This window comes from Sporosarcina aquimarina (assembly GCF_019748715.1).
Taxonomy (GTDB): domain Bacteria; phylum Bacillota; class Bacilli; order Bacillales_A; family Planococcaceae; genus Sporosarcina; species Sporosarcina newyorkensis.
In genome coordinates this window covers 57,672-114,040 of sequence record NZ_JACLBZ010000025.1, presented here as the reverse complement: position 1 = coordinate 114,040, position 56,369 = coordinate 57,672, and the positions used below count along the sequence as shown (strand labels likewise).

Here is a 56,369-nt window from a genome sequence, read left to right as displayed (position 1 = left end):
TCATGTGTTGCACTTAATATTACAATTCGTCTAATAATAAAACTGAATGCCTGTGAAAGGATTGCCAACAGTATTTCCATGTCTCCTATCGAAACTTCACCCAGCCCTCCGCTGCCGGCAAGCACGGTAAAGCCGACCCCAATACCACCCAACAAAAATCCTGATAAGCGCCAAATCGTTAGTTTTTCCTTTAATATGATGACGGATAAAACAGCTGTCAGCAGAGGTCCTAATCCCAAGATTAAACCACCATTCGCAGCACTCGTCTTTCCAAGCCCATCAGATAGAAAATAATGATGGGCTACAACACCCGTAAAAGCTCCGCCAATTACCAACCCCCACTCTTCCCTGTGTGGCAGCCGGATTTTCTTCATGGAAAACAAGATAATGAATACCATGGAGGCAGCAGTGAATATTCGAACAGCGGTAATGGTGATCGGAGCAAAGTGATCGACAAGTACTTTTAACGCTGAGACATTGACTCCCCATAACAACATAACTCCAATTAATACTATATAAATCTGACTATTTTTCACGGCAAACAGCCTTTCCTTTCCTTTCCTATCCTATATTTAACTTATAAAATCAGTATATCAACTGAGTTGCTGCACTAGTTAAGGATAGGCGGCTGCAAACCGTTAGACTACGTTCACCATACCACCGTCCACTAACAATGTGCTTCCCGTTAAATAGGAATTTGCATCTGAAGCCAAGAACGCCACGACCTTCGCAAATTCTTTCGGATCTCCATAACGACCTAACGGTATGGATTCAAGCTGCTCTTTCTCAAAATCTTCTATTGAAACACTTTTTTTCTGCGCATTTGATTCTCTAATATGCTCCAATCGCTCTGTAAGAATGAGACCCGGACCCACTACATTCACCAAAATATTATAAGGAGCCAGCTCAGTAGCCAATGTTTTGGACAAGCCGACGACCCCTGTCCGGAATACATTTGATAAAATCAAACCAGGTATGGGCTGTTTGACAGAACTGGAAGCCAGGCTGATAATCCGCCCTCCGTTCTCTTTCATGTCCGGAACAACTTCTCGTATAAAACGGATATAGCTCAGCAAGGTGAGTTCGAACGCAGACTGCCACGCCTCGTCGTCGAAATCAGCAAACGTTCCAGCGGGCGGTCCGCCAGCGTTGTTAATTAAGATATCAATCTTTCCAAATACTTTTCGGCTGTATGCAACAAGCGCCTTAATCTCTTCGTAGTTGGTAATATCACATGCATGATAGTCGACATTCCCTTTATCTAGTAATCTTAATTCCTCTGTAACTTTCCGCAGTTTCTCCGCATCTCTCCCGGTTATCATGACGTTTGCGCCTTCATTCAATAACTCTTCCGCAACAGCTCTGCCAAGTCCTTGACTAGAAGCAGATATGAGGGCATGTTTACCTGCCAATTGTAAATCCATATTGTCATCCCTCCTATAGTTTAGTAAATATTCAATCTTCCTCAGTGTAAACTTGAGTTTCCTAAACTGTCAATTTCTCAAAGGTCATGAACTGCCTGATGAGAAAAATGAAAGTACAATAATCGTTTTTAAAAAACTATAGAATAAATCAAACAAGGTTGTTCCTTGTACAGTTACCCTTCATCATGATTTAAAGCCCACTACCTCAATTCACTTGAAACGAAACCAGCTCGCAAACAGTCTAACCAATGTCCGGACGAAAGGAGTGCCACTATGAATTATTCAAAGTTGCTGAAAAAAGCGCAAAAAGGGAATGATCAAGCATTCTTGACATTAATTGACCAAGAGAAAGAAAAGTTGTACCGAATTGCGTTTACGTATGTGAAAAATGAGACAGATGCGCTCGATATTGTGCAGGAAACGATTTATAAGGCGTATACCTCGATCTCCAGCTTGAAAGAACCTGCTTACTTTTCCACTTGGCTGACGAGAATTTTGATCAATAGCTCGCTAGACTTTATTCGAAAAAATAACAAAGTGATCCCCATCGAACAAGAGTCGTTGGAAAGAATTGAATCACATCAAACTGCCTTTTCAGAAGACAAATTGGACTTACTGAACGCGATCGATCAACTAGAGGAAAAATACAAAACGGCTGTACTGCTGCGTTTTTATCAAGACTTGTCTGTCAAACAAATTGCTAAGATTTTGGAATGCCCGGAAGGCACCGTAAAGACCAATTTACACCGGGCCATCAATAAATTGAGAACTACTTTTAAGGAGGTATGCATCAATGAATAAACAACTGCATGATATTAAAAAAGCGATCGATAAAATTGAAGTTCCCCATGACAAGCTGAATCAAGCCATCCACGCTGGCGTCAAACAAGCGAAAACTAACGGAAAGACCACTCGACGAAAGTTTTACCCAATGCTGGCAGCCGTTGCAGCCACCACGTTTCTGACAATCAGTTCCGCCTTCGTCTCTCCTACCATGGCTAAAGTTTTATCGTCTGTCCCTGTGTTGGATTCCGTGTTTGAAGTAGCGGGCGATATGGGATTAGTTATTGCCAGCAAGCGGGGTCTCTCGGAAGGTATCGGGCAAACCGTTACAGACCAAGGGATTGGTTTGACCATCCAAGATGTCTATTATGACGGTACTCGTCTATCGGTGGGATATGTTCAAGAATTCACCGGCGAGCGCGGAAGATTGGGAGAGCTGCAACTGAAGGTGAATGGGAAAGAAATCAATTTTGGAGATGGCAGAACTGGAAAACCTTTATCCGACACGCAATATGCAGGCGTCATCGATATAGCCCCTGTCGGCGAGCTGCCCGATTCATTTGATCTCCAAATAGGACTAAATGAAATAGGCGATGTACAGGGAGCATGGAATTTCAAAATACCTGTGTCAAAGGCAAAAGAAGACGCACGAACGATCGAATCCAATCAAACCGTAACTTATCAAGACCAAACGATTAGTATAAACAATGTGAAAATAGGCGCCGCGGGTATTAAACTATCGCTTACACTCACTTCGCCTGACGAAATGAGCCTACAAATGATTGATGATCATCTCCTTCAATTCAATCTACTGAATGACAAAGGCGATGCCTTGACCATGTTAGACAGTCGCGGTACAGGATTAGTGGAAAATGGCAAACACGTCATGAACATGGAAGTCCGATACGAGCCATTGCAAGAAGACTCCGAGACTTTGACCGTAAGCCCGTTTCTAGTGCCTGTTGACACGGGAGCACCCGAAAAAGTGGAAAATGTTCTACAGCCGGATCAATTGCCTATGTCCATTGACCAAGGTGACATGGGATCGATCATCATTAAAGATATTCAATACGAAAAAAATCAAACCCTGCTCACTTTCGAAACAGCAAGTGATTTTCCTTACGATGGACATTTCCAATACAACACACTTTGGTTGGAGGATGCAAAAGGAAATAACTTAGCCAACAATACACAAGGATATCCTGAGCGTATTCAATCCAACACTTACGTCCAAGAGTTCCAGAAAGTCAAACCGAATGAGCCATTGACATTGGTTACTTTTGAAATGCCTTATTTAAAAGTGTTGAAAGATTTGGAGGTTGCCATACCCCTTGATTAATTAGCATTTTTTCACGATGCGGAACATGTTGGGTACCCGTGTCACCACGGCAATAGAAAGTAAATACCATTCTGAATTCAACTGGAACTCTATAAAGATATAAAAAACAACGCGAATCTCCTATCGATTCGCGTTGTTTCTTTTCTTGTTTCTTCTATTTAAATAGTGAGCGATTTGGTACATTTCACAACTGACTCTTTACTTCCATTTCACTATCTATTGCATCTGCCTCGACAATCTCTTTCTCTTCCTTAACAATCCCTTGTTCAATAGCCAACACTTTCGCAACTTTCGGCGCGTACCACACCACGGGAAGTAAAAGGATTGATACCGGAATTGCAGCGATAACGACAAACGACTGCAATGCTCCGATGCCTCCACCCCCTATTTTGATTAGAATCGTTGCAATGGTAGCCATAACAACAGCCCAGAACACACGAATAATTTTAGGGGGATTTCCGTCACCAGTCACAGCCATTGAAATGGAATATGACATGGAATCTACGGTCGTCACAACGAATAACGTTGTCAAGATCAAGAAAACAGAAGGCATGATGGCTCCCAAAGGCATTTGCTCTGCGATGGCGATGATCGCGCTCGGCAATCCGCCTTCTTCTAACGGACCACTGACAGAACCTGCGTTATTTAATTCATAGAAAATACCTGTTCCGCCAAGTACCGTGAACCAGAAGTTTGTAATGATCGGCGCGATTACCGCAACCACTACAAATATCTCACGAATTTTTCTTCCGTTCGATATTCTTGCCACGAATAATGCCACCAACGGGCCAAAACCAATAAACCATCCGAAGAAAAAGAGCAACCAACCGCCAAGCCATGCTTCATCGCCACGGAATGTGCTTATATTTATGAATTCGCTAATATACGTACCATAGGAAGACATGAACGAGTTGATGATGAATAGACCAGGACCAAATAAAAGCAAGAAGGCGGCAATCACTACAACTAGATTCACATTCAGCTTACTTAAAAATTGGATCCCTTTTTCAATACCTGTAAGCGTGGATACAAGTACGACTCCTGTCAAAATAACGATCACAGAAAGCTGTGTACTAAACGTATCCGGTATTCCGAAAATTGAACTGAGCCCATAGCTGACTTGTAACCCAAGAAATCCAATCGGACCAATTGTGCCTGCTGCGGCGCCGATAATACAAAACACATCCGCTGCCGTACCCCATTTGCTCGTTAAAATCCTTTCTTTCAATATCGGATATAACAGAGTTCTGGGCTTCAACGGCATCCCTTTATGTTTATGCGCGTAAATCAAAATGATCGAACTGATAGCACCATAGACAGACCATGCAGTAAAGCCCCATGACATATAGCTTTGAGCCAAAGCAGGCCCGATCGCTTCATCGGTGCTACCCGCTATACCTTTATGCATCGGGGGCACGTCCAGAAAATAATACATCGGCTCTGCCGCTGCCCAGAAGACACCGCCCGCTCCAAGTCCCGTCGTTAAGATTACGGCTACCCATTTAAAATAAGTCATTTCAGGCTTCTTGGCATCGCCCAGGCGGACCTTACCATACTTGGACCCTGCTATTACCGCCCCCACCACAAAGGTGGCCATCATGAGAAACTGCCAGTACGCGCCAAAGTAATGAATCGACAAATCAAATCCTTTATTCACAAAATTACTGACCGCATCCACTTTAAAAAATGAAAACAGCACAAATGCTACCAGTACGCCTCCACTGCATAGAAACACAGGCCAATCTATCTTTTGACGAATATTCTTCCAATAGTCTTTCGTCATAATTCTCCTCCAAAATTTCGATTTGTTACAAATTTATAATGTTATGCTGAGTAAACCTTGATTCCACCTTTCCTCATACTTTTCAACACCAATCTCAAAAAAAAAAGCAACACGACTTGAATTCGTGTTGCCTGTACTATTCAAAAACTTATAGTACAGAATATATCGTACTTGTGGAACTGTCAATGCATTATCTTGTATTTCCAATTTAGCAAAGTGTTCCGATTGTCTGAATAATTGAAGACTCGGTGTGGAGGCAGGTATCCTGAGACATAAAAAGCCAAGAAACTTTTCGAAAAAAGTCTTGGCTTCTTACTCTTATCTATTATCAAGAAGGAGAGTTAATTGGCTCGTAAAATACAGGAGGAACCGAGCCGAAACATCTGCGGTGATACAGCATCGGTTCTTTCGTTGTATCAGCCTGTAAATCTATCACTTCGCCAATTAAAATAGTGTGATCGCCCGCTTCAACCGTTTGGAACGTCTTGCATTCAAACACTCCGAAAGCACCGTCAATGATTGGCAACCCATTTTCGGAAAGCTCCCATTTGCAATCAGCGAAACGATCTTCAACTTTGCTTGCGAATGTTTTGCATAGCTCTTGCTGCTCGCCAGCCAAAACGTGAACTGCAAACTTCCCGCCTTTTGTGAACGCTTCCAAAGAAGATACTTTATGATCGATTGACCACAGTACCATAAGCGGATCCAACGATACGGAAGCAAACGAGTTAACTGTCAGACCTACTGGTGTTCCATCTTCATTGGTTGTAGTCAGGATTGTAACTCCTGTCGGATAGTTCCCCATGATTTGTTTAAAAAGATCTTGTTTTTCAATATTTCCCATCATCTATCTCTCCTTTTCCATTTTGGTTTTTACTGGATTCTCTTATGTTAATTTTGGCTGCTTGCCTTTCAATGATATGAGACTATAAAGTACTGCCGTAAATAGAATTGTTGGATATACCGCCCCTACTGAATTATTAAGGAGCCCCGAGTTACTAACCGATAAGAAGAATACAACACCCAAAGCCCAAACTGCCACGGCTTTAAGATTGACGCCTTTGTAAAACCAGTAGGCGCCTCCAACTTTCTCGAATTCCCGTACATCATATGAGCGCTTCTTCACTATGAAATAGTCAGCTACCAATATTCCAAGCAATGCACTTAAAACCATACCGATATAATCCAAGAAGCCCATGAACGTATCCAAGAAACTAGCTAGATACAGTGGTACGAGCATTAAGAATCCTGCTAGGACGGTCACCATCCAAATGGAATGCAAAGGCTTTACCTTTTTCGTCACATTCGTGATGGAGATTCCTGCCGCCATCAAGTTTACAACGTTAGTCGTCACACACGCTACTACAATGAGGATCAATGCAAACGATCCAAGTCCCAAATTCGTTACGATGGAACTGGGGTCTGAATTATCCGGATTGTACACCCCGGTAGAAAGCGCTGCACCAATCGTAGCGATAATTCCGATAAAAGCAAACCACAGAAGTGAAACGTATGCCCCTACAAGTGGAGCGACAGTCGCTGTTCTCGCTGTCCGCGTATATCTTGTGAACTCAGCAATCCCGAGCACCCAAGCCAAACTAAACGCAGCCATAATATCCACAGCTTTTCCAACCGGCACAACAGATTCTGGTGGTGCTTTCCAATCCAGGATGGCTGATAGCGGATGCGTATTCAAGACGACAACTGTTATCCAGACACCCAATATGAGAACCAATACGATTCCAATTCTTTCAACAATCTTAATGGAATTCCGTCCTAATGATACGGCCAGCAAGTTCAGTAAACTCATGAATACAATCCCAAGTATCATCGGTCCCTTGCTGCCTGGTTCCCCGTATGCCGCCCATCCAAATAAATCTTTTAAAATAAAACTCATTGAAATAACGGCAATAAATGTATTAACTACTGCCCATCCTAGGAAAACAATTGTGTTTAAAACTGTAGGGAGAAGACTTCCTTTAATTCCGAATGCTGGTCTAGTTAATGCCATAGTAGAGGTTCCTACTTTAAAACCCATGTAACCTACCAGTGCCAATATTAGATAAGCGATTGGATTGGAAATCAATGTAACCCCAATTGCACCCGCAAACGCCATCCCAGCTACTGTTCCTCCTACATACCAGGATGCGTTGTTTGAGTTAGCTCCAACCCAAATCGCCACCATGTCGAAAAAACCAATATTCCTTTGACTCATAGGGACTTCTTCAGTCGCGTAATGTTCTTCAGTAGTAGCATCTAGTTGGTTGTTCAGTGGTGTTTTAGCATCTACCTCTATCGTTACGCCTACTTCCGCTTCTACTTTTTCGATAGACTTCATTTTCTTCCTCCTTTTTTAACAATTTAACTGAAAGGTTAAAGTCCTGCACTTCTATAAGTAATGGGGTGCTTTTATGGTTTTATCGAACTTAATGAAGGTTTAAACTCTGGCTGAATTTAAATGGCTCGAAAAAATACGGACACCATAATGCCAAAAGTAATTGATTATACAGTACAGCTTACTGTTAACTTGTCATACACTTCTCTCAAATTATCAGGTGTAAATTGTAATTCATCCGGCTCATTGGATTTCCAAACATGATACGATTCTCCCGATAATTTATTGCACATTTGATCGGCATCAAATATAGAAATATCATAGACCCAATTAGCCATCATACAAACCGCTGCCATATGCGCTCCATCTGTAGTAGTTCCACAAATATCTTTCACCAGGTCGATCTGATAATCACGATAGTAAGCGTCCATTACAGTCGAAAGGACACAGACATCGGTTAGAACTCCACCGACAATTAGGTTCTTTATGTTCAAGCTTCTCAACATTAAGTCTAAGCTGGATTCATGAAAACCACTGTATCGATATTTATCTACAATGATATCACCAGGTTGATTTCTCAAATCACTGATAATTTCTATCGAGTTGGAGTCAGTGTGGTAATAAAGAGGCTCTCCATTCTGGTCGACAGGTTCTCGGTTCGCAAGCCCAATCCCATCCCCTCTATTAATATGGCGCGTATAAATAATAGGAATTTTCTTTTGTCTGCATACTTTGATTAAATCTGCTGTCTTTTTGATGATTCGATCCATTCCAGGAACAGCAGACGTACCGCCCTCATTTTGGAGGTCTATCAAAAGCAATGCTGTATTCTGTCCATCCAATTTACGGCCTCCTTCCTGTTAATCGTTACCATGTACCATGCAAGTAAATAAGGAAAACCTATCTCTTTTTCTTTGTTCAACAAAGACAGTGTCACTTTAAAACCTCACTGATAATGGGTTTCCATTCTTTAAGCTCAAGCCGTCGGACTTTCTCCACTACATGAGGGTCGGCCTCCGCCAACTTCAGTGCTTCCTCATAAGAATTCGCTTGATAAATAACTAATCCGCCTGATTGATCGGCAAAAGGGCCACGGGCAAAGATCTTCCCTTGTTCATCCAGCTCATCCAAGTACTTAATATGACGCGGACGGACTTCCTCATTTTTTTCAGGCTGAATCATATGCAAAAATGCCGCGTAGTAAGCCATACATTGCCTCCTAATTACGATTCCAGACGACTAATTTCATTTCCGTCATTTCTTCAACCGCATATTTCAATCCTTCTCTTCCATTCCCGCTTTCCTTGACGCCGCCATAAGGCATGTTATCCACTCGGAAAGTTGGAATGTCATTGATCATGACGCCGCCTACATACAACTCATCCGCTGCATATAGTGCCGTGCTTATATCATTTGTATAAATTCCTGCCTGAAGTCCAAAACGCGAATCGTTTACTTTCTCGATTGCTTCATCTACTGATTTCACTTTGTCTACGACTAAGATTGGAGCGAACACTTCATTACAGGAAACCTTTTGATTCGGTTCCGCTTCAGTCAAGATTGTTGGCAGTAGGATATTCCCCTGTGCTTCTCCGCCCGTTGCCACTTTTGCGCCTTGTCTTTTTGCTTCTTCAATCCAACTCAATGTCCGTTCCACGTCTTTTGAAGAAATCAAAGCGGATACATCAGTTTCTTCATGTAACGGATCACCAATAACGAGTTTTTTTGTTTCTTTCACGATTTTCGAAACGAATTCATCATATAGGTTTTCGTGAACGTAAGCGCGTTGAAGTGAGATACAAACCTGTCCTTGGTTAGAGAATGCACCTGACACACAGCGAGAAACGACTTTATCAAGGTCTACGCCACTGTCAATAATCACAGCTGCATTTGAACCTAGCTCAAGAGTCACTCTCTTCAATCCTGCCCTGCTTTTTATTCCGATACCAACCGCCGGACTGCCTGTAAATGTGATCATTTTCACTCGATTATCTGTTACGATTTGATCTCCGACTTCTCTGCCGTCTCCTGTGATGACATTAATCGCGCCCGCTGGCAATCCTGCCTCCAATAAAAGTTCCGCTATAAAATAAGAGGATAATGGTGTTTGTGCAGCCGGTTTCAAAACAATTGTGTTTCCAGTTGCGATAGCAGGACCGACTTTATGTGCCACCAAGTTCATCGGAAAATTAAAAGGTGTGATGGCACCGATTACTCCTAGCGGCTCTCGCACGGTGTAGGCCAGGCGATTCACTCCGCCCCGAGCCGCATCCAGTGGAAGAGTTTCTCCATGAATACGTTTCGCTTCTTCTGCTGCAAATTTATACGTCTCAATTGTTCGGATTACTTCACCTCTTGCAGTTGCAATTGGTTTTGCTGCTTCCAAAGCAATGATCTCAGCCGCTTCTTCAGAACGCTCCCGCAATAAGGAAACTAAGTTTTCCAAAATTTCCGCTCGTTGATAAGCAGGCATTTTCGCCATCACTTTACGTGTTTGTAAGGCTGCTTCGATCGCTTGATCAGCTTCTGTTTTTGTTGCTTTAGCAATATGGGCAATTACCTCATCTGAATACGGAGAACGCAATTCAGTATACTCTTCTGTTTCCACCCATTCACCATTAATAAGTAAGTGTTTCGTTTGTAAGCTCGCTAGTGATTTATTAGCCATCTAGTTTACCCTCTTTCTGCTGGTGGTGGCTATATTGGATTGATACTTCATGATTTGAATGATCTTATTTTCTTCTTTTAAATATTCTTCGATTTTCAAGCTTAACCCGCCACTTCCGAATTTCACACGCTGCTCTTTCGTTCCGCTTGTTCTTTTAATATATTCAAGGAAGACCAACACATTTTTACGCCTTTCTAAAATTTCTTCAAATCCTCTATCATAGAAAAACGTGTCTATTGTGTTGTAGAGACCTTTATTCACTCCAAATCGATCATTGCAGAGACGTACGAATGCTATATCCGGCAAATGAATCGCTTTTTCAATATGCATATCGGTTTCTCCTCTCTCTCTCTATATATTAATTGCCCGCTTCGGCTTAGCGCATGATGAATGGATCTGGCATAGGCTCGCTTGATGTGTTGATCCAAACCGCTTTGCTTTGTGTATATTCATAAATTGCATCGAAACCGCTTTCTCTTCCGTGCCCGCTTAATCTCGAACCTCCGATTGGCATAAGTGGCGAAATACTTCTGTATGTATTCACCCATATGATACCAGCGTGAACGGCTTTTGCTACACGGTGTGCTCTTGCGACGTCTCGAGTCCAAATTCCTGTGGCTAGGGCGTATTCCGTACCATTGGCCAAAGCAATCGCTTCTTCCTCATCTTTGAATGGGATGATGCTCAACACAGGTCCGAAAATCTCTTCTTGGGCAATACGTGCGTCGTGGTCAATCAACTCTATGATTGTTGGTTCAAAATACCAACCTGCGTCGGTATTCTCTGGGGTTTTCCCGCCGATAACGATTTTGCCGCCTTCCGCCTGGCCGATACCCACATATTCTTTCACTCGTTCTAGTTGCGCTTCCGTTGCAAGTGGTCCCATTTCAGTATCATCTAGGAGGGGGTCCCCTATTTTAATTTGTTCGACGCGTTCCACTAGCTTTTCAAGCACTTGATCGTAAATGTCCACGTGGAGCAACGCACGGGATCCCGCTACACAACTTTGTCCGGATGCTCCGAATATCCCTGCAATGATACCCATCGCAGCGCTTTCAGGATCGGCATCTTCAAAGACGATATTCGGTGATTTCCCGCCAAGTTCCAAGGATACTTGAGCGAAGTTTTCCGCTGTATTCCGAACGACATGACGTGCTGATTCGCTCCCGCCTGTAAAGGCTACTCTTCTTACGAGCGGATGAGCTGTCAACGTATTGCCGACCGGCATTCCAAAACCGGTGACTACATTGACAACGCCTTTTGGAAATCCTGCTTCTTCAACATACTTCATCAGTTCAAGAAGTGAAGCGGATGTCATTTCAGATGGCTTAATGACAATCGTGTTCCCTGCCACTAAAGCTGGGGCTAATTTAATCGTAGTTAGGTATAGCGGCGAATTCCATGGTGTGATTGCCGCAACTACGCCTAGTGGCTCTCTTGTCGTGAAGGCGAAAATATCCTTCTTGTCTATTGGCATGGTTTGGCCGTGGATTTTATCCGCCAACCCTGCGTAATAATAGAAAAATTCGGGTAAATAAGTGAGCTGACCGCGCATTTCCCGAAGTAATTTTCCATTATCCCTCGTTTCGAACTCCGCTAGCTTCTCAATATTTTGAGAAATCAGCTCTCCCAATTTATGCACGAGTTTACCGCGTTCTGTGTAGGTCATCTCAGCCCATTCCGAATTTTGAAAAGCTTCATGTGCTGCTTGCACTGCTCGATTCACATCTTCTTCCGTACCTTTGGCGACTTCACACCAAGCTTCACCCGTTGCTGGATTATAGCTGAGGAAGTATTCACCGCTTTCCGATTCTACCCACTCACCGTTAATATACATTTTATATTTTTTCAATGACATCCCGGCACACTCCTTTCATTCAATTGACATGCTTTTGGATAAATGAATGAATCGCCTGATTTACGATTTCCGGCTTCTCGACAGGTAACATATGTCTTGTATCCGGAACAACCAACAACTCAGAATTCAATAGTTTTTCATGTATTTGCTGCGACATTTCCGGTGTCGAACCCACGTCATATTCGCCTGTTATGATGAGTGAAGGAACTGTAATGTCCTTCAACTGTTGCCAAACCTCTTCATCCGCTGTCGCAAATAACGTATAGGCAGCTATATACCCATCTGCATTATTTGTTTCGAGGCGGTGTCTCACTTCATTGACAATCTCCTGATTCTTTTCCTGAAACTCTTGGTTGAACCAGCGCTGAATCGCAGGCTCAATTGTGACTTGCGGCCCTAATTTCTTCACTTCTTCAACTCTCGCAGCAATCGCTTTTCTCTGCTCGGACGTTCTGTTGGCGACCGAATTCATAATGGTCAAGGTTCTAATTTTCTCCGGAAATTTGGCGGCAAATGACTGTGCAACCATTGCTCCCATGGAGAATCCTACTATATTAACTTTCGGAAGCTTCAGCTTATTCACAAGCGTGGACAATTGCTCGACAAACTGTGAAAGTGAATAAGGACCAGGAGGATGCGATGATCCCCCGTGTCCCAACATGTCATACGTAATTACGCGGTAATTTGCAGACAAACGATTCACTTGTTGTTGCCACATTGCATGATCCAGTCCGACACCGTGAATAAAGATTAACGGTTCTCCCACTCCTTTTTCTTTATATAAAGTGGTTTCTTGATCATACGAAATGTTTGACATTAGGCAAGACCCATCTCAACCATGTCTTGGTGGCGGTCACCGGTTCTTGGGAATGGACGGCCAGCTGTCGAAACACTGATTGCAACTACAATTTCATTTGCACGTGGTGCATCTGGAATCGTCGCTTCGAAAGTCAGGAAGTGAGAACGTTTAGAGTCTTCGTTTTTGTGTACCATGGGAATAAGTACAGCAGTCCCTGCACCGCCGCGTTTGTTCGTAAACGGCAAGATGCTTTTTCCTTCGACAGCGTCGCGGAACTTATTACCGAACTTCAATGTATGGATGAAAGCAGAAGCATGTTCCATTTCACCGTCAACACCCACTACTGCAGCTTTACCGAAAGCTTCTACATCATCTGCAGAATCAATATGCTTAAATAATTCCTTCACTAGAATCTCTCCAATTTCAGGAGCATACTCATTAATTTCCGGCATTAAATCTTCTACATATCCTCTTTCAACCCAAGGATTCTTCATAACCAACATCGTTGTGATCATTTTGATCGGCTGGTCTAATTGTTTGCCACCTTCCATACGAGTTTCTTCGATAGCTGTATATACTTTACGAACTTCTAACATATTAATTTACCTCCAATTTTGTTTTTGAGAATATTGGCATAACTTCTTCCGTAAATAGCTTCATGCTCTTCATGATTTTTTCATGCGGCAATGTGCTGTGATTTGTCCATAGCAGCAAGGTTTCCAAGTTCAACTCATCTTGGAGTTCCTGAATCTTACCTGCTACGTATTCCGGCGTTCCAACCAACATATTTCTATGGAACAAGAAGTCAAAATCAAGTTCCTGTCCTTCTTTCAGCACTTCACCCGGATCAAGCAAGTTGCTGAGGCCTCTCCAATGGCAGATCCAGCGGTACGTATTTAGTACAGCCTCTTCGAAATCCGCACGGGCTTCTTCCATTGTTTCTGCGACATAGACATCACGCACAAGTGCAATTCCTTGGCCAAGTGGTACTTCAACACCTCTTGCTTCAGAAGCTTTATCACGATATAGCTCAAAACGTTGCTTCAGCTCTTTTACAGTCGGCATCCAGAAGATCCCGTTAATTCCTGTTTGAGCAGCGATTTCAATTGAACGAGGTGAGTCAATTGTTTGCCAAATGTTCGGCATGCGATTTTCGTAAGTGTTCGGCATAAGCGAGATTTTGCTGATTTCCCCTTTTTCCATATCCATGAATTCTGGAGAAGGCGGGCTCATCGGATGTTTCCATGACAACCCGTCTGCCGGGAAATTGAAGTACTCGCCTTTATGGGAGAAGAAACGGTTAGACCATGCTTTTTTCATGACTTCCAGTGTTTCTTCGAATACCGCTCGGTTTTGATCGTTATTTTTCGGATCGGATAAAGGATTCAAGTTGGCTGCTTCCCGACCGTACAAACCACGGGCCAATCCTACCTCAACTCGGCCTTTACTCAACTGATCAAGCATCGCAATATCTTCTGCCAAACGTAAAGGATGCCAGAACGTTGCTACGTTTGCTGCTTGACCAATTCGAATATTTTTTGTACGAGCTGCAATATCTGCACCCATCATGAGCGGATTTGAGATTAACTCATTTCCCTCGTGGCCAAAATGATGTTCCGTATACCAAATAGATTCGTAACCGTTTTCATCGCAATAAATCGCTTGCTCACGAGCCTCGTCCAACACTTTATAATATTCATCATGGCGTCCTGGGCCTGATAGGTTTGCAAATACTCCAAATTTCATAATGTTTCTCCTCCTAATTAACTGAGCTCGCACTCATCTTTTTGGCAATCCCTGCTTTCAATCCTTTAGCACTTGCTTCGACATGACGTCTCATCGTGCCTTCAGCTTCATCACGTTTGCCTTTCAAAATCACTTCTAGTATCACTTGGTGTTCTTTAAGCGATCTAACTAAACGTTCTGGATCGTTGATACTTATATGGACGTAGCGTTGGTATGGAATTTGATTCAGCATCAAGTTAAGTAAATAGCTTAATTTGGAATTGTTCGCTCCTGCCAGAATCGCCGCGTGAAACTGTTCATTCGCTTCCACGTATAGATTCGTATCATTTTTCCGGGCGGCAACTTCCATTAAATTGACGGCTTCTTCAAGTTCTTTGATCGCTACCGGGTCCTGGCTTTCCGCCAAGAGTCCTGCTGCAAATCCTTCTAACGCTTCCTTTACTGTGAAAAGCTCATCAAGCTCTTGTTCAGTCGGCTTTCTTACACAAGTGCCTACACGGGGAATGATTTCGACAAGCCCTTCTCTTTCCAATTGTTTCAGCGCTTCTCTAATCGGAGTCCTGCTCACTTCGTAATACTGAGATAACGCTGCTTCTGACAATTGCTTTCCGGGTTCGTATTCTCCTGAGGTAACTGCCTCTCGTATTGCATTGGTAACTTGTGCCGTTATACTGACCGTTTGTATTTTCTGTGTAATCACAATCACCTCTCTTTGTATGAATCATGTCCACGGTAATAACTTCTTCATATCGAATTAGTAACCTACCATGTACCATACAAGTTATGAGATGAGTATATTATCTAACTTTTCAAATGTCAACGAGTATTTAGATTATTGTAATATATCTTATTGGCTTTTTAATTCTGTTTCCCGATCAGCTGCAACTTCTTTGATCATGACCATATCTTGCTCCTCTTTGACAATCCCTTGTTCAATCGCCAGCACTCTAGCAACTTTCGGTGCATACCATACAACTGGAAGTAAAAGGATCGATACCGGAACTGCTGCTATTACAACAAAGGATTGTAATGCCCCGATTCCTCCACCGCCAATTTTAATGAGAATTGTAGCGATAGTGGACATAATAACAGCCCAAAACACGCGGACAACTTTCGGTGGGTTTCCGTCTCCCGTCACAGCCATTGAGATGGAATAAGACATGGAATCTACAGTCGTCACAACGAATAACGTCGTCAAGATCAAGAAAACAGATGGCATTATGCTTCCTAACGGCATTTGTCCTGCTATAGCGATGATCGCACTTGGCAATCCACCCTCTTCTAAAGGTCCGCTGACAGAACCTAAGTTTTTCAGCTCATAGAAGATACCTGTTCCACCAAGTACAGTAAACCAAAAGTTTGTAACGACCGGTGCTATGACAGCAACTACTACAAAAATTTCACGAATTTTTCTGCCGTTCGATATTCTCGCCACGAATAATGCCACCAATGGACCAAAACCTATAAACCATCCAAAGAAAAACAGCATCCAACCGCCAAGCCACGCTTCATCGCCACGGAATGTGCTTATATTTACAAATTCACTAATATACGTCCCATAGGAAGACATGAATGAATTGATAATGAATAAACCAGGACCCAGTAACAATAAAAAGACGGCAATCACCGCAACCATATTCACATTTAGCTTACTTAAAAATTGAATCCCTTTTTCAATACCTGTGAGCGTGGATACGAGTACTACTCCTGTCAAAATAACGATCACAGAAAGCTGTGTTATAAACGTATCAGGTATGCCGAAAATCGAACTTACCCCATAGCTGACTTGTAACCCCAAAAAACCTATTGGGCCGATCGTACCTGCTGCAGCCCCTATAATACAAAACACATCGGCAGCCGCACCCCATTTACTCGTTAACACTTTTTCTTTCAATATTGGATATAACAGAGTTCTAGGCTTCAGCGGCATTCCTTTATGCTTGTGCGCATAAATCAAAATAATCGCACTTATTGCGCCGTAAACAGACCATGCAGTAAATCCCCATGACATATAACTCTGAGCTAAAGCGGGTCCTATTGCTTCCTCGGTACCTCCTACAATTCCTTTATGCATGGGAGGCACATCCAGAAAGTAATACATAGGCTCAGCTGCTGCCCAAAAGACTCCCCCTGCACCAAGACCAGTCGTCAGGATTACAGCTACCCATTTAAAATAAGACATTTCGGGTTTTTTTGCGTCACCAAGACGGACTTTGCCGTACTTTGATACTGCTAATACCGCTCCAACAACAAAGGTAGCCATCATAAGAAATTGCCAGTAAGCCCCAAAGTAGCGAATGGACAAATCAAATCCTTTATTCACAAAATTACTGACTGCATCCACTTTAAAGAATGAAAATAATACGAATGCTAACAGTATGCCTCCACTAAATAAGAACACAGGCCAATCAACCTTTTCACGAATAAACTGCCAATAGTTTTTCGTCATAATTCCCCTCCTAATGTTCAATCTATTAACATGTACACAATATGAATGCAAAGAAACCTTAGCTCTTGAGTCTCTCTCCTCCCCTAAATGTTTGATAGCGTTTACATACAAACATAATTTCCGCTCCCTTTGCATGTACCATACAAGAACTTGTATTACAGAATATATCCTACTTTCAAAATTGTCAATATACTATCCAGATTTTCTTACCCGTCCAAACCTACTTTTTATACACTATTAAAAACACATTACCAACGGACTATTTAAATAATAGATTAAAGTCATATTTCATTGTTTATCCACATAAGATCAGTTGATCAAATTAAACGTTTTCACGGCTCAGTTCCATTTTACTTTATATTCAATAACTATCTGTATACGAAAAACAACGCGTACAAATCTTGCATCGCGTTGTTTTACCATTTCGTCTAATTAAAATATAAGCGCCCAATATCTTTCACTGATCATTCAATACTTTGAAAACCGTTACAAAGATTCGTCCCAAAATCAGGACGCCGAGCTCCTCACCTGCCCATTAATCATTTTACTTTGAACTCCCCAATTAATGTTTGGAGTTCCTCTGATATACGGGACAATGAAAAAGCTGAAGCAGCAATTTCCTCCATAGAGGCAAGTTGCTCTTCACTGGACGCTGCTACACTACGGGAATGGTTGGAGGAATCCCTAGCGATTTGATTCAACTCTTTAACTGAGACCGTGATTCGCCCGCTGTTTCCCGACATTTGTTGCGTTGTGGTTGCTACGCCTTGAATTTGGCCGGCAACTTGGTTTAACGAATTCAAAATGGACTCAAACCTTCGTTCGGTCTCATTAACGATTTTGATCCCGCTGCCCACTTCTACATTTACTCCATTCATGCCTACAACTGAGTTATCTGTTTCATTCTGAATTTCCATGACTAAGTTTGTAACATGCTGCACAGATTCTGTAGATTGATCTGCCAGGACACGGACTTCATTGGCAACAACAGCGAATCCATTTCCATGTTCACCAGCCCTCGCTGCTTCAATCGCCGCATTCAAAGCTAGTAAATTTGTCTGCTTGGCGATATTTCCTATGACTTCTACGATCGTACCGATTTTCTCAGAGTGAACTTTTAATTTTTCAATCGATGAACTAGACTCTGCGGCCGTCGTGCGGATCATATTCATTTGACCTATCAACTGTTGCAAAAGCTTATTTCCTTCTTCTGCCTCCGCCGATGAGGTTTGAGCCACTCCTGAAACGCCCAAGCAATCGGTCGCAATCTCTTGCAGTCCTGTATCCATCCTGGTCATCATCTGTTCGATTACATCCGCGCCTTCTGTCTGTTTTTCTGCCCCAAGATCTACTTCCTGGATTGCTGCAACAATATGTTCAGTTGCTTCTGTATTTTGCTCTGCATTCGCCGTTAATTGTTCTGCGGACGCTGCAACTTCATCCGACGTAATTGTAATTTTTGTAATCAATTGGCGAACGTTGTGTATCATTTGCTGGAAACCTTGGACGAGTATCCCTATTTCGTCCTTATTTTTCACTTCCAGAACATCTACTGCGAGATTTCCTTGCGCTACTTGTTTGACTTGACTTGATAATGCCATCAAAGGATTGGAAATGCTGCGTGAGAAAAAATAAATAATGACTGCCCCAACCGCTAGAGATAAAGCAAGTGTAATGGCAAGTGCGGTCATGATCGCCTTTGCCCTTTTATTAAAATCCTGATAGAAACTGTTCGTACTCAAAATCCAACCCCAAGTCGGTTCCAACTCCGCATAACTGACATTCAACGCCATTTGACCAGGACTGTCCGGCAGCTCCCACAATGTGTCCATATAGGTTGACCCATCGGCTTGGACATTCTTAATCATATTTTGAAAGAAGTAATCTCCATCGCTGTCTTGATAGTCCCAAGTGTTCGTACCTTCCAGGTATGGATCCGCAATTTGGTTCCCTTGCTCATCAATAATATAAAAATAACCATTCTCACCGAGGTCTATATTTTTATTAATAGGGCGGGTACCGTCAGCTGACTTCTCTCCTAAAACAGATACTTTTACATATTCTTGTGCATCTTCCAAGCTGATATTCCCTTGCTTCACTTCTTGATCCATCATTTTTATTGTTTCAATTGCTTGCTTTACACTGTTTTTTAACATTAATCTTCCTGACTCGTTCAGGCTGTTCAAAGACAATTGATAGCTTACGATCCCGATCAAAAGTGCAGGTATACATAAGAACAGAAAAGAAACCAACATTATTTTTCTTCTTAGATTCAGATGAAACATTAGAATATTCCCTCCTTTATGAACTAAATTAAATCTAAAAAAGAGCTGTTTGACAATTAATGGTCCATTGTAACAGCTCTTTTTTCTTTACATCCTATTTTACTGTGTAGAGCATCTATGGGTTTGTTTAAAAACCCTCAAACTTCTTTTCCACTCTTATACTCTTCAATAATTTCCTTTGCATTTCTAAAACTATCGATCGCAGCAGGAACTCCACAATAAATTGCTGTCTGCAACAACACTTCCTTAATCTCTTCTTCAGTAACGCCATTATTTAATGCACCTTTTATATGAAGTCTTAATTCATGAGGTCTATTAAGTGCCGTTAACATTGCAATATTAATAATGCTTCTGGTCTTTCTAGGCAAGCCTTCCCGCGTCCAAACCTCTCCCCAACAATACTCCGTTACCAGTTGTTGCAGTTCTTTATTAAAATCTGTAGCAGACTCTATTGACTTATTGACATACTCCTCCCCCAACACTTCTTTTCTTACTTTCAAGCCCTTTTCAAATAGTTCTCTCCCCATTTTCAGCACACCTTTCTAAAAATTAAATTTCACCTTAGAATTCATACTCAAAAAGCTAAAAATATTTCAGATACTTTTCAATAGTAACTAGCTCTTTAGATGAAGCCCATACACTTTCATTGACTAATTAAAATAAAGATTATCTTGCATGTACCATACAAGAACTTGTATTACACAATATAACCTAATTTCCGAATTGTCAATATACTTATCAACTATCTAACCCGGTCATCTTGTCCTTTTTGTACATAACTATACCTAGATTAGTTATGTACTGATACAGGGGGTTAGAGTTTATTTACGCTATAGCCGGAAGGAAGTCATCCAATTTCCTTAAGCGTCACGATTTGCGACTCTACTTTGTTCGCCATATCAAGAGGTAGCACCCAAAATATTTTTGAATTTAGAGGGGATCTGGTTCTCCTTAAAATCACACTAATACTACCCGCATAACTAAATATAAGTACCAAAAAAGGCAACACGACATGAATTCGTATTGCCTGCGCTATTCAAAAATTCACACTACAATATCTATCCTACTTGCAAAAACATCAACACATTAGACATCTCTTTTTTTCATACTTCGCTTACCAGCGACAATACCGTCTCATACAAAACTTCCGTGCCTTTCCCGCAATCTTCCTTAGTACTCCATTCCTCTGGATTATGGCTAATGCCGTTTTGAGAACGGACAAAAACCATGCCGATCGGACAGAAGTCCTTAAATTGCATCCCATCATGTCCCGCACCACTTGGAAGCTCGAAAGATTTCAAGCCCAGTTTTAGGCAAGCTGCTTGTATCGTCTGCCGAATGACTGCAGAGCATGGAACCGGTGTGACCCTTTGCAACGTTTCAAATTCGATCTCTACTCCTCGGTCGCGGCAAACTTGTTGCGCGTGAGCAACCATCTTTTCCTCAGCCTGCTGTCTTATTTCTTCATCGATATCCCGAAGATCAAGCGTAAAAGTCGCTTCGGAAGGAATTACATTAACACCGCCTGGCTTCACGGCAATTCGTCCAATTGTCGCTACAAGATTCGGGTACTTTTTTGCTTCTCCTTCTATAAACTGCATGATTTCTGAAGCAGCCATTAAGGGATCTTTCCGCATATTCATCGGTGTTGCACCCGCGTGTCCAGCTTCTCCAGTAATCGTCCATTTCATCCAAAGCGGGCCCGCGATCCCGGAAACGGTCCCTGCCGCGAGACCATGATTCTCAAGCACTCGCCCCTGCTCGATATGCAGTTCCACATATGCTTTTACGTCAGCTGGATCTTTCGCGGCGTCTGCCACCAGTTTAGGATCAAGACCCGATTCCTCCATCGCTTCTGCAATCGTTATCCCATTTTCATCACGTTGCTCTAGGTCCTTGTCAGTCAACGTACCAGCAATCGCCCGGCTGCCGATCATACCGAAACCAAAACGACTTCCTTCTTCATCCGTAAAAGCGATCACTTCAATCGGATGGTCAGGTTGTATATCTCTTTCGCTCATCGCATGAACTACTTCGATGCCTGCAATCACACCTAGAGCCCCGTCAAACATACCGCCGTTCAGAACTGTGTCGATATGGGAACCCATCAGAACAGCTGGCGCATTTTTTTGCCGACCTTCTTTCTTACCGATCAAGTTTCCTACAGCATCTTCTCTAACTGTCATGCCTGCTTCTGTCATGTATGAAGAGACCAACGCTTTTGCTTCGCGTTCTTCTCTCGTAAAAGAAAAGCGAGTGACGCCTCCACTTTCTTGCTTTCCAATGCCACTTAGTTCCATTAATCGAGCCCAGAGACGTTGTTTATTAATCATTTGGAAAACCCTCTATCACTTTTCTCTTCATCTTTCATTTGGAACTGAAAGTGACAGACACCTTCTTTTAAAACATATTGATCATGTATCACTTCAAAGTTCGGATTAAATCCCCTAGCAATCGAAGGGTCGATCATATGGCAGTATAGGATTCCGTAGTCCTCCATCCCGTCTTTTTTCCATTGCTCTGCAAACGCACATTTTGTAAACGTCTGTTCAATTTCGGTTGGATGAAAAAGGGTTTCATACTCAAACAGTTCACTGCGACCCATGTCATAATTAGATAAATAATTATCCATCGTATTTGGCTTCCCGACAGCAGCAGCACGACGGGCAATATCGCGACCGCGTTCTTCGCCGAAAGCACCGACACTATCCATCATCGCCCGTTCCCCTTCTTCTTTGCCGAATCGTTCCACTACGGACTTTGCGATATGCGCAAATAATTTTGCCATTACCGCAAACATTGTATGGGGTTCTTGCCCCGCTGACTGTTGCGCTTTATTGTAGGACTGGAATGTTTCTTTGATTTTTTCATCGTCAAATAGCTTATCAAATGAAAATAGCGCCTGCCCGGTTAACTGTCCATTTCCTTCGGCTTGTTGTTCATCCACTACATTTTGAACGCCTGCCTGCATCATACGTTTTCCTTCTTCTCCAAACCTGTCCGTGACAATATCCACTGTATGATTCATTAACTTAGCCGTGATTGTATACATTGATACTGGTTCCAAATCTTTTACTTCACGCATGTGTACCCACTCCGTTTCGTTTACTTAATTCATTTACCTTATCAAAAGCCTGCTCCAAATCAGCAACGATGTCTTCAATATCTTCAAGCCCTGCTGATAGTCGGATGAGACCATCTGTAATACCAGCAGCAAGCCGTTCCGTTTCAGGCAACGATGAATGCGTCATCGTCGCCGGGTGCTGAACGAGCGTTTCCGGATCACCGAGACTAAAGGATATCATCGACAATTTCAAAGCATCTATAAAAGCCGTCGCCGTCGCACTTCCGCCTTTCATTTCAAACGACACGATGCCGCCCATCCCCTTCATTTGCCGATCAGCGATTTCATATTGCGGATGGGATTTCAATCCTGGATAATATACCTTTTCCACTAGTGGATGATTTTCCAGGAATGTCGCGATCTTGTGGGCATTACTACAATGACGTTCCATTCTTAACCCAAGTGTTTTCAGCCCCCTTAAAATCAAAAATGCATCCCACGCACTTAATACTTGTCCAAGATCGCCCATAATTTGTTGGCGTATAAAATGAATAAATTTTGCATCTGCAACAATTACGCCGGCCATAACATCTCCGTGACCATTCAAGTATTTTGTTGCACTATGAATTACGATGTCCGCGCCTAATTCCAACGGTTTTTGCAAACATGGCGACATGAACGTATTGTCTACGATGAGCGGAAGATCATATTGTTTAGTCACTTGCGCAATTGCTTTAATATCCAAAATCGTAAGCAATGGATTGGATGGCGTTTCAATATAGACTGCTTTTGTATTTGGCTGAATTGCCTTCACGATACAATCGATATCCGTACAATCCACTAAACTGAACGATATCCCACATCGCGGTGCCAATGTCGTTAAAAAGTGATATGTACCTCCATAAACATCTTTTGTGACAATCAGATGATCCCCGTTTTGTAATACACCAAACAGCGTGGATGATATGGCCGCCATTCCCGAACCCAGACCAAGGGCTGCTTCCCCATTTTCGAGTGCCGCCATTTTTTCTTCAAATGCACGCAATGTACAATTGCCATACCTGCCATAATAAATACCATCTTCTTTTCCAGATACCGTATCAGACGCCATCTTATGATTTTCGAATGAGTAAGCAACAGCTGGTACAATCGGCTGAGCGACAGCACCTATTTTTCTTTCTGTTGTATGTTGATCGTGGATGAGCTCCGTGCTAATTCCCCATTGTCTAGTCATTATAATATCCCCAATCATTTTATTATTCTCTCTATTATAATTTTCATTTTTTACATAAGTCAAATGAATGTTTATAATGTTATATATTAATTATATTCATGTGTGAGAAAGGTGAGAGTTATGTCATTAATAAAATTCGAGATTTTCAGGACTGTCGTGGAATTAGGAAGTTTATCAAAAGCAGCAAAAACACTTAAACTTACACAGTCTGCCGTAAGTCATGCTATCGCAAGTCTAGAAGCCGACTTTGGATTTACATTGTTAATTAGAAATCGATCGGGCACAAGCCTAACAGAAAACGGCAGTGAAATGCTCGTATATATGCAAGGTATGTTAAAGCTAAATGAGCAAATGCTTCAGAAGGCATCAGAATTTAATGGCATTGAGACAGGTATTGTTCGAATCGGCACTTTTCCAAGCGTATCGATTCAATGGATTCCCCTCATTCTTAAAAAGTTCTCGGAAGATTTTCCACTGATTAAGATTAAGCTATATGAAGGAAACTATGATGACATTACAGAGTGGATTTCAGAAGGAAAAATTGACTTCGGTTTTTTATCCCTCCCCACTGCAAGCTCGTTTGATACAATCCCTATCATAACAGACCCGTTGCTTTGCATTGTCCCAGATACACATCCACTCTTTCACAATGAACTGATTCATTATGAGCAACTTCGAAACGAAGGTTTCATAATGCCTAAATCCACTATTGACAATGATGTCAGTAGAATCTTTAAAAAGTATAAAATTACTCCACCTATTCAATATGAAATCGAAGAAGATCAAGCTATCATCTCTATGGTGCAAAATGGTCTTGGCATCAGTATTTTGCCGTCAATGATATTATATCGCTTACCTGAAAACATTCGCGCAATTCCATTGGAGGGAAATTATTCACGTTCTATTGGCATTGCCGCCACTTCTTTTAAACATGTATCTCCAGGTGCTAAAAAGTTAATTCAGTGTATTCAAAATTGGATATATTGATAATACACAAAGGAGTTTCGATGAAAATCGATCTCCTTTTTATTCGCTCATTTTTTGTTCCGATTTAAAAATCTTGTTTTTATTTTTTTTAAAAGTATTTGACAATTCTTAAACATGAGTTTAATATAATTAAAAACAGTTTAAAAAAAGTAAAGGTGGTTGCAATAATGGTTGAAACAATTTACGGAAATACTCCTTGTATGTTAGGAGCAAAAAATATCTCGGCCACAAAAGACTTTTCGGATATAGATGTATTGGTGTATGGAGTTCCTTGGGAAGGCGCTGTGACGTGGGGCGACTATACGGGTTGTGAACTAGGACCAAAAGTTATGCGTTTATGTTCTGCAAGATATTCTGGTTATCTACCAGAAATCAATGATATGGACGTTTTCGAACACGTCACACTCGGTGATGTAGGAGATGTTGATGTTGTGCCTGCAGATGTCGATGAGACAATGAAACGAATTACCTCCTTCACTTCTGATCTGTGGAAGTCTGGTAAATTCGTCGTTGGCTTAGGTGGAGATCATGGCATCACGTTTCCGATTGTCCGCTCCATAACAGAGACAGGAAAAAAGGTCGGTATCATTCATTTAGATGCACATTATGACAACTTGCCTTCACACAATGGCGATCAGTATGCACGCTGCAGTCCATTCGCCCGACTTTACGAACAGGAAGGCGTACGCAATGAGAGCATCATCCACACAGGAATTCACGGTCCGCGTAACGAACCTCAAAGCGGACGCAATGCAAAAGCTGCGGGTGCGGTGACATTGACTGTCAATGATATCCGAGGGCATAAAGATTTAAAGGAACTTGCAAAAGAAATTCATGCAATGGCTTCCAAGGATGTCGACTGTGTATACCTGACCATCTGTAGTGATGTATTGGATTTTGCATTTAATCCAGGCGGACCAGTAGATGGAAATGGATTGACTTCATATGAACTACTGACATTAGTGCACGAGATTTGTAAATTAGGCGTGATTGGAATGGATTTCGTGGAAATTTATCCGCAGCAAGATCCTAATCAACTATCTGCTCACTTTGCTTCCACTCTCATTTTGTATGCACTTGCAGGAAACATTCTGCACAATCAGCAGAATATCAAGCAGTAATTAAAGGAATTTCATATTCTCCTCAGGTAAATATATCTATATTTAGTAATAGTGCTCGATTTTTCACCTTATCTATAGGAAACTAGAAAGGATATTTATACTGAGGAGTGTTCATTTACCATGAGAGAAAACAATCATTTTTTTGACGCATATATACGAATGGCAGATGCAATCTATGGAATCTTCAATGTCAATTGTGAAATTGTCATACACGACATAACAGATGTGGAGTCTTCTTTAATTTATTTAAAAGGCGATGTCACTGGAAGGAGCCTTGGTGCTCCTACTACTGAATTTATTTTAAAGGAACTGAAGAAGAAACCTGAAGACATTAAGGACTTCAATGGCATCATAACGAATACAACAAGAGGTAAGATCATCAAGACGTCTATCGTATTTATACGAAACCTGAGCGGTGAAGTCATCGGATTCTTAGGCATCAACTTGGACATTACGGAGATGAACCGATTACATCAAGTATTAGGAGAAATGATCCTCCCAGAGACGAACAATTCGGACCAACAATTTGATGAGTCCTATGCTACCCATATCGATGAAGTATTTGACCAAATTACTAAAAGCACGATTGTGGAGCTTGGAATTGACATTGATAATCTAAAACGAAAAGACCGAATTAAGTTCGTCCGCCACTTGGAAAGCAAGGGTATGTTCCTCATACAAGGATCGACTGATCGGATTGCTGAATTAATAGGGGTATCAAAACAAACGATTTACAACTCACTTGAGGAAAAATAAGTATATTTTCCTTCACTTATAGTGTGTTAAGAATTAGGGGGAAAAAGAAATGACAGCTGATATGGTATCTGCAAATCTAGTTAAGAAAAAGGGCTTGTTGGCTAAAATCAAAGCGATGGGGCCTGGAGCCATTATTACAGCTTCATTCATCGGACCCGGTACAGTCACAACCGCAACAAGGGCGGGAGCAGGATTTGGATATGCGATTTTATGGGCAGTTGTATTTTCCATCATCGCAACCATTGTTCTGCAAGAGATGTCTGCACGTCTCGGTGTGATTACCCAAAAGGGACTCGGGGAAGCAATACACGATCAATTCAAACAGCCGCTGCTGAAATTCGCATCGATTTGGCTGGTCATCATTTCAATCGGCGTAGGGTGCGCCGCATACATTTCTGGGGATTTGATGGGTACTTCGCTAGGAATCTCTACCCTGACATCTATTCCAGCTAATGTTGTAAGCCCTTTCATAGGCGTGGCTATTTTGTTCTTAGGACTATCAGGCAGTTATAAGTTGATAGAAAAATTGATGATTACCTTAGTCGTCATTATGAGTCTGACATTTATCACAACAATGATTGTTGTGAAGCCTGATCTTGGCGCAGTATTTTCAGGGGCATTTGTTCCTTCTATGCCTGCCGGTTCCATCATCATGATCATCGCACTGGTTGGAACGACAGTTGTTCCATACAATTTCTTCATCCACTCTTCGATGGTACAGGAACGCTGGACACAGGCGAGCGATTTAAAAGAGGCTAGATGGGATACGATTATTTCAATCTGTGTAGGCGGTTTGATTACTGCAGCTGTATTGATTACAGCCGGTACGACGATGTACGGAATGGAAGTCAACAGTGTAGCCGACCTTTCCTACCAATTGGAGCCATTATTCGGCTCTTGGGCTAAAGTCTTCATTGCCATCGGGATTTTTGCCGCAGGGTTTTCATCCGCAATTGCAAGTCCTCTCGGTGCGGCAGTCGCGATCAGCAGCGTTATGAAATGGGAAAACGGAATGAAAAACAAAAAGTTCAAAATGGTATTCGCGAGCGTTATCATTATCGGTATCATTACTTCCGCAATTGGTTTCAGTCCGATGGATGTCTTGCTCATGGCTCAAGCCTTGAATGGTATCTTGCTTCCTGTAGTAGCAATCTTTTTGTTCGTCATCATGAATAATAAGAAACTATTGGGAGACAAGCGAAATTCCGTCTTGCTTAATATTATAGGTGTAGTAGTTATCTTGATCGCTACTTTCTTGGGTGGGTATAGCCTACTGGATGCAATTCAAACATATCTATAAGTTGTTTAGAGAAATCAGAGTTTTTAAAAAGTAAGTCCGTGTATAGGACTACTCGAGAAGTAATTTCTTTTCATTGCAAGATAGGATAAGTACCGGAAATCTGCAATACCAAAAAACTATTGCTTTTCTATCCTAATCCAATTTAAATTCAGACTTTCTTCTACATCATTTACCACTGACACTTTCAGGGTCTAAATATTATCTGCTTTTAAATTTTTAAATAGCATAATCGGACCGGCTAAAAAAGAGAGTGTCTACATCACCCCCTTGCAGAAATTACTTGCATGCAAACAACTATGCATATTGCATAATTGATGCGAACGGAGTATGAAAATAAAAAGAGGTTGTCGCAAAAAGTCATTTAAAACGACTTTTCCGACAACCTTTTATAATTTATTTTTATAGGGAGAGTAATTATGAGTTCTTCAGTTGAAGATTCTGCATATCGTCAAACCAAAGATTGAGTAAAGGTAATACAACGTTCTTATAACTTTTGCTGTGTTAACGTATCATCACGTAATAGGAACTGCGCTAATTCTTCGATCTGTTCAGAGATATCGCGATCTGCTAGCAACGGTGGGCAAATTTTACGAACCTTCTCCAAATAAGCACTCGTTGCAGGAGCCAGTTCATTCTCCGCTTGCTCTAAATGAATCGCTTGGGATGCACAAATTAATTCAATCGCAATGACACGTGCACTATTATGAATGATTTCACGTGCTTGTCTCGAACCAATCGTTCCCATACTGACATGATCTTCTTGATTAGCGGATGTCGGAATGGAATCCACGCTTGCCGGATGTGCAAGTACTTTGTTCTCTGAAACTAATGCTGCCGCTGCATATTGGGCGACCATCAAGCCACATTCCAATCCTGGATCCGTGGCAAGGAATGGGGACAATCCACTCAATTGTGGATTAACCAGACGCTCAATCCGACGCTCTGAAATATTAGCGAGTTCTGCAGATCCAACCTTCATGAAATCCATTGCCAAAGCAATCGGCTGTCCATGGAAATGGCCACCGGAAATGATTTCTCCATTTTCAAGGATTATAGGGTTATCTGTCGCGGAATTCATTTCCACGCTTAATCGATCCTCTACATACTGCAATGCTTGCCAAGATGCACCATGTACTTGCGGGATACAGCGTATGGAATACGCATCTTGCATGCGAATCTGCCCCTGGCTAGTCACACGTTGACTTCCTTCCAACCAGTTACGAATACGGGAGGCAACCACTTCCAATTCTTTATGCGGACGTACTGCCAATAGCTCGCTGTCAAATGCTGTTATAATTCCCTGAAGTGCCTCCATTGTCAAACTAGCTGACATGTCCGCAGCATAGCCAATGCGTTCAGCTTCATTAAATCCAATTACGCCTACTGCAGTCATAGCTTGAGTCCCATTGATCAAAGCTAGTCCCTCTTTAGCCTGTAAAGTAACAGGTTCTAATCCGGCAAGCCGCAACGCTTCTCCGCCGGTCAGAATTTCACCCTCATACTCTGCACGACCTTCTCCAATTAAAACGATAGCTACGTGCGCTAGTGGGGCCAAGTCACCACTTGCACCTACTGAACCCTTACACGGCACGACTGGATGAACGCCTTTATTGATCATCTGAACTAATAATTGAAGTGTATCTTCCTTGATTCCGGAGAATCCTTTCGCTAAAGCATTTGCTCTTAAAATCATCATGGCACGTACGATTGGCTTAGATAAGGGTTCACCCACTCCAACAGCATCCGCACGCAACAGATTCAGCTGTAATTTCGCAATATCATCTTCTTCAATTTGAATATCACTCAGTTTCCCGAAACCTGTATTGACACCATAGATAACCTTTCCATCTCTTAATTGTTTCTCAATACGTTCGCGGCTTTCCCGCACACGCTTTAAAGCATAATCCGAAATATCGACTTCTACTTCGTCAAAAACAATGCGTTCGATCAGCTGACGATCTAATGACTCCCCATCTAAATGGACTACCATTTCTTTACTCAACTAAACCACCTCTTATCCTCTTATATTATAAAATTGCTGCCGCCAATATCCCGAAAATAAATAAAGGGATATTATAATGAAGGAATGTAGGTACACAAGTGTCCCAAATGTGATGATGTTTACCATCTGCATTCAATCCTGAAGTCGGTCCAAGCGTACTATCTGAAGCCGGTGAACCAGCGTCTCCTAATGCTCCCGCTGTACCAATCAATGCAATTGTAGCAAGGGGGCTGAATCCCATTACCATACATATCGGGACGAATACAGCGGCCAGAATGGGAACTGTTCCGAAAGATGTTCCTATTCCCATTGTTACTAATAGTCCTATTAATAATAGTAATGCAGCACCAGCCACTTTTCCATAGCTGAAATACCCTTCAACAGCTGTCACCAAATTAGTTACTGAGCCTGTATCTTTTAAAACCGTTGCATAACCAGAGGCGAGAAGCATAACGAAGGCAATAGCACCCATAAGTTTTACGCCTTCCTGAACGACTACTTCTCCTTCACCCAATGTGACAACCCTTGCAGCAAACATTACAATAATTCCAACAAGCGCACCGAGTACTAATGATTGCACTTGAATTTGAACTACCAGAGCCCCAACAATTGCAACGAGCGTCAGTACGTCACGTACCTCGAACTTCTGTTTGACACGTTCCGTACCAGCCGCTAATTGAACAGAAGATGCAAATATCTCTGCATGGCTAGCACGTTCTTCCTCCGTTTCATAATCTCGCGGTTTACGATACGTGAAAAAAATTGCGATAAACAATCCTACGAACATACCAAGTGCCGGGATTGCCATTGCTAGAGGTACTTGTGATAATGTGACAGGCATGCCGTTACTGCTAACTTCCTGCACAATAATGCCATGGAATATCAGTCCATAGCCTGCCGGAATCAAAATGTAAGGCATCTTCAAACCGAATGTCAGAGCACAAGCGACAGCTCGTCTGTCTAAGCGTAAATAGTTGAAGAAAATTAGCAACGGCGGAATTAGGATAGGTATGAACGCAATGTGCACTGGAATTAGGTTTCCCGATAGACAGGTCAAACCGGCAACCATCAGCAATAACATATATTTATTCATCTTTTTAACAGACAATAATTTATCGATCAGCATTTTGGTAATGTTTGAATGCGCAATCATTGCTGCAAAAATCCCTAGGAGAATATAACTTAACGCAGTCTCAGACTGACCACCCATTCCACCAAGGAAGGTAGAAAGAGTATCCGATAATGACAAATTGGAAAGGAGTCCTGCCGTGATAGCCGCCATTAAAATGGCGAAAATCACATGTACTCTTGCCAGACTTAAAACGGTTAATACTACTACAGAAATAAATACGGGATTCGTTAACACGTTCATTCCCCCTGATTATCTAATTTGGATTAAATGAGGATGTTTCCAATTTATCTATCTAATTTATTTCTGGCTTTCATACCATTGCTGAATTAATGCTGCTGTCAGACGCCCTGTGTTTGTTAAATTTTCTTCACTAATACACTCTCGGAACGAGTGAATGTTATGGAAGCCATTTCCTAATGTTAAGCAAATTAGGCCATTTTCATTGAGCACATTAGTATCTGCGCCGCCAAGTGTTTCAGTCAAGTACGGCTTTACTTTAATATTCTCCGATGCATTCAAAACAGTTTGAGTTAATATATGATCTTCAGGAATCGAGAAGCCGCTGTACTTTTTCTCAATTGTTACTTCCACTGAACCACCTCTGGCCTCCACGGCCTTTCGCATCGCATCTTCCATATGCTTTAACTGTTTATCCAGTTTTTCTTTAGAAAAGCTGCGCACTTCACCTGCAACTGTTACCTCTCCTGGAATAATAGAAGTAAGTTCTCCGCCTTCGATAATACCAATGTTTGCCAATGTTTCTTCATCAATTTCACCTAGGTTGATGTCCAATAAACCTGCTGCCGCTAAAATAAATGCGTTATTACCTTCCTCTGAATTCAGCGCAATATGCGCGGCATTGCCTTTTATTTTCATCCAGATCCTGCTGCTATAAGGTCCTTTCAAAATGGTTTGCCCTACATCGCCACTGCTGTCAAATATATAGCCAAATGTACTTTTGGGTCTGCTGTAATCTAAATAACGCGCACCCACGAGACCAGGTTGTTCATTGACCGTTAAGACAAGCTCGATCGGTCCATGCGGAATACCGCTTTCAATTACTGCACGAACCCCTTCAATATAAGCAGCTAATGCAGCGCGGTCATCTGCTCCGAGAATCGTCGTGCCGTCCGAATAGATTACACCATCTTTGATGACCGGCTTTAAATCTTTAGTGGGGAGTACTGTATCCATGTGAGTGGAGAAAAACAATGGAGGTACAGATGAATCCGTTCCTTCTTTGTAAGCAATCAAGTTCCCTACCTCTCCATCGAAGTTTTTATGTGCTTCGTCAAATTGAAGAGTGAATCCAAGTTCAGGTAGAGCTTCTTTTAGATAGTCAGCCACTTTCTGTTCTTTTCCACTCGGACCATCAATTTTCGCCAGCTCTAAAAATAAATCCAACAACCGTTTTTCATTAACACAGTCTGCTGCATTATTCTTTACTTGTTTATTTGTCATCCTAACATTCTCCTTTTCTTACTGTATTTCTGCATGATCGACTACAACTTCCCCATCTTTCAAAACAGTTTCCACTATATTCGTACCGAGTTCGTATGCAATATGGACATAAGAAGGAATAGACCAAATTTGTAAATCTGCTACCTTCCCTTCTGCAATTACACCACGATCATCTAAGTCCAGGGCACAAGCCCCACCATACGTGGCTGCTTTAATAGCCTCTTCGACGGTGAATTTGTAAAGTTTACATCCTAGATTGATAACGAATTGCATGGATTCTGTATAGCAGGCGGGACATAAATCCGTCGCTAGAGCGATATTCATTCCCAAGTCCAGCATCTTTCTAGCATCGAAAGGTTTCTTATGTCCCACGGCAAAATCTAGAGCAGGCATTAATACACCCGTAACCTTTGATTCCGCCAATTTCTCCATTACTTCTACTGGGGTATAATTCAGATGATCAACGGATACCATATTCATTTTTACCGCCAAGTCAGACCCGCCAATATAGGAGTATGCGTCCGCATGAAGCTTCGGCTTCATGCCATATTTCAATCCAGCCTCCAATATCTGTTCAGACTCTTCTGCCGTGAAATATCCATCATCGCACCAGGCATCACAAAATTCTGCGAGCTTGCGTTCACCGACCTCCGGAATCATTTCTTCGATAATAATACGGAGATATTCTTCTTTTGTTACACCCTCAGGAAAGCCATGCGCACCTAAAAATGTATTGTAAACATCCACTGGGGTTTCTCTATCAAGTCGGCGTCCCACTTCTAAGATTTTAATTTCACTTTCTGTCGTCAATCCATAGCCGCTCTTGCTCTCGATTGTCGTCATGCCGTAATTAAGCATGTTCATCATCCGTTTTTTGGATTGTTGAAACAACTCCTCTTCCGATGCATGCCGTGTTAATTCAATCGTACGATTCGGTCCTGTTGTAATACCTAGTTCTTCTAATTTCTTTTTATCGTCTCCAGCTAACTTTGCGGCGTACTCTTCCACTCGTGTACCGTTGAATACGAGATGCGTATGGGAATCTACAAATCCAGGTGCCACAACTTTTCCAGACGCGTCAAGTTGAGATGCATTATCCAGATCAATTGAATCGCTTCCCTCCCTTTCCGTGCCAACGCCTGCAATGCGACCGTCCTTCACCGCAATCCAAGCATCTTTAATGACGCCGAGCTCAGCCATCCCCTCACCTTTACAAGTCAATGCCTCAGCAGCATGGCGAATGACCAGGTCGACCTTGGTTTTTCCTTGCAGTTGATTCATCATAAAAACCTCCATTTAGACAATACAATAACTCTAAAATTGTAAACGTTTTCACAAAAACAGAAATGCTAACGGCGTCACAATAATTAGTGATAAGACCGTTCGAATAAACCAAAGAACCACAATCTCACGCATTTTAATTGGAATATCCGTAGATAATATGCACGGAATTAGTGCCGAGAAAAATAAAATTGTTGAAATAGAAATTGAAGCGACGATAAATCTAGTGTGCAAACTAGCTTCTACAACCATCAATGAGGGTAAAAACATATCCACCAAATTGATCATGGCAGCTTTAGCAGCTAAAAACGGTTCAGGAATCTGTAAAATCCAAGTTAAAGGTAAAAACAAATAAGCTAAATAATCAAACACCGGAGTTTGATTGGCCAGAATTAAACCAAGAAGTCCTATTGCCATGACAGATGGCAGGATACTCATCGCCATTAACACGCCATCCTTCAAAGTAGATAAGACATTGCTAAGAAGGCTTGGTGCATTTTGTGCTGTTACCATCGACTGATGCCACGCATGTTGGATTCTCTTTTCACTGATCACTTTCTCAGGCTGACCTTCACCCGTATAATAATCGTCTTGAATTTTGTTAATTGGCCACATCCTTACTGTAATACCCGTTACTAAAAATGTGACAAGGAATGTAAGCCAAAAATACAAGTTCCAAATTTCCATTAAGTCCAGTGTCTTTGCTACGACTACCATAAATGTAGCAGATACAGTAGAAAATCCGGTCGCAATGATTGTTGCTTCACGTCTAGAATATTTCCCTTCTTTATAAATACGATTAGTGATTAAAAGACCAATAGAATAGCTGCCAACAAACGAAGCAACGGCATCAATCGCGGAACGTCCCGGCGTCTTCCATATCGGTCTCATAACTGGTTGCATCAGAATACCAATAAACTCCAATAATCCATACCCCACAAGAAGCGCCAAAAAGATCGAACCAATTGGTACCAAAACCCCGATTGGCGTGAGAACTATCGAAAAGTAATATGGTCCCATGTCCTCTGCCAACAACCACTTTGGTCCAAATTCAAATAGAACCATAGCTGCTGAGATGGCGCCTAGTACCTTTAAGCATGATAATGCTATTTCAATTTTTGTTTTCCTCCAGCTACCTGAGTAAAATGGAAAGGCAGCTCCTAAAAACATAATCAACAAGATGTAATACGATACAGCGGTCGGTGTGGTATTCCTGATCCAAGTAACTAAATGATCTAAAGGAATGGAATTTTTCCCGTTAACTTCAATAGGAATAAAGAACATGAAAACGCCGATTAAACTGAAGAAGAAAAAGCTGAAGATATTTCGTACAGAATAAATATTCCCTTCTCTTTCAGCAGACGCACTGTCCACTCTGTCGAAATCTTGTTTTACATCGTTCATCGACTTCACCTGCCCTTGTTGTTTTGGCGACAAACAAGAAGGGAGGAAGTCAAACAGGTGCTTGACGTCCCCCACCCACTTCTCTAATAATCCTGTTACTTATGCTTTAGCGTTAGTTTTTTCCAGATCTTTTGGTCCGAATGTAGCCTTGCGCTCCCACCATAATGGAATCTGGATACTCTCATCCGTCAGATCCCCTTGACCGTTCGCTACATCACGGGCTATCTCATATCCAGCCTGTGCGTGACGCACGACTCCAATTCCGGAATCTACAGTCATTGCAACTTCTAAACGCATATCGGATTCAGCTGTTCCATCCGCTACCATTGTTACACCTGTATGAACTGCTTCACCCATTGAGTAGTTCGCTTGGATTGCGATCAAATCACACATACCAACGGCATTTAATAAACCATTCAACATTGGCCAGTCTGAGATCAAGTCACTGCCATCTTTCATATTTTCAGATTCGAATGTCGGGTTAACGATTGAGCCTGAATCCAAATTGTCACGAGAGAACGCAACTGGTCCGGCCAACTCACCGCGGCGAATCATATCATTAACTTCTAGTGCAAACTTTTTACGTTGTCCAAAGCCCATGTAACAAATTCGTGCAGGTAATGCCTCAATCGGAATGTGCTCTTTCGCCAGCTTGATCCAGCGCGTCACCAAGTAGTCATCTGCAAATTTCTCAAGAATCATGTCATCAATTTTACGAAGATCTTCCGCTTCTCCCGACATACACACCCAACGGAATGGTCCACGACCTTCACAGAACAACGGGCGAATATATTCTGCTACAAAACCCGGTAAGCGTTTCGCTTCCTTTTCATCCATTCCTGCGTCGATACATTCTTTACGATGGCTTGTTCCATATTCAAATGCGTGAACCCCTTCGTCCATGAACTGAATCAATGCTTTCAATTCACGAATCATCGTTTCGCGCCCCTTTTCCAAATACAGGGTACGATCTGTGTCGCGCAGTTGTTCAGCTTCTTCCACTGTTAACCCTGCAGGCAAGTATGAAATTGGGTCATGTCCCGGAGTCATGGATGTAGCAATATCTGGACGGAAGTCACTCTTCAGTACTTCTTCAAATACATCTGCAGCATTACCGACTACTGCGATTCCCAACGGTTTACCTGCAGCAGCATATTCTTTCGCTTTCTTGACTGCAGCATCCAATGATGGCGCTAATTCATCGATAAAGCCTTTTTCAATACGACGATTGATAATATCTACGTTGGAATCCACAAGGATACAAACGCCTCCGTGCATCGTCATTGCGCGAGTCTGGTTGCCTCCCATACCGCCTGCCCCCGCCGTCAGCAAGATTTTGCCGACAAGAGAATCATTGTAATGCAGGCGGGCAATAGCTGATAATGTTTCAAAAGTACCTTGAATAACTCCTTGTGTTCCAATATATTCCCAAGGTGCTGCTGTATAATTTGCATAAATTGTTAAGTTTTTATCTTGTAAATCATAGAATGTAGGCCAGTCAGCTTTCATAATATTTGTTGTTGCCATGACGACCGTTGGGGCATATTTATGAGTCTTGAACACCGCTACCGGCATACCTGATTGAACAACTAATGTTTCATCGTCTTCTAGATCTTTTAAAGATTGTACGATGGCATGGTAGGACTCCCAGTTACGTGCAGCTTTTCCGATCCCTCCATAGATGACTAACTCCTCCGGCTTTTCCGCATTTTCCATATTATTTTCTAACATTCGAAGGATTGTTTCTTGTCTCCATCCTTTACAGCGTAGTTCGGGCCCTCTTTGTGCTTTTACCGAATATAAGATTTCTGGTTTAGTTGTCATAATGAATTCCTCCTAGATTGATAGTTTCTGTTTCTCACATTTATATATTGCAAGTACCGTGCCAACTTCTAAAATATCAAAAATAACTTTTTAATATTTAATCAAAAGCTGATTGTATCAAGGTTTAAATCTAGTAAAACAGGATAAATCCTTCACTATGACCATCAGTCACTTTCAATTCTCACCTGCAGATATATTTTCTCTTTGCACCTGCTTTTCCCCCTAGTATTTTCTTGAGAATCCACTATTAAAGGCACTTTCTAGATATGCAGATATATTTTGCATGCAGATGCAGACTTTTCAGATATTTCTGTGATACAATAAAAATTGTTCACACAAAGGAGGGTTTGTTTTATATGTTTGCTAAAACAATAGGTTCATTGGTACGAAGTTTTGTTGATGGAGTTATTGTTCTTGATCATACGAACAATATTTTATGGTTCGATTTACAAGAGAATCTAACCTTTCCAATAGATCTCACTACCGATATTAAAAAGTTATTTAGACGGAATGATTTACGATTTATTGATAAGGAAGAATTCTATACAGAACTTCAGGGGCAGCCAATCCAAGTCTCTGTTAAGCAAATTGCGGAGCCTGAACAGTTGATTGTGTTATGTATTAAAGAATTTGCTTTCCAATTGGATAATAATGAAGCACGTCTGTATTGTTTGGAAAAAGTAATTGAAACAATCGATGAAGGAGTGATGATGAGTAATGGAGATGGTGAAATTACTCTTTATAACAAAGCGCAAGAAAAAATGGAAGATTTACAAGCACAGGAGATAATAGGAAAGCCTTTATGGGATGCCTATAACTATAATCCTCAATTCTCTGAGCACCGCCACGTATTCGATACAGGTAAACCTATATTTTCTCGTTATCGCGCACACTCGAAAGTAGGGGGTGTCCCAAAATACGTTAGCTATAGTACATATCCCATAAAAAAAGATGGGGATACCATTGGTGTTTTTTCTATCAGTACAAATGAATCGAAATTAAAGGATCAACTGTATCAAACGATTGAACTGAAGCGAAGTGTTAGCCAGCAACTGGAAGAAAAGACTTTCGCGAACAATGGAACGGTTTTCACTTTTGAAGATATTAAAGGAAAAAGTACTGTATTGAAGGAATTATTGAGAGAAGCGCAAGCTGTGTCCGTTCATAATACAGACACGCTTATCGTAGGTGAAACGGGGACCGGAAAAGAGCTGTTTGCACAAAGCATGCATAATCATAGCCCTCGCAGGGACAAACCCTTTGTCGCTGTTAACTGTGCTGCTATCCCAGAAAACTTATTGGAAAGTACATTATTCGGCACTGTCAAAGGAGCATTCACAGGCGCAACAGATCAAGTAGGATTATTTGAATACGCGGAGGATGGAACATTATTCATGGATGAAATCAACTCCATGCCAATGACATTGCAATCAAAACTTATGCGCGTGTTACAAGAACGGTTGGTACGAAGGGTAGGATCTAATGACGTAAAGCCCGTTCGTTGCACTGTTATTAGTGCGTCTAATGAAGATCCGGAAAAGATGATAGAAGAAGACCGAATGCGACTTGACTTATTTTATCGTATCGCGAATACCAGTCTCTTCATACCGCCTTTGCGTGATCGGCCAGAAGATATCTTATTTTTCATTCATTATTTCTTTGACACTTTCCAATCCAAAATGGGTATAAATGCTCCGCCAATCTCACCCATTTTACGAGAAGCATTACTTCGCTATCCATGGCCGGGCAACATTAGAGAGTTAGAGCATTTAATTCAAAATATCGTCATTCGAGTTACAGATGACTCAAAAGCTATCGAGATCCATCATCTGCCGTCCTATATACGTGGTAAGATTTTAGTTGAACAAAAGGCGCTTGAAGGAGAAAACGAATCAAAAGCAAGCCGTCCAATTAAAAATGCACTGAATCAATCAAAAAAACAATTTATACAGTCTGCCCTCGAACAAACTGAATGGAATGTTTCAGCGGCTGCCCGTAAACTGGGTATTACTCGTCAAAGCCTGCAATATCATATTAAGAAACACCAATTAGAGAAACCATAAATAATCGTACTCAGACTCATTACCCCTCACTAAGGATTATAACAAAAAGAAATTACAGCCAAAACGTTAGCTTCAACGCTTTTTTATTAGGATAATTTCTAAATATGCCTGTTCGTGAAACAACCATGAACGTTTAAACAAACGCATTAGTTTCTTGCACAGGCACATATCATACTATTTCGACAGAAGCAGTCAAGATGAATTCTTTAGATTGGTATAAAAATTGCACTTATTTTTTTGGAAACAATGTATAGGACCACGAGTAAATAAAATCAACAATGAACGCAATACCCCAGATAACCCCAATTCCATACAGCATATCATTTGGATAAGGTGAATGTTGTGCATCCCCTACCTCCACCCAAGAGAGATCCATTAAGTACCCTTTCATTTCATCAAAACTATTCGTGCCCATAGACCAGAATATAGACTGTCCAATAATGAAGATGCCTAAATGAATGAGCGATGTAATCCGATATTTCTTCGCTAAATATTTAGGATTTTTATTTCGTTTCATGATCCTGTAGTCTTTTTCTGTCAACAGTTCAACGCCACGAAGCTTTCCGACAGTTTTCCTCATCCATCGATCCAAACGGATAAAATCCGCTATTCCAAACGTGAAGGCGTATGCAAGGAATACCATGATGACGATCAAAAATGTCGAAATTTCACCTGTATGAAAATATACATACAATCCAAGCAAAGCCTCGATAAGCAATAACGCAATGAAGGAAATAATAAAGATTATACTGAATTTGTGTTTGCTGAAAAAATAGCGAAATAGACCAAATAACAACAACGAGATTACAGATACTATCTCAATTGCAATAAACACTTGCCAATGATATGTAAGGATGAAGTCCATATGAATTTCCCCTGCCTTTCTTTAAAAATTAAATACATAGTGGTGGCTTTCCATATAACGTTACTTCTGACTATAATAGCATATTAGAGATTTTAAAAAATATGTCTGTACAAAATAAAAGCAAATGCTTTATCTTGCAAAGTTCCCTATCATCACCTCCTCTTAAATTCAACTTGAGGCGCATACCTCAAGCTCTCATCATATACAAAACTACAACTTGTTAAATAAAGAGCGCTCCTATCATCATCGATTTCATTTCCAATGATGATAGGAGCGCTTAAATCTTGATGCAACGACTATGTCTTTGACCTCTGAAAAGGAAAGTGACTCCTCTTGAATTTAAACAGGCAATTTTCAAGCCTTTATGCATTTCAATCCACTATACCCTCCAATTTATATATCAGGCTCGTTCTATTCGTAACATTGTACTTTGTATACATATTTCTCAGATGCTTTTTCACTGTGTTTATCGTAATCCATAATTGTTTAGCAATCTGTTCATTTGTATATCCTTTTAAAACTAGATGATAAATTTCCAATTCCCTATTTGATAATTCTTTTTTGAAATGAGCAGCAGATACCTCTTCTTCATCCCCCTGGTCATTCAAATAAATCGTATATGCGCACGACAATGTACTTTCTTTTTCTTGGACCATCACTTTTATTTTCCTATTGTTAATATGGAAGTAATACGGACTTTCGCTTTCATTTAAACCGTCAGGAATCCTTGGATGAATTGAATTATAAAAGAATTCTTCAACTGTCGAAGTTGGGTCTATATCCTTAATAATATATTGTGCAACTTTATTATAAAATGAAATGCCCTGATCATGGCTAGCCTGAATGATACCGAGTTTATAATCTTTTTCCTTATTTATATAGAGACTTTTTGCTTCTATTTCCTTCGTCATCATTATATTCTTCACTAAATACTGTAGATGTATGGACAAGGTTTGCAGTATTTCCTTATCTTTTTGCGTGAACGGCATTTCCCCTTTGAATCTAATAAAACCGATACCACCATAGATAAATGTGCCATTGACAAAATAGACTACCATCTGATCAATGATTCTATGCGTCTTGATAAATTGATAATACATAGACTTCGCGAGGTCAGTTGGAATAGTTATCTCTTCCATCCGATACACCGTTTCTTTGTTACTTGTCAGCTTTGATACCAGTTTTTTGGGGTGCATTACATCATTCGCATTGTGGACTTCTTTATAATCTAAAATTAATTGGTCATCAAAGTTGAAAAACTCTAAATTATACATATTTCCTGCCGTATCGGCACGCCATAGCAGCGAATGATTAAACTGAAACATACTAGAAAGCAGAGCTTGAATTTTATGAGAGTCACAAAGAGAACTATTAATAAATTGTAAAATATTTTGATACTCCTTTGTTGAGAAATTCATAGCAATTCCTCCATATCTCTATGTTTTTCGTAGCCGATACTTCAATAAATATTTTGTTTCAACAGATTTAATGGCGAAGTTATCCTTTAGTGTAATTTACACTTGTCCGAAAATTTGAAATACTAGTTCCAGTACTAATATTATTCAAAATACAAGGGGGAAGTCAAATGAAAAAAACAGGATTTATTTATGATGAGAGTTATTTTTGGCATGATAACGGTTCTGGAGCTTTGCACTTAGCATCAGGAGGATGGGTTCAGAGTCACACATACGGGGAAGATCCAGAAACGAAGAGACGGTTTAAAAATCTAATGGATATTAGCGGATTGACTCCTCAACTGAAATCCATTGCCCCGCGTTCGGCCACCAGAGATGACATTGAGCTATTTCATCTGCCTAGTTATGTAGATAAAGTGAAACAGTTAAGTGCTGCAAACGGTGGGGATGCAGGACAAATCGCTATTGTGGGTAGAGGTTCATATGAAATCGCCCTATTATCGGCAGGCGGCGCAATGACTGCAGTGGATGCTGTTATGGACGGTGACGTTCAAAATGTGTATGCTTTGACAAGACCTCCAGGTCACCATGCAGAAGCACAAGAAGGTATGGGATTCTGCTTGTTCAATAATGTAGCCATCGCTGCGAAACATGCTAAGAAAAAATATAATTTGGAGCGAATATTGGTACTTGATTGGGATGTACACCATGGGAATGGCACAGAGCAAGCGTTTTATGATGATGAAAGTACGTTATTTATATCCATCCACCAAGATCGCTTGTTTCCCGCTGAAAGAGGTTATGTAGAACATTGCGGGCAAGGTAAAGGCGAAGGATATAATGTGAATATTCCATTACCAGCCGGTACGGGAAATGCAGGATATATGCATGCATTTGAGAAAATTGTTGGACCTATTGTAGACCAATTTAAACCAGAATTAATTATAGTATCTGCAGGACAAGACCCTAGCTTCTTTGACCCACTAGCTAGAATGATGGTAACCGCTAACGGATTTTATAGATTTGCAGAGTTCATGAAAAAGTTGGCAGAGAAACATTGTGATGGTCGCTTAGTGCTATGTCATGAAGGTGGCTACAGTGCAGCATACGTTCCATTTTGCTCATTAGCCATCGTGGAAGCGATGAGCGAAATAAAAACTGAAGTTGATGATCCATTCATGGAAGGCTTTGGTGTTCCGGTGGAAACATTGTTTCCACACGAAGAACAGGCAGTTCAGGCAGTGATCGATCAACAATCGAAGTATTGGAACTTTAGTGCTGAGAAGGTAGGTAACAGTTTATAAGTGATAATACCGAAAAACAAAACATTTTTGTATAACATTATATAGCGACAAAAGCCTTCTGATCATACTGATTAGGAGGCTATTTGTTATGCTTTTAAATAATCTTAATCTATATATTGTACTTAATTGTTTGCGGAATACACTTCATTTTACCAACCGATATCCTCAACTTATACTTCCAATCTAAAGGAAAATTTTAATTGCGCTCAAAGAAGCTGGTGCTCTTCACGAAATTGAAAAAAACTCGTTATCAAAGTCAATAATTTATCGCACCTCGCAAAATACTACTACCTATAAGATGAACAATACCCACCTCTGTAGATTTCATTCTTTCCTTAGATATGCTTAAATAATTATACAGTTACAAAAGGATGGACACTTTCACACAAAGAGGCGATATCAAATGATAAAATTACGCGGCCATCATATTTTTTGTTTATTGGGCTATCGCGGGATGGGCTACTCGGAAGAATACGCGGAAAATATGACGAAGATCCAGATCACCTTACGTACCCAGCCCGACACATTGATCCAAATTATCAAAGGTCCCGACCATTTATGTGCTAAGTTTCCTGAAGGACAGCCCTATCATTGCGAGGACAAAGGAATTTACGTGAGAGATTCAGAAATCTTAAAACGGCTCGGACTGACATTCAGTGATGTGCTGCCTTGGCGGGAAGTGGAGCGGCGTATTCGTGTGGAGATTCTGCCGTCCGATATCGCTACTATTTGCGAAACTTGCTCTTGGCGTTCACTTGGGTATTGTGAGGAAGGTGTCGAGCGGGTGATAGAATCCAAGGGGTTATGGGAAGTTTGAGAAAATGCAGTTAGGCATAACCTCCACTTCTCTGTATAGTCATGTTAGTAGTTTACTAGTGAAATTTGCCTGAACCTCGAAACAATACCGAATCCAATGAGAATCCGATGCTTCCTACAAAGAAAACTCTTCATGAGGCAGTTGCTCATGAAGAGTTCCCAGAGATTATTCATGACAAAACAAACTCGAAGCAAAACCCAAAATCGGCCCCGTAACTTTCCCTTGCGCATCTGCACTGTGCGCAAAAGTGCTTGTTTTTAATTAAGTCTAGATTATTTGAAGTGAATACAGTTCCCTTAAGTTCGTAAAAATCTTACTTTTCTTCATGCCTTCCCTTCGGCCGTTACTGTGGAATGTTTATTCTCTTTTGGGCTCTTTTCGAATTCATTCACGTTCTCTTCATCCGGCAGTTTTCCGGATTCATCCCCATGCTTGGTGACTTTGACCAATACAGCCAGCACAACCGGTATGAGGATTGCCGTTGTAACAGCAGAAGCCGCCACTTGAACAGTAGCCAGCGGCGCTACGCTTGCAAATGAGGCATTTGCTGCTGCGATGACGCCGGGCACCATGACCGCGTTCCCCGCAGTAGTACCTTCCGCAGCCCCTACAATCGGATTCCAGCCTAATGCTTTAAATACAAGAAAAGCAGCCCCTCCTGTGAATACGACCGTTGCGACTCCAAGCAAAATCCCACTCGCACCGCCCTGTACGACATCAGTTAAATTGATGCTCATACCCAAAGCAAATGACAGGAAAGGAATGATGATATCGGCTCCATTCACCAACATATCCCTTAATTCCATATCCGTATTACCAATGATGATTCCGATCACCAGCGGAAGTAAGACAGTTATGAAAGCAGTCGCAGAAAACATTCCTTCAACGAAGCCCATTGCCCCAAAGATTGTTAACGCAACCATTGTCAGAAGCGGACCGTCATTCAGTACGAGAACTGAATAAGCGGCTTTGTCTTCTTTGTTTCCATATTGGGAAGCCACTGCCATGTAGACAATTCCGTTACTGTTTGACATGGCCGCCATCACTGCAAGAGGGGCCAAGCCCAGCCAAAGTCCATTAGGTCCGGCCAGGAAGAACGCCAAGAATGTAAAGATCCCGGCAACAAACCATTTTAGTCCAAGGAGTGTAGCACCCTTTGCCACACTCACACCAAAACTCTTAACGTTCAATTGCGCACCCGCCGTCAATAGGTAGAGCGCCGCTAAAACCGGGACGGAATCCACGAATAATGCTTGTGTAAACCCTCCGATCCTAAGCAGGTCGGGGAAAAAGGTATTGATCACAGCTGCCAGTAGAAGAGGTACGACCATCATGCCTCCAGGAATTCTCTCTAAGTTCTTTTTAATCATCTTTCTTGCCTCCTCTGTTGCATGAAATGCAAATGTCTGTCATCTAATGGGGCGATTATATGCTCTCTGCCAATCTCCAAATAGCAAATTCTTGATTCAGCTGATTTTCCGCTGCAGTCTTTTCGCCATTTGAAACATCAATTACTTTATCAAAAATTTCTTTTCCGATATCTTTTATGCTCTTGTTCTCATCTATGATTTTTCCAGCATTGATATCAATATGTTCTGACATGATTTCATAGACTTTCGGATTGGTGCCAATCTTGATGACCGGAACAATCGGTGAACCTGTCGGCGAACCTTTTCCAGTGGAAAACAGCACGATTTGAGCCCCGCCGGCTGCCAGGCCACATACAGACTCCACATCATATCCAGGCGTATCCATGAAGACAAAGCCTTTCTCTGATGGCATTTCCGAATAGGAGATCACTTCTCTCAGTGGAGTGCTGCCTCCTTTTTTGATGCAGCCGAGCGACTTTTCCTCCAGAGTGGTCAGGCCGCCAGCCATGTTGCCGGGCGTCGGGTTTGCAGAGCGGATATCTTCTCCGGTTTCTTTTATGCGCCGGTCGTAGTTTCTGACAATAGTCAGGAACTCTCTTCCCACTTCATGATTGATGGCATTGCTCGCTAAAATATGTTCCGCTCCTATCGCTTCCGTAGTTTCCGCCAAGACGCTCGTTCCGCCTTCATGGACAATCATATCGGAGAATGCCCCGATGGAAGGATTGGCTGTGATGCCGGACCATGCATCCGATCCGCCACACTCCAATCCGACGATCAGCTCGGTAATGTCACATTGCTCACGCGTTTCTTTTTTGCTGTTTTCCAAAGCGGCCGACAGCCATGACTTCCCTTCTTTCACCATTTCCTGAATTGTCAGATTACAATTCAGGCAGATGGTCCGGACAGGTTTGCCTTTTTCTATTAAAGCCGCTTCGATTTCTTGCGCTATTCGGTCATCCTCCATGCCGATCACCAGGGCGGCACTTACATTCGAATGGCCGGCTGTTCCGACTAACGTCCGAAGTGTTTGTACATAGTCTTCAGGGAATTGAGATTCGCCCCCATGATGTATGACCGGGATTACTCCGGGGACGAGACCCGCAACTTTCCTGGTCAACGCACTAAGATTTCCAACTGTATTGATAACAATCACATGGTTTCTGATACCGATACTTCCGTCAGGTCTGCGATAACCGTAGAATTTCGTCATGATTGATTCCTCCGTATAAAGCAAGATGCTTTTCTAGGTTTTCATCATATGATGGATGATGTCTGCCCTCTCATTTTCATTGAGACCGCGCACATTGTGTACGTGAACATGGGCAGCCAACGGTATCTCTTCTGTCGCCTTCCCCATGCACTCTCCATATTTCGTGATTTCTTCATTTTCTTTAATAGCTTGAATCGATATTTTGTGACCGTATGAGATTTCTTCTGTGGCGATCAGGTCTTCGCCGAAATTGCTGATCAACACCGTCTCGCCTTTCCCGATATATTGTAAGGCGACAGCGACATTGTCTTTTGGATGCAGTCTCAAAGCATTGTAACTGACTTCCATACTAATCTCTCTCCTTCATTAAAACGTCGTACCTATATGTGGAATTGCGAATTCCCCCAATTCATATGCTTCGAGGGCCGTCAGTTCTCCTGAGCTGACTTGGATCAATTTCTCCAACAGGGCTGCAATTTGTTGCTCCTTATCATCATTTCCGATATAAATGTCGACATAGTCACGCGGACTTTGACTATCATCTTGCGGGGCAATACTAATGCAGGGAATGACATTGGAAGTCACCAAGACCCCGTCGGCAGAGACGATCAGTGCAACATTGCATCCAACCGAAGCGAAATTGGAAAGCGATTCGACGATGTTTTCCGAGGACTTCAAGAGATACAAACCTTTGCCGCCCGGTTTTTCATTGATATCCAATAGCCCTTCCAGACGGTGTGAACCTAATAACCGGGCTTCCTCTGCTGCAAGGCTTCTCTCCTCTGCGGAGAATGACCGAAGAGCATAGTCCTTATCACTTTCCCACCGACGGCGATTCAGCCCTTTGCTCAATGTCCTCAATTCAACCTTGGCACGCATGTCTTCGGCTTTTTCAGCCAAATAGTCACCGCCTGGTTCGAGCGTTCTGGTCAAACTTGAAACAACTGTCGAGTCATTCTTCAGGAGTGTGTCGATTAAAGCGCTTACAACCGGAGTAATCGCCTTCAATTTCTGTTCGTCAATATCTATCGTGATGATTCCGACCGTCAGTTTGGAGATCGGCAGTTCCATCCTTTTCTCTTCCGTGATTTCCTTAGACCATTCACCTGCGATTGCAACACCCTTGGCAGCCGTATTGGTGCCGCCGGCCATTTGCTGAATGCTAAACCCTTCGATAGGCTTCGATTTATCTATAGTTGCCAATAAACCGGAAACTTGATTGGTTTCGCAGCCGAGGCCTATTAACAGATTGCTGTAGAAGTTCGGATTTTCGGCAACTCCCGATAACATGCTTTTGGTGACGTTAAAATCATCGCCTAATTGCGCACAGCCATTCGAGTGGATAATTGACACGGCACCGTCGACTTTACTCGCAATATCATTCGTTACAGTGCTTGAGCAGATGACGGAACTGATAATGCCTATATGGTTTCTCGTTCCTGCTGAACCGTCTTTTCTCAGATAACCTTTAAAAGTATAAGACATAACTACCTTCACCTTTCTTCCCAGAGATAAGAAGGAATTGTAGATGATCCCCGTAAAACAGCTGCCGGGATCATCTACCACACTAGTTAATCCTGTATATTTCCCGTAAATACTTTCGGTTTTATTTAGGCACGCCCATCTTATTCGTTTTGGCTATCCCGAGACCCTCGGCCCCTAATTCTGATGTTTTCGCTTCCGGATAATAACGCTCGATCATCTGGATGCCGATGGAAGCTCTACGGACACGTTCTTTGACCAATGAATTGTTCAAGTTCTCGAATTGCTGGCCGGAAGGGTAGACATCCGGATGGTTGCGAAGACCGAATTTGATATAAACCGGCGCCAGGACACGAATGATTTCCGGAATCTCGTAATAGCGGAGAAAGCCTCCCATATTATCCGGCGCTTCGATGTACAAATCGATCGGAATGTCGATTGCCTGGCGAATGGATGCGAGTTTGGAAAGAGTCAAGGCAGTTGGTACATTATACGTGTCTGCTCCAATATCCTGCATCAGTTTTACGGATACGGGATTGGCCGAGCCGATTTGGACAGAAGCTTTTACGACAAAATCTTCCGGCAGCTGCCCTGCTTTTTTCATTTCTTTCGTCAAGAGCAACAGACCTTCATCCGCCACCAATGCGCCGCGCAGCCCGAGGTCGGCTCCCCGCTTGAGGTCTTCCATCGCGTAGACCAGCTGATCTGCGCCTTCATGCCGGTTTCCGATTGCTTTTCCTCCTGAAGTGAAAGGCTGCGCACTGATGTCCCATGTGCCGCGCGGACCTACGAACAGGCTGAGCTCGATGCCCCGTTCAGCAGTCAGTTCACACATTTCCTTGATTTCCTCATCTGTCTGCAGCATGATGCCGCTTCCTTGAGAAATTCTATGGACTGTGATTCCAAGACGGTCAAGTTCTGCCAGCGTCTCTTTAAGAGCTGCAGGGCCTTCAGTACTGGGAAGTTCAATCCGATATTGTGCCCCGTCCGGGAACCGCTTCGTGGACGTCGGTAATTCTTTTGAGTCAGTGGATGGATACCCCAGACTTTCCAATAGCTTTCGGGATTGATTCATCATAGTAGATACCTACTTTCATATATAGATTGGGATTCTTTATCCTTTTACGAACACCGTCTTGATCTCTGTGTAAAATTCCTGAGCCGCTTCGCCTTGTTCACGGGATCCGTACCCCGAGCTTTTCATTCCACCGAATGGAGCCTGAAGTTCCACGCCAGCACTTTCAGCATTGATGCGCACCAATCCGGCTTCGATTTCATCTATAAACTCCATAAGTGAGCCGATATTGGATGTGAAGATGGAAGCGCTGAGTCCGAATTTTGTATTATTCGCGATTTCGATTGCCTCTTCTAGGTCGTTTGCCTCAAGAAGAGCGATTACCGGGCCAAAAATTTCTTCTTGAGCGATTCTCATATCGGCTTTGACATTGTCGAAAATCGCAGGTGTCAGATAGAAGCCGTCCTGGAACTCTTCTCCATCAAGCACTTCACCGCCGGCAATCAGTTTGGCACCTTCTGTTTTACCAATCTCGATATAGTCTTTTACTGTATCGAATTGGCTCTGGCTGGCACACGGACCCATCCAGATACCGTCATTCAAACCATTACCCACTGTGATTTTCTTCGTTTCCGTAAGCAGCTTCTGCTTGAACTCTTCATAGACAGCGCTGTCTACGATGACTTTGCTGGTAGCCGTACACTTTTGTCCTGTAGAGCGAAAAGCTCCGCTGATCACTGCTTCCACCGCATTATCGAGATCTGCGTCTTTCATGACAATGACAGGGTTTTTGCCGCCCATTTCGATTTGATATTTCACACCGCTTTCCGTGGCTCCTTTAGCGACCGACTTTCCTACATTTTCGGAGCCTGTGAACGTGATTGCGTTTAATGACGGGTGTTCGATAAGGCCTTGTCCAATTACCGAACCGGAACCTACGATAAAGTTCAGAACACCTTTAGGCAGACCCGCTTTTTCGAAACACTCGATAATTTTCGCTGCTGTCACAGAAGCTTCCGTTGCCGGTTTGAACACAACTGTGTTTCCGTAAACGAGCGCAGGCGCAAGTTTCCAAATTGGAATAGCGATGGGGAAGTTCCATGGAGTGATGATTCCGACTGTTCCTACAGGGACACGTTTTGTAAACATGAGCGCGTCTTTATCAGAAGCTGGGATCACATCTCCGTTCTTTCTCATACCTTCTCCTGCGTAGTATCTCAAGATTGCAACACCACGGGCTGCTTCGCCTTTTGCCTCCGGAAGCGTTTTTCCCATCTCCCTTGTAGCAGTCTGCGCGATATCATCAATATTTGCCTCGAGGATATCGGCCACTTTGAACAGGAGCTGACCTCTCGCGTGCTGACCTAGTTTTCTCCATGCGCTTTTGGCAGCGTCTGCTGCTTGGAAAGCCTTGTTCAGGTCTTCCTGTGTCGACTTCTGCACATATCCTACGACCTCGTTTTTATTCATAGGGCTTACGCTCTCCAGCAGCTCATTGGACTGCGATGAGACCCATTCATTATTAATAAAGTTCTTGTAAGTTGTAATGTTGTTTTTAGTAACCATTTTTGTTCCTCCTATATAAATTTAGTATTAAAGAGATGCCATGTCCTCTGCAACTTCCTGGTAGCCGGCTAACTTCGACAATTTGGCTGCAAGCTTGATGATCTCTTCTCTTGCATCCATGTATTTATCTTCCCAGCTGTTCGTCGGCATCGTAAAACTGATACCCGCGATGATTTGCTTTTCGAAATTATAAATAGGTGCCGCAACGCAGTGAAAGCCCAGAGCGGATTCTTGATTTTCGACGGCATAACCTTTAATTTTCGCCTCTCTCACTTTGCTGCAAAGTTCCTCTATAGTAGAAGTTGTATATTCAGTCTTCTTCTCCCAATGTTTTTCAGGGAAAAGATTATCAATTTCTTCTTCGGTATGATGGATTAATTGAACTTTGCCTATGGCGGAAGCGTAAGCCGGAAAACGCATGCCGGGCTCTGTTACTAAATGGACCCTGGTCTTTGCTTCCACCTTCCCTAAATACACAACGTCATTTCCTTCAAGCGTGCCCAGTTGAATATGTTCTTTGATCTTGGAAACAGCATCTTCGGCTTCTCTATAGAAACTTTGGATTAAATTGAACTGACTTAAGTACATCGAATTAAATGTCCCGACAGTCGGACCAAGGTTATAACTGTCTTTCGCGGTCTTGACGATCCAACCCAGCGTTTCCAGCGTGTTCAGCAATGAAAATAGTGAACTCTTATTTATTTCCAGTTTCTTGGATAAGTCGATCAAACGCAATTCATTGGGATGCTGACTGATTTCCTTCAATACTCGATCTGCTCTTTCTATAGCAGGCACCCAATACTTCTCACTCAACTCTCTAACCCCCTTGGTTTACTGTATTAAACCAGGTTCACTTTACAAAACCTTAAAACAAGCTTATCATATATAAACAATAGTCGCAATACTTTAAAAATCATTAAATTCTAAATACTTTTTTTTAGCTGTTTACTTTTTATCAGCAAATGATCTACTATTTTCAACGTGACTTTACTGATCAAACTTTTATAATGACCGTATAAGGGCACTATCTTATTTTCCCCGCAGGAAATCATACATATCCTTTTCTATTTCAACGCCTTCTTCATTCGACCTCATTTCATTTTCAAACGACCTCTCTCCGGGCACATACACCTTTGAGTGTCCTGGGGCAGGTTCACATGCATGCAGTTCGTCGACAAACTGCTTCATTCTCTCTAAGAAAAATTCTTTTCCGATGAAGAATTCCGGATTGATGGCAAGGAAAAACTGACCCAATCCTCTTTTTTCACTTAAATCGCCGTACATCGGCCTAATATGCTTCCCGAAATCCGCACCTGCCAGAATACCGGAAAGAACATCCACGACGATCGCCAGTCCGTAGCCTTTTGCTCCACCCATTGGCAGCAGGGCTTTCACCTCGGCCGGATCATCCGTAGGAATGCCGTTTTCATCGAGGCCCCAATCCAAAGGAATCTTATTACCTCTTTCTTTTTCAATCATGACTTTGCCGAATGCCACATTGCTCGTTGACATGTCCAGAACAATCGGTCTGTCGTCATGCGGAATACCGACTGCTATAGGATTAGCCCCCAAAAATGCCGATTTAGCTCCGTAAGGCGCAACAAGAGCATCGGCTTGGGCAAAGGTCATGCCGACCACCCCTTCTCTGGCCGCCTGATCCGCATAGAATCCTAATGCCCCCGAATGACTGGAGTTAGAAGCGACGGCCACCCCGATGCCTTTATTCTTAGAGATGGATATCGCTTCATCCATGGCCACTTTCGCGACGACATGGCCTAATGCATTGTCTCCGTCCACTTTCGCTATGACATCATTCACTGCTTCTACCGTAATGTCTGCATCCTTGTTGATTCCGCCTTGCTGTATGCGCTGGATGTAATGCTGCAGCCGCATGATTCCGTGCGATTTCACGCCGCGTTTATCGGCAAAGGCCAGCACGTCCGCCACAATATCCGCATGCTGTTGCGATATACTGTTTTCTTTCAAGCGGTCCGATATAAGCTGCCGCAACTGTTTCACTTCAATTTTTACAGTCTCCATAAAAGCACCCCTTGCCATAAATAAAAGAGATATCTATATTAAATAAATATCTCTCCTTTTATTGAACTACACAATTTGATAACTCGGCACTAATCCCTGCAATACTTCCACCACATTTTTGGCAGTTTTTGTCCGCAGCTCCTCCACAGCCTCCACCGAGTAAAAAGCACTGTGCGGCGTAATATAGACATTTGGGAATTCCAATAATTCATGGCCTTTAAGGATAGGTTCGTGCTCCACGACATCCAGTGCCGCCCCTGCGATCTTGCCGCTGCGTAAGCCTTCGATCAACGCTTCCGTCTCAACAATCGGACCTCTGGCGGTGTTCAGTATAAAAACGCCGTCCTTTAAATCATTGATATTCTCGCGGTTAATCAAATGGCGCGTTTCCTTTATCAGCGGAACGTGCAGGGAAATAAAATCGGATTTCTTCAGCGCTTCGTCCAAGTCTACTTTCTTGACGTTGTACTTCGCCATTTCTTCAGCCGATACGAACGGATCGTACCCCACCAGAGTAAAACCGAGCGGCTGAACTTTTTCGATGACGCGCCTCGGGATTTTTCCGAAACCGATCACGGCAAATAACCGTTCCTTGAATCGGTAAACCGGCGGGCTTATTCTAAAATCCCAAACCCCGCTCTTCACGGCATTATTCAATTCCACGATTTTCCTGGACCACGCCATCAAGAGAGCCAATGCATGATTGGACACCTCTTCAATCCCGTAATCCGGCACATTGCATACCGCAATTCCCTTCTGCTTCGCCACATCCAGGTCAATTGTATCTACGCCTACTCCGTATCTGGAAATGACTTTGCAATTTTCCAATTCATTTAATACGGCGGCGTTCAACGGCGCATATTGATTAATGATAGCGTCTGCATCTTTTGCCGCTTCGATCACTTCCTGCTCCGTCCGGCACTGGGCTTTCACGAAATGAATGTCCAGGCCGCTGTCTGCAAAGACTTGTTCTTCATAATCCAATTCAGTAAATTCATAGTCAGTTATGACAACTTTAAAAACCACAACGCCTTCCCCCTCCTTGGTGCATGCGAGCAATATATATTGGCGTACATCAGCGGATACCCTATTCAACAATTGCAGACTGCCGGGCATACTCCGAAATAATTTCTTTAATATTATCCGACAAATAAGCCTTACTGTTTATGAACGGCTTGCGATAACCAACCGGCTGATCTGCAAACCAACGTTCATGGACGGCCTTTTTCATTGTCAGGTAGAAAGACGGATGCAAACCATAAATATCCATCAACTCACATAGTATTACGTGATATTTTTTCATTTCCGTAAAGTCTTCCTCTTGTATCGCTTCATAGAGTCTCAATGAAACTTCCGGCAGAAATACAGAAGATCCGTTGATGCTTCCCGCAGCCCCCAATAACTGCGCGTCCAGTAAGTGTTCATCAAAAGCGCTGTAGACGTGGAAATTATCCACTTTCCTGGCCACTTCCTCGATCACATTCCGTATGCGGGTCATACTTCCAACGGTCTCTTTAATCCCCCGAATATTATGTAAATTATCTGCGAGCTGCTTGACTATTTTCACCGGGATTTCTTGACCGGTCAGCTGCGGAATATTATACAAATACAAATCGATGGACAATGAGCCGGCCAAGTCATGGAAGTATGTGTACATCTGCTCATCAGACATATTCCAGTAATACGGGTTGACTGCAAGTACACCCTCAGCCCCCAGCTCTTGAGCATATTGGGATAATTCGATCGTTTCTTCTAAGACAGTTCCGCCTGTTCCGACAAGGACCGGGATGCGGTTGTCTATATACGGAATAATTTCTTTCAGATATTGCTTTTTCTCTTCTAAAGAAAAGTGCGGGAATTCACCTGAGCTACCTAAGACTACGATACCGTGCACACCGTGACCGATTAAATTGTCTATCATCTCTTTATTTTTCCCGATTGCGATCCGGCCGTCTTTGTCGAGCAACGTCACAACGGGAGGTATAATCCCTTTCATCTGACTTACCGCCTTTCTGCTTATGCATATAAACTGCTTGCAGCTTCCTTAGTTCAACAAATGTCCTACATATAGTGTGGGTCATATAAGTGCCGTTTTGGGTAGAAGCTACCGATCAATCTAGATTAAACTTTATGGAGCACTGACGTCATTTCGCAATATACCAATTTTCGTACTGGAAATTTCAATCGTATCACCGGCCTGCAAAGTGAAATCATTTGGCGGCACAATACAAGTTCCTGTCATGAGAGCGGTGCCCTCCAGAATGTCATTGTCATAGACCAAGTAATGCACTAACTCGTCCAGCTTTCGCTTTAACTGATTGACGTAAGCCGTCCCCTCGAACTTCAGCTGGCCATCCCGGTAGATCTTGCACGTGATATCGATCGAGTATGGGTCTTCGACAGCTTCAGGCATTAAGATTGCCGGACCGATTGAACCCGAGTTTTTCCATACTTTCGCCTGAGGCAAATAGAGCGGATTTTCTCCTTCAATATCGCGACAGCTCATATCGTTGCCGAGTGTATAGCCGATTATATCCTCTTTCTTTCCTACAATCAGAGTCAGTTCAGGCTCAGGTATCTGCCAATTTGAATCGGTTCTGATGCAGACATCCTCATTCGGACCGATTATTCTCCGTGCGGTAGACTTAAAGAATATTTCGGGACGCTCCGCATCATATACCAGATCATAGAATGTAAGATCCTGTTCGGCATCTTTCTTTGTCTCGAAATTCCTTGCCTCTCTGCTCTTTTGGTAAGTTACGCCCGCTGCCCATACTTCGTCCGGCAAAATTGGCAGGTTAAGTTCCAGGTCTTCAAACTTTAACTCACTCTTCTGAAGCTGCTCTTTTTCAATATATTCTTTCGCCGTAAGATTCGACTCTTTTAATCCATAATAGAATTCCGTGTAGTCCTCCTCTTTAATTACATATATTTCTTCTTGCAATGTAACTAATGCTGAATGGATCTCTCCGTCTTGGCGGAACTTAATGTATCTCATTATAGTTCTCCTTTACATTTAGATTTGCACCCAATTCCTGCGAAATTTTGTCTACACATAATTTTAGTAGTTTTAGATACTCGGACTCTTTTTCCTCTGTGAAATTGCTCTTTGGCGATGATACACTTACCGCAGCGACTACCTTATTCCTATGATCGTAGATGGGCATGGCAAAACAGATGATTCCATATTCATTTTCTTCGTCATCCACTGCGTAGCCGTTCTTTCTGACGTTCGCAAGTTCTGCCATATAATCGTTATGGTTTTGTATGGAATTTACGGTAGCCTGCGCGAATTCATAGTCATTTAATATTTCCGTCAAACTCGCTTCCGGTAAATATGCAGCCAGCACCTTCCCCACTGCGCTGCAATGCAACGGTACTTTCTTACCGACCCTGGAATAGATCACCAATGTGTTGTGACCATTGATTTTGTCGATATATATTGCCTCGTGCTCCAATCGCGTCACTAAGTGGACTGTCTCATTCGTCGCTTTGTTCAACGTCTGCAGGTGACTTGATGCAGCGGTCTTTAAGTCCAGTTGACTGAGCAATAAATTGCCGCGCTCATATAACTTCCAACCCAATGAATAATCAGCAGTATCTGCATTCTGTGTGATATAGCCAAATTCTTTTAACGTTTTCAGCAGAGCATGGACCGTACTCTTGTTGAGTTCCAATTTCGCGCTGATTTCTTTAATGCTAAGTTCTTTATTCATTTCATCAAATACTTCCAAAATCTTAATTGCCCTTACTACAGATTGAACAAGCCCCATACCAATCACCTTCTCATTGCTTATTAGCAATTATTGCACGTAAGCTTCATCCGCTTCCTCATAAACTTGGATCGGGACAACCCCTTTTGAAGCGTCTGTGTGTCCTACCATACGATTGACTGCAGCCACTAACTTCTGACGCTGTTTCATCTTCGTTAATCGCTCTTCGAATAATTGCTTTCGAGTCTCATTATCTTTGATTTTCTCTTCATATACAACTTGGCCGTTCAGTTCTTTCACCAAGTCAATATAGTGTTTGCGCAATTGCAGATGCAATATGTCACCGGTTTGCAGATAGCCGATCCCTCCGCCATCCATCGCTTCCGGCGTCATATGCCCAATTGCCGCACCGTATGTGACTCCCGAATAGCGTCCATCGCTAATGACGGTACAGATCCTCTTCAAAGTGCG

General features: G+C 42.3%; 50 protein-coding genes (1 of these 50 only partly in view). 9 read left to right on the top strand and 41 right to left on the bottom strand.

The features are described from left to right. Both H7J92_RS12560 and H7J92_RS12555 read right to left on the bottom strand, forming a co-directional pair. Positions 1-536: DMT family transporter (locus H7J92_RS12560; protein ID WP_221837265.1), on the bottom strand; the 536-nt coding region annotated here is incomplete at its 3' end. A 102-nt stretch (positions 537-638) separates the two neighbouring features. Next, the gene (locus H7J92_RS12555) at positions 639-1,424 is read right to left on the bottom strand and encodes an SDR family oxidoreductase (protein WP_221837264.1); all 786 of its coding nucleotides are present in this window, start codon (positions 1,422-1,424) and stop codon (positions 639-641) included. Between the two features lie 273 nt (positions 1,425-1,697). Between H7J92_RS12555 and H7J92_RS12550 the strand changes: the two genes are divergently transcribed. Together H7J92_RS12550 and H7J92_RS12545 are read left to right on the top strand one after the other, a co-directional pair. After that, complete coding sequence (locus tag H7J92_RS12550) at positions 1,698-2,225, top strand: sigma-70 family RNA polymerase sigma factor (protein WP_078817516.1); 528 nt, start codon at positions 1,698-1,700, stop codon at positions 2,223-2,225. After that, positions 2,218-3,546: a DUF4179 domain-containing protein gene (locus tag H7J92_RS12545; RefSeq protein WP_078817517.1), complete on the top strand. Its 1,329-nt coding sequence runs from the start codon at positions 2,218-2,220 to the stop codon at positions 3,544-3,546. The genes H7J92_RS12550 and H7J92_RS12545 overlap by 8 nt, the downstream gene beginning before the upstream one ends. A gap of 184 nt (positions 3,547-3,730) precedes the next feature. Here the strand turns inward: H7J92_RS12545 and H7J92_RS12540 are convergent, their stop codons facing one another. From H7J92_RS12540 to H7J92_RS12455, 18 genes are all read right to left on the bottom strand, one after another. Further along, complete coding sequence (locus H7J92_RS12540) at positions 3,731-5,329, bottom strand: BCCT family transporter (protein WP_221837262.1); 1,599 nt, start codon at positions 5,327-5,329, stop codon at positions 3,731-3,733. Positions 5,330-5,657: 328 nt separating this feature from the next. Continuing rightward, positions 5,658-6,176, bottom strand: coding sequence for a flavin reductase family protein (locus H7J92_RS12535; protein ID WP_009766376.1), 519 nt, complete (start codon positions 6,174-6,176; stop codon positions 5,658-5,660). Positions 6,177-6,215: 39 nt separating this feature from the next. Next, entirely contained in the window at positions 6,216-7,667 is a 1,452-nt protein-coding gene (locus H7J92_RS12530) for a cytosine permease (protein ID WP_009766377.1), read from the bottom strand. Between the two features lie 164 nt (positions 7,668-7,831). Further along, on the bottom strand, positions 7,832-8,506 hold the full coding sequence (locus H7J92_RS12525) for a cysteine hydrolase family protein (protein ID WP_078817520.1): 675 nt from the start codon (positions 8,504-8,506) through the stop codon (positions 7,832-7,834). Positions 8,507-8,597: 91 nt separating this feature from the next. Further along, positions 8,598-8,873, bottom strand: coding sequence for a YciI family protein (locus H7J92_RS12520; RefSeq protein ID WP_009766379.1), 276 nt, complete (start codon positions 8,871-8,873; stop codon positions 8,598-8,600). A gap of 10 nt (positions 8,874-8,883) precedes the next feature. Beyond that, complete coding sequence (locus H7J92_RS12515; RefSeq protein ID WP_221837261.1) at positions 8,884-10,332, bottom strand: aldehyde dehydrogenase family protein; 1,449 nt, start codon at positions 10,330-10,332, stop codon at positions 8,884-8,886. Beyond that, the gene (locus H7J92_RS12510; protein WP_009766381.1) at positions 10,333-10,662 is read right to left on the bottom strand and encodes a hypothetical protein; all 330 of its coding nucleotides are present in this window, start codon (positions 10,660-10,662) and stop codon (positions 10,333-10,335) included. It lies immediately after the preceding gene. Positions 10,663-10,708: 46 nt separating this feature from the next. Then, positions 10,709-12,190, bottom strand: coding sequence for an aldehyde dehydrogenase (locus H7J92_RS12505; protein WP_221837260.1), 1,482 nt, complete (start codon positions 12,188-12,190; stop codon positions 10,709-10,711). Between the two features lie 19 nt (positions 12,191-12,209). After that, a complete protein-coding gene (locus H7J92_RS12500) occupies positions 12,210-13,007 on the bottom strand; it encodes an alpha/beta fold hydrolase (RefSeq protein WP_078817521.1) in 798 nt (265 codons plus the stop codon). Continuing rightward, a complete protein-coding gene (locus H7J92_RS12495; RefSeq protein WP_009766384.1) occupies positions 13,007-13,585 on the bottom strand; it encodes an amino acid synthesis family protein in 579 nt (192 codons plus the stop codon). Before H7J92_RS12495 ends, H7J92_RS12500 begins: the two co-directional genes overlap by 1 nt. Position 13,586: 1 nt before the next feature. Then, a complete protein-coding gene (locus H7J92_RS12490; RefSeq protein ID WP_221837259.1) occupies positions 13,587-14,735 on the bottom strand; it encodes an LLM class flavin-dependent oxidoreductase in 1,149 nt (382 codons plus the stop codon). Between the two features lie 13 nt (positions 14,736-14,748). Continuing rightward, positions 14,749-15,435 carry a GntR family transcriptional regulator gene (locus H7J92_RS17960; RefSeq protein ID WP_245799478.1) on the bottom strand — a complete coding sequence of 229 codons (687 nt, stop codon included), beginning with the start codon at positions 15,433-15,435 and terminating at the stop codon, positions 14,749-14,751. A gap of 147 nt (positions 15,436-15,582) precedes the next feature. Further along, positions 15,583-17,184 (bottom strand): BCCT family transporter, encoded by a 1,602-nt coding sequence (locus H7J92_RS12480; protein ID WP_040758597.1) that lies wholly within the window; start codon positions 17,182-17,184, stop codon positions 15,583-15,585. 539 nt (positions 17,185-17,723) lie between these two features. Continuing rightward, the gene (locus H7J92_RS12475) at positions 17,724-19,469 is read right to left on the bottom strand and encodes a methyl-accepting chemotaxis protein (RefSeq protein WP_221837258.1); all 1,746 of its coding nucleotides are present in this window, start codon (positions 19,467-19,469) and stop codon (positions 17,724-17,726) included. Between the two features lie 137 nt (positions 19,470-19,606). Further along, positions 19,607-19,996: a 4-carboxymuconolactone decarboxylase gene (gene pcaC, locus H7J92_RS12470; RefSeq protein ID WP_009766391.1), complete on the bottom strand. Its 390-nt coding sequence runs from the start codon at positions 19,994-19,996 to the stop codon at positions 19,607-19,609. Positions 19,997-20,572: 576 nt separating this feature from the next. Beyond that, positions 20,573-21,802 (bottom strand): Zn-dependent hydrolase, encoded by a 1,230-nt coding sequence (locus H7J92_RS12465; RefSeq protein WP_221837257.1) that lies wholly within the window; start codon positions 21,800-21,802, stop codon positions 20,573-20,575. Continuing rightward, a complete protein-coding gene (locus H7J92_RS17705; protein WP_245799479.1) occupies positions 21,799-22,554 on the bottom strand; it encodes an L-2-amino-thiazoline-4-carboxylic acid hydrolase in 756 nt (251 codons plus the stop codon). Before H7J92_RS17705 ends, H7J92_RS12465 begins: the two co-directional genes overlap by 4 nt. After that, on the bottom strand, positions 22,547-23,770 hold the full coding sequence (locus tag H7J92_RS12455; protein WP_050804670.1) for a trans-sulfuration enzyme family protein: 1,224 nt from the start codon (positions 23,768-23,770) through the stop codon (positions 22,547-22,549). Before H7J92_RS12455 ends, H7J92_RS17705 begins: the two co-directional genes overlap by 8 nt. Positions 23,771-23,887: 117 nt before the next feature. Here H7J92_RS12455 and H7J92_RS12450 point away from each other — a divergent pair, with 117 nt between their 5' ends. The 4 genes from H7J92_RS12450 to H7J92_RS12435 all read left to right on the top strand — a co-directional run bounded on the left by H7J92_RS12450 (position 23,888) and on the right by H7J92_RS12435 (position 27,931). Next, the gene (locus tag H7J92_RS12450) at positions 23,888-24,754 is read left to right on the top strand and encodes a LysR family transcriptional regulator (protein WP_078817526.1); all 867 of its coding nucleotides are present in this window, start codon (positions 23,888-23,890) and stop codon (positions 24,752-24,754) included. A 167-nt stretch (positions 24,755-24,921) separates the two neighbouring features. Next, positions 24,922-25,875, top strand: a complete 954-nt coding sequence (locus H7J92_RS12445; protein ID WP_040758616.1) for an agmatinase family protein — start codon at positions 24,922-24,924, stop codon at positions 25,873-25,875. Positions 25,876-25,995: 120 nt separating this feature from the next. Next, a complete protein-coding gene (locus H7J92_RS12440; RefSeq protein ID WP_221837256.1) occupies positions 25,996-26,631 on the top strand; it encodes a helix-turn-helix transcriptional regulator in 636 nt (211 codons plus the stop codon). A gap of 49 nt (positions 26,632-26,680) precedes the next feature. Beyond that, the gene (locus H7J92_RS12435) at positions 26,681-27,931 is read left to right on the top strand and encodes an Nramp family divalent metal transporter (RefSeq protein ID WP_221837254.1); all 1,251 of its coding nucleotides are present in this window, start codon (positions 26,681-26,683) and stop codon (positions 27,929-27,931) included. A 484-nt stretch (positions 27,932-28,415) separates the two neighbouring features. Here H7J92_RS12435 and hutH read toward each other — a convergent pair whose 3' ends face one another. The 6 genes from hutH to hutU are packed head-to-tail and all read right to left on the bottom strand — an operon-like array spanning position 28,416 to position 37,035. Next, positions 28,416-29,921, bottom strand: a complete 1,506-nt coding sequence (hutH, locus tag H7J92_RS12430) for a histidine ammonia-lyase (RefSeq protein WP_221837278.1) — start codon at positions 29,919-29,921, stop codon at positions 28,416-28,418. A 37-nt stretch (positions 29,922-29,958) separates the two neighbouring features. Continuing rightward, complete coding sequence (locus tag H7J92_RS12425) at positions 29,959-31,305, bottom strand: Na+/H+ antiporter family protein (protein WP_221837252.1); 1,347 nt, start codon at positions 31,303-31,305, stop codon at positions 29,959-29,961. Between the two features lie 57 nt (positions 31,306-31,362). Next, a complete protein-coding gene (locus tag H7J92_RS12420) occupies positions 31,363-32,526 on the bottom strand; it encodes a M20/M25/M40 family metallo-hydrolase (RefSeq protein ID WP_221837249.1) in 1,164 nt (387 codons plus the stop codon). An 18-nt stretch (positions 32,527-32,544) separates the two neighbouring features. Continuing rightward, on the bottom strand, positions 32,545-33,810 hold the full coding sequence (gene hutI, locus H7J92_RS12415; protein ID WP_246602891.1) for an imidazolonepropionase: 1,266 nt from the start codon (positions 33,808-33,810) through the stop codon (positions 32,545-32,547). A gap of 48 nt (positions 33,811-33,858) precedes the next feature. Beyond that, positions 33,859-35,286 (bottom strand): YjiH family protein, encoded by a 1,428-nt coding sequence (locus H7J92_RS12410; RefSeq protein WP_176132526.1) that lies wholly within the window; start codon positions 35,284-35,286, stop codon positions 33,859-33,861. A gap of 24 nt (positions 35,287-35,310) precedes the next feature. After that, complete coding sequence (hutU, locus tag H7J92_RS12405; protein WP_078817529.1) at positions 35,311-37,035, bottom strand: N-tau-methylurocanate hydratase; 1,725 nt, start codon at positions 37,033-37,035, stop codon at positions 35,311-35,313. A gap of 356 nt (positions 37,036-37,391) precedes the next feature. Here hutU and H7J92_RS12400 point away from each other — a divergent pair, with 356 nt between their 5' ends. Next, complete coding sequence (locus H7J92_RS12400; protein WP_221837242.1) at positions 37,392-39,098, top strand: sigma-54 interaction domain-containing protein; 1,707 nt, start codon at positions 37,392-37,394, stop codon at positions 39,096-39,098. A 229-nt stretch (positions 39,099-39,327) separates the two neighbouring features. Here the strand turns inward: H7J92_RS12400 and H7J92_RS12395 are convergent, their stop codons facing one another. Then, a complete protein-coding gene (locus tag H7J92_RS12395; RefSeq protein WP_078817531.1) occupies positions 39,328-39,963 on the bottom strand; it encodes a hypothetical protein in 636 nt (211 codons plus the stop codon). Positions 39,964-40,334: 371 nt separating this feature from the next. Next, positions 40,335-41,381, bottom strand: a complete 1,047-nt coding sequence (locus tag H7J92_RS12390; RefSeq protein ID WP_221837240.1) for a helix-turn-helix domain-containing protein — start codon at positions 41,379-41,381, stop codon at positions 40,335-40,337. A 167-nt stretch (positions 41,382-41,548) separates the two neighbouring features. Between H7J92_RS12390 and H7J92_RS12385 the strand changes: the two genes are divergently transcribed. Both H7J92_RS12385 and H7J92_RS12380 read left to right on the top strand, forming a co-directional pair. Next, positions 41,549-42,682 (top strand): class II histone deacetylase, encoded by a 1,134-nt coding sequence (locus H7J92_RS12385; RefSeq protein WP_221837237.1) that lies wholly within the window; start codon positions 41,549-41,551, stop codon positions 42,680-42,682. 403 nt (positions 42,683-43,085) lie between these two features. Then, positions 43,086-43,499, top strand: a complete 414-nt coding sequence (locus H7J92_RS12380; RefSeq protein ID WP_221837234.1) for a DUF1284 domain-containing protein — start codon at positions 43,086-43,088, stop codon at positions 43,497-43,499. 323 nt (positions 43,500-43,822) lie between these two features. Here the strand turns inward: H7J92_RS12380 and H7J92_RS12375 are convergent, their stop codons facing one another. From H7J92_RS12375 to H7J92_RS12315, 13 genes are all read right to left on the bottom strand, one after another. Next, the gene (locus H7J92_RS12375; protein ID WP_221837231.1) at positions 43,823-44,869 is read right to left on the bottom strand and encodes a 2-keto-3-deoxygluconate permease; all 1,047 of its coding nucleotides are present in this window, start codon (positions 44,867-44,869) and stop codon (positions 43,823-43,825) included. A 55-nt stretch (positions 44,870-44,924) separates the two neighbouring features. Further along, entirely contained in the window at positions 44,925-46,082 is a 1,158-nt protein-coding gene (locus H7J92_RS12370) for a UxaA family hydrolase (protein ID WP_221837229.1), read from the bottom strand. Positions 46,083-46,115: 33 nt separating this feature from the next. Beyond that, entirely contained in the window at positions 46,116-46,430 is a 315-nt protein-coding gene (locus H7J92_RS12365) for a UxaA family hydrolase (protein ID WP_221837226.1), read from the bottom strand. Positions 46,431-46,448: 18 nt separating this feature from the next. Beyond that, positions 46,449-47,567: a UxaA family hydrolase gene (locus H7J92_RS12360; protein ID WP_221837223.1), complete on the bottom strand. Its 1,119-nt coding sequence runs from the start codon at positions 47,565-47,567 to the stop codon at positions 46,449-46,451. 121 nt (positions 47,568-47,688) lie between these two features. Continuing rightward, positions 47,689-48,639 carry a U32 family peptidase gene (locus H7J92_RS12355; protein ID WP_221837276.1) on the bottom strand — a complete coding sequence of 317 codons (951 nt, stop codon included), beginning with the start codon at positions 48,637-48,639 and terminating at the stop codon, positions 47,689-47,691. A gap of 39 nt (positions 48,640-48,678) precedes the next feature. Further along, positions 48,679-50,145 (bottom strand): alpha-ketoglutaric semialdehyde dehydrogenase GucD, encoded by a 1,467-nt coding sequence (gucD, locus tag H7J92_RS12350; protein WP_221837220.1) that lies wholly within the window; start codon positions 50,143-50,145, stop codon positions 48,679-48,681. Between the two features lie 27 nt (positions 50,146-50,172). Continuing rightward, on the bottom strand, positions 50,173-50,958 hold the full coding sequence (locus H7J92_RS12345) for an IclR family transcriptional regulator (protein WP_221837217.1): 786 nt from the start codon (positions 50,956-50,958) through the stop codon (positions 50,173-50,175). 216 nt (positions 50,959-51,174) lie between these two features. After that, positions 51,175-52,185, bottom strand: a complete 1,011-nt coding sequence (gene allD, locus H7J92_RS12340) for an ureidoglycolate dehydrogenase (RefSeq protein ID WP_221837214.1) — start codon at positions 52,183-52,185, stop codon at positions 51,175-51,177. A 66-nt stretch (positions 52,186-52,251) separates the two neighbouring features. Beyond that, complete coding sequence (locus H7J92_RS12335; RefSeq protein WP_343228091.1) at positions 52,252-53,211, bottom strand: C-terminal binding protein; 960 nt, start codon at positions 53,209-53,211, stop codon at positions 52,252-52,254. Between the two features lie 61 nt (positions 53,212-53,272). Next, positions 53,273-54,181: a dihydrodipicolinate synthase family protein gene (locus H7J92_RS12330; protein WP_221837208.1), complete on the bottom strand. Its 909-nt coding sequence runs from the start codon at positions 54,179-54,181 to the stop codon at positions 53,273-53,275. 132 nt (positions 54,182-54,313) lie between these two features. Beyond that, entirely contained in the window at positions 54,314-55,183 is an 870-nt protein-coding gene (locus H7J92_RS12325; protein WP_221837205.1) for a fumarylacetoacetate hydrolase family protein, read from the bottom strand. Further along, on the bottom strand, positions 55,170-55,958 hold the full coding sequence (locus H7J92_RS12320; RefSeq protein WP_221837203.1) for an IclR family transcriptional regulator: 789 nt from the start codon (positions 55,956-55,958) through the stop codon (positions 55,170-55,172). The genes H7J92_RS12325 and H7J92_RS12320 overlap by 14 nt, the downstream gene beginning before the upstream one ends. A gap of 30 nt (positions 55,959-55,988) precedes the next feature. After that, a protein-coding gene (locus tag H7J92_RS12315; RefSeq protein ID WP_246602880.1) for a dihydroxy-acid dehydratase domain-containing protein crosses the window boundary here: on the bottom strand, positions 55,989-56,369 show its 3' end. Its footprint extends 1,773 nt past the window's final position; the window shows 381 of its 2,154 coding nt (coding positions 1,774-2,154); its start codon lies beyond the right edge, outside the window; the stop codon is at positions 55,989-55,991.

Bases quoted from the DNA above. Each gene is read 5' to 3' on its own strand.
- H7J92_RS12445 (WP_040758616.1), top strand. From the start codon at position 24,922: ATGGTTGAAACAATTTACGGAAATACTCCTTGTATGTTAGGAGCAAAA.
- allD (WP_221837214.1), bottom strand. From the start codon at position 52,185: ATGGAGACTGTAAAAATTGAAGTGAAACAGTTGCGGCAGCTTATATCG.
- H7J92_RS12320 (WP_221837203.1), bottom strand. From the start codon at position 55,958: ATGGGGCTTGTTCAATCTGTAGTAAGGGCAATTAAGATTTTGGAAGTA.
- H7J92_RS12330 (WP_221837208.1), bottom strand. From the start codon at position 54,181: ATGAAAGGGATTATACCTCCCGTTGTGACGTTGCTCGACAAAGACGGC.
- H7J92_RS12425 (WP_221837252.1), bottom strand. From the start codon at position 31,305: ATGAACGTGTTAACGAATCCCGTATTTATTTCTGTAGTAGTATTAACC.
- pcaC (WP_009766391.1), bottom strand. From the start codon at position 19,996: ATGGGGAGAGAACTATTTGAAAAGGGCTTGAAAGTAAGAAAAGAAGTG.
- H7J92_RS12495 (WP_009766384.1), bottom strand. From the start codon at position 13,585: ATGTTAGAAGTTCGTAAAGTATATACAGCTATCGAAGAAACTCGTATG.
- H7J92_RS12365 (WP_221837226.1), bottom strand. From the start codon at position 46,430: ATGGAAGTCAGTTACAATGCTTTGAGACTGCATCCAAAAGACAATGTC.
- H7J92_RS12555 (WP_221837264.1), bottom strand. From the start codon at position 1,424: ATGGATTTACAATTGGCAGGTAAACATGCCCTCATATCTGCTTCTAGT.
- H7J92_RS12520 (WP_009766379.1), bottom strand. From the start codon at position 8,873: ATGGCTTACTACGCGGCATTTTTGCATATGATTCAGCCTGAAAAAAAT.
- H7J92_RS12420 (WP_221837249.1), bottom strand. From the start codon at position 32,526: ATGACAAATAAACAAGTAAAGAATAATGCAGCAGACTGTGTTAATGAA.
- H7J92_RS12435 (WP_221837254.1), top strand. From the start codon at position 26,681: ATGACAGCTGATATGGTATCTGCAAATCTAGTTAAGAAAAAGGGCTTG.
- H7J92_RS12355 (WP_221837276.1), bottom strand. From the start codon at position 48,639: ATGAATCAATCCCGAAAGCTATTGGAAAGTCTGGGGTATCCATCCACT.
- H7J92_RS12535 (WP_009766376.1), bottom strand. From the start codon at position 6,176: ATGATGGGAAATATTGAAAAACAAGATCTTTTTAAACAAATCATGGGG.
- H7J92_RS12370 (WP_221837229.1), bottom strand. From the start codon at position 46,082: ATGACGAAATTCTACGGTTATCGCAGACCTGACGGAAGTATCGGTATC.
- H7J92_RS12375 (WP_221837231.1), bottom strand. From the start codon at position 44,869: ATGATTAAAAAGAACTTAGAGAGAATTCCTGGAGGCATGATGGTCGTA.
- gucD (WP_221837220.1), bottom strand. From the start codon at position 50,145: ATGGTTACTAAAAACAACATTACAACTTACAAGAACTTTATTAATAAT.
- H7J92_RS12530 (WP_009766377.1), bottom strand. From the start codon at position 7,667: ATGAAGTCTATCGAAAAAGTAGAAGCGGAAGTAGGCGTAACGATAGAG.
- H7J92_RS12505 (WP_221837260.1), bottom strand. From the start codon at position 12,190: ATGTCATTGAAAAAATATAAAATGTATATTAACGGTGAGTGGGTAGAA.
- hutU (WP_078817529.1), bottom strand. From the start codon at position 37,035: ATGACAACTAAACCAGAAATCTTATATTCGGTAAAAGCACAAAGAGGG.
- H7J92_RS12510 (WP_009766381.1), bottom strand. From the start codon at position 10,662: ATGCATATTGAAAAAGCGATTCATTTGCCGGATATAGCATTCGTACGT.
- H7J92_RS12480 (WP_040758597.1), bottom strand. From the start codon at position 17,184: ATGACGAAAAACTATTGGCAGTTTATTCGTGAAAAGGTTGATTGGCCT.
- H7J92_RS12440 (WP_221837256.1), top strand. From the start codon at position 25,996: ATGAGAGAAAACAATCATTTTTTTGACGCATATATACGAATGGCAGAT.
- H7J92_RS12540 (WP_221837262.1), bottom strand. From the start codon at position 5,329: ATGACGAAAGACTATTGGAAGAATATTCGTCAAAAGATAGATTGGCCT.
- hutH (WP_221837278.1), bottom strand. From the start codon at position 29,921: ATGGTAGTCCATTTAGATGGGGAGTCATTAGATCGTCAGCTGATCGAA.
- H7J92_RS12545 (WP_078817517.1), top strand. From the start codon at position 2,218: ATGAATAAACAACTGCATGATATTAAAAAAGCGATCGATAAAATTGAA.
- H7J92_RS12515 (WP_221837261.1), bottom strand. From the start codon at position 10,332: ATGGCTAATAAATCACTAGCGAGCTTACAAACGAAACACTTACTTATT.
- H7J92_RS12395 (WP_078817531.1), bottom strand. From the start codon at position 39,963: ATGGACTTCATCCTTACATATCATTGGCAAGTGTTTATTGCAATTGAG.
- H7J92_RS12390 (WP_221837240.1), bottom strand. From the start codon at position 41,381: ATGAATTTCTCAACAAAGGAGTATCAAAATATTTTACAATTTATTAAT.
- H7J92_RS12475 (WP_221837258.1), bottom strand. From the start codon at position 19,469: ATGTTTCATCTGAATCTAAGAAGAAAAATAATGTTGGTTTCTTTTCTG.
- H7J92_RS12385 (WP_221837237.1), top strand. From the start codon at position 41,549: ATGAAAAAAACAGGATTTATTTATGATGAGAGTTATTTTTGGCATGAT.
- H7J92_RS17705 (WP_245799479.1), bottom strand. From the start codon at position 22,554: ATGCGTGAAGTAAAAGATTTGGAACCAGTATCAATGTATACAATCACG.
- H7J92_RS12465 (WP_221837257.1), bottom strand. From the start codon at position 21,802: ATGATTAATAAACAACGTCTCTGGGCTCGATTAATGGAACTAAGTGGC.
- H7J92_RS12450 (WP_078817526.1), top strand. From the start codon at position 23,888: ATGTCATTAATAAAATTCGAGATTTTCAGGACTGTCGTGGAATTAGGA.
- H7J92_RS12360 (WP_221837223.1), bottom strand. From the start codon at position 47,567: ATGTCTTATACTTTTAAAGGTTATCTGAGAAAAGACGGTTCAGCAGGA.
- H7J92_RS12550 (WP_078817516.1), top strand. From the start codon at position 1,698: ATGAATTATTCAAAGTTGCTGAAAAAAGCGCAAAAAGGGAATGATCAA.
- H7J92_RS12500 (WP_078817521.1), bottom strand. From the start codon at position 13,007: ATGTCAAACATTTCGTATGATCAAGAAACCACTTTATATAAAGAAAAA.
- H7J92_RS12490 (WP_221837259.1), bottom strand. From the start codon at position 14,735: ATGAAATTTGGAGTATTTGCAAACCTATCAGGCCCAGGACGCCATGAT.
- hutI (WP_246602891.1), bottom strand. From the start codon at position 33,810: ATGATGAATCAACTGCAAGGAAAAACCAAGGTCGACCTGGTCATTCGC.
- H7J92_RS12400 (WP_221837242.1), top strand. From the start codon at position 37,392: ATGTTTGCTAAAACAATAGGTTCATTGGTACGAAGTTTTGTTGATGGA.
- H7J92_RS12325 (WP_221837205.1), bottom strand. From the start codon at position 55,183: ATGAGATACATTAAGTTCCGCCAAGACGGAGAGATCCATTCAGCATTA.
- H7J92_RS12380 (WP_221837234.1), top strand. From the start codon at position 43,086: ATGATAAAATTACGCGGCCATCATATTTTTTGTTTATTGGGCTATCGC.